Source organism: Massilia sp. BGA-UO-ETr-WB1 (genome assembly GCF_059567845.1).
In genome coordinates this window covers 1-50,010 of record NZ_JCAQOT010000007.1, presented here as the reverse complement: position 1 = coordinate 50,010, position 50,010 = coordinate 1, and the positions used below count along the sequence as shown (strand labels likewise).

Below are 50,010 nucleotides of genomic sequence, written 5' to 3'. Positions count from 1 at the left end.
CATGAATACAACGACGAGCGGCCGCACAGCACGCTGGGCAATCGGACGCCGAAGCAGTTTGCTGATGGCTTATTAACCGCAGACTCCAGTTCAGTTCCGTACTAATTTGGGTAGCAGGTCAACCGTTCCTAACGACTGCAGACGGTAGTCGGGTTTGTACTCCAATCCAGTCCGACTTACAGCCGAAAACTATCTCCTGATGCGATGGACTGACGCCTGCCGAGCGGGACGGTTTCGCATTGTTTACAAGCGCTCTGCAATTGGCAGAATCATACTTCCTTATCGAATTAGAAATTCTCTCCAATTCTCACAAGTTGAGGGACACGAATTTTATGTGGGGATTTCAACTCCGCAGTTTGTACGCACCTCACCATTTTCGTTATGGATTCCATAGGGACCGGTTGGCCTTCTATCGAACAGGAATATCATAAGCAGCGCACGTCAAGAAACAAGAAAAGAAAAATATGTTGGTATCACAAAAGCAACGCTTGCATATCTTTGCCGACGAGGGGAAGCTCCGTGAGTGACGAGGCACCGCCTGTGCTGTACACACCCGGCCCTGGTGAAGTGGGTGAGCCAGGTCAGGCATGTTGGGCTGCACGACACCATGCTCTGCGATGGCCGGAAGATGCGCCGCTCGGGCGATGCGCAACGAGTATTGCTGTCCTGCGAGCAGCGTTTGATGCCGCCCGCCGAATAGTCGCTTGCGGCCGGGATGAGAGAGCCTGCGATCCGCTGGCTATGCCAGGAGGCGGGTGTCGCGGGCGCGGCGGATGGGCTGAATGAAAGTCAGGTCGGCGCCGTCCAGCACATCCCGGGTGGCTAAATCATGAAACTTCAAGCCAGTCTCAGATTCTATAAAGGAGAGCGGGCGTTGCGACATCTCGAAGTCCTCCAGATTCTTAGCCACGCCGGTGTCTAGGTATTGTCCTTGGCTCATCAGGTAGGCTATGCAGCTTAACTGTCCAGTGCTTTGGCTGATGAAGGCCACCACTTTCCAGAAATCACGTGGGATGGGCACGTCAAACCGAGGCACATCGCCGGTGCGGAGGATGGGGCCGGTGAACACGCTCACCAGCTTCCTGTCCTCCTGCGCATTTAACAGGATGTAATCCTCCAGGTCGCCCCACAGGCCGTCGTTAAACGGCTGCCATTGAGGGCAGGCGTTGGTCGCGAAGAACGTGTCGATGTTGGCCCGTTGGGCAATTTCCTGGGGCCCCCAGTTTGGGTCTTGCCTACGGGTCATGTGTCCGCGCGAAAACTTGCGTTCACCCTGATCACCGTACGCTTCGCGCAACATCTGGTATTCCTTGCCGATGCGGCCATCGTAGCTCCAGGTGTCGTGGCGGGGAATTGACTTGGTCATGGCGCCATTGATATTGCATGCGGAGAATAGCGGCACGCGACGCGACATTGACTGGACAGTGCTGAAGTGTTCGTACTTGAGTTCGTAAGAACCATCTGCCAGTCTGGCAACGTCCTCCAGGTTGGCGATGGCTGGCAGTGCGATCTTATTGGAAATGCCGAGGAAGATTTCGGAGTAGCCGTCTCGGCCATGGAAATACGAGGGCGGCTTAGGCGTGGCAGCGACGCGTTGGATACCTGCCCAGGAAGTTTCGACTATCTGGATTTCGGATTCTGCCATGGCAACGCCCTTTTTTAAAGAGCCTTCGCCACCATGGCGCAGGCCAGGTTAACCGTCGCGCGCCAGTTTGGCACGCGCATTCTTGAGACTAAAAGAGGGTTTTCGGATTTCCGCGTAGCTTGGACGGGACACTTCCCAGTCGCGCTGGGCTTCGAGCTCGGCAACCTGCGAGTCGTTAACCTGCGCCTCCACCAAGGTGCCGGTCTTGGGCGTTAGCACCGCGTTGGGGAACAGCTGGCGTAGCTTGGCCTCGGCCGCCCGCCGTCCATTGGCGCTCCCCTTGTAAGTCAATACAACGCAAGTCACGTTACTTCTCCACTAACACTCCAAACCCTTCGTACTCAGAAGGCCAGCCCACCTTGCGCGCCGCTACGGACAGTGCTTGGATAAGGGCGTCGGTACGCTCCTTAGTGCGGCCCATCGCTAAGATGTCTGGCCGGCGAGACAAGATCCGCGCCGCCATTCCCGCGATAAAAGGCGATGCCATAGAGGTTCCTGACATCATCGCATACTTTTGGCCGGGGAATGTCGATAATACCGCGACACCCGGACCAATAAAGTCGGTAGCCATGCCGTAGTTCGAGAACTCCGCGACAAACTCTTTCTGGCGCCGCACTTCGCTTTCCTGGAACGACTCCGGGCAGTCAACCGGAAAGGTCCCGTCGCGTCCCAGCGCCCCCACCGCCATGGTATGACTATAGCGTCCCGGATATCGCAATTCCGGCTTGCCGTCGTTCCCGGTGGCGGCGAACACCACGATACCGGCGTCGCGCGCCTTCTCCAGCAGGTCTGGTACTTCCGGCATGGCCTCAAGGCTGCCCATGCTGATATTAATGATATCACACTGGTCAGCGATGGCTTGCTGCAGGGCGGCAGCGATGTCGGCCGACTTGGCGCGTCCCTTTTGCCCGCTCTTTGGACAGACTCGATAGGCCATGAGACGGCAGGCCGGGGCCACTCCGTAGACAGCTCCGCCGGGCTCTGCCTGTGCGGCGATGATGCCGGCAACGTGGGTGCCATGGCCAATGCCGTTGTCCAGGTAGTCCAGCTCGTCCTCGCCCGTCACCAGGCAACGGCCGCCCGCTACGGACAGTGCTTCGTGGGGGCCGACACCGCTGTCGATGACGCCCACGGTCACGCCTTTCCCGGCATCGGCGTCATAGCGCGCATAATGGCTGGTCAGAGCAAAAGCGTCTGGCAAAAGAGGTGTGGCCAGCAAGTCTAGCCGCTTCGGGGCTTCGACACGGTTGAACCCATCGGCATAGACCGACCAATGCGTATGTTCTGGCTCAGCCAGGATCATCTCTACTCTGGGATAGCTGAGGGGAATGGCAAGCGTGGCAATGCCATCGATGCCGGTGAGCGCTGCGACATGCGCACCACTGTCCCAATCCATCAGTGCCTTGATTCTGACGCCGGGTGCCGGCTCGCCTCCGGCGGCCGCGAAGCGCACCTGAAAGTGCTTGACCTTGGCATCGGGCGCCGCTTGTATTTCTGCGTCGCCGAGTTCGTCGCCCAGCGGACGGATGTACTGCAAATAGGCCCACGCGGACGGCGACATGCGCAGTCCCGGACTGCGATTGCGCATCGCCAGCAAGGCGGGCGAGTTTGCTTTCATGACCAAGGCATCGTCGAGATGGTTGAGTACCTGGAGTTTCAAGGCCCGCCGTCTCGGCAGCGCTGCCGACGCCAAATCCGCCAGCGTGTCAGCCACCGCTTGCCCGCCGATGGCGTCGAGCATCCGCCACTCCGGGTCGCCAGCAACAGCATTGCCTGAAGGCCAAACCACGACCACATCCGAAAATTTCTGTTCGTTGAGAATGCGCTTCTCGCGCAGCCTGTTGAGCAGACCTTCGATGCGCTGCGTTTGCGCAGGAGCGAAGCTGCTCTTCGTCAGCTTGAAACCGCTGGCTTTGACCGTTGCAGAATCCGCAATCACGGTAGGCGTCTTGGGCTTGCGTTGCGACTTGGTCTTTCCTTGCACCGCCGGTTTAGTGGACATTGCCGGTTTGCGTGCTGCTGATCTTGAATTCGCTGGCATAGGCAATTCCATTCATAGAGTGTCATCGCGGCGCGAGTCTGATGCCCAGATGCGCCTCCGGATCAGCTTGATCGACATGCAGGCCGCCCGACGTGATCCCTACTGCAGCGATCGCCGGCGGCTGTGAAGCGGGCATGTTGTTGGTGTAATGTAGCAAAATTTCCTTCAAGAATACTCACAGTTTGTCACGGACATCTGGGGGCACCATCTCAGGCCCTGCGCGGCGATGCGATGCCTGCTGTAAAAAGTATGAGTGCGCGATTGTAAAAATTAAATGTTGCATGTGGGTTTTGGATAGATTTCGGATTCATTTCCGCGTGCAAAATGTCTTTCTGGTAATTTCTTGCACATCTGACCAGCGACGAGCGCACAAAATCGGAGCGCTTTCCTGCGCCGCTTCCTGGTGCGCCATCGCGCCGCGTATTGTACGAGCGGGTATGTTGGGCATAGCCGGGGCCTCTCTGTTGTGATTGAAGTAGCAATGTTTTCATGCTTGCCTGTGAATCAAAACTCATTCTGAAATGGGGGGATCTATGAGACAGCGATACATTGTTTTTGGTTCGGGCGCGCCCGAACCGGCCGGGGCCGACATTTTAGCCGCGGGCGCAGCGATTGGAGAAGAACCGCCCAGCTTTGTTATGACTGTCGCCGAACTAAGCGATGCGGAGGCGCGCGACGCGCATGACGATCCCGCTGTGCGGGGCTTAGCACCGGCCGATGTCCCCATGAATCTCATTGTGCCAATGGATGGGTTGGCGACGGCTCTGGATGCGCCGCAATGGGGGCTGGACGCCACCGGCGTCTTGACGTCGCCCCGTACCGGCGCGGGCGTGCGGGTGGCGGTGCTGGATACCGGCCTGCAGGTAGAGCACGAAGCCTTCTCGACATTGCGAAAGGCGAACCGTATCCTTGTCCGCAACTTTACCAATGGCGATCCGAATGATGTCAGCGACACCAACGGCCACGGAACCCACTGCGCCGGCACTGTGGCGGGCGGCACAGTCGGCGAACGGCGCATCGGGATCGCGCCGAATGTCGATGCGCTCATTATCGGCAAGGTCTTGGGCGCAGGTGGCGGCAGCAACGAGACTATTCTCAAGGCTATCCAATGGGCGGCCGAGCAGCGTGCCCACATCATTTCCATGTCACTGGGGATCGATTTTCCCGGCTTGGTGAAGCGATTGCATGAGGTGAACGACCTGCCTATCCCGGCCGCGACATCGATGGCGCTCAAGCAGTATCGGGATACAGTCACTTTGTTCGGCAAGCTGGCTGATTTTTTGAGCACGCAGAACGTACTGCTCATCGCCGCCAGCGGCAACGAATCGAACCGGCCAAGCTACACGATCGATGTGGCACCGCCGGCCGCATCGGAATTCTTTATCAAGGTCGGTGCGGTTGGGCTGGCCAACAACGCTACGTTCCCGGTCGCGAATTTCTCCAACACAGGGCCCGACCTGGTGGGGCCTGGTGTCGATATCGTATCGGCCCGCATAGGGGGGGGGCTGACGGCGAAAAGCGGGACCAGCATGGCCACGCCGCATGTGGCGGGAGTGGCCGTACTGTGGGCCGAGTATCTGTTGCAGCAGAACGGCGCCGCCGCGTTTCAGGACATCAAGACCGAAGTCCTTGCGTCGGCCCGGCGCCTGGACGGCAGGCGCGTCGACGTTGGTCGCGGCCTCGTCACGGCCCCACAGGAGTGAGAGGACGGCATGAATAACGGATTTCCCACAAGGCAATATCCTTACCAGCGGGGAGGGTCGCCGTTGGCGCAGTTCGAAGCGGCTGCGGCGGCCCCCGCGCTTGCGGCTAATATCTTGCACCGCTTCATCGTCGGCCTGGACGACAGGCCTGCGCCGGACGGACCTCCCATGCCAAGTCCCCTCGCGCAGGCCGAGGCCGATGCGCTCGACGATCCCTTCGGGCGGTTGCTAAAGGCGGGGGGAACCCATCCGCTGGATGCCGACAGCCTGGTGGCAGCATTGGACGCCACGGCCATGATGCGCCGAAGCTTCGTGGTGGGCGAGGGCTTGCAAATCCCTTGGGACGAGCAGAGTGCCGGGCTGGCGCGCCAGCTGCGCATGGTCGTGAGCTGGAAGAAAGGGAATAACCTCGCGATCCTGCTCAGTACTGCGCCGCCATTCGACAGCCGGCAGATTTTCTTACAGGTGATCGGCTGGGATGAAACGGCGCGCCATTTTAACTATTATGAACGCCGGCTAGGCGTCTGGATTTTCGCCGGAAATTCCCGTCACGCCCTGTCCGAACCAACGCGTGGACGCGGCCCCTTCGACAGCCATGTAAATGGCGCCCTGGTTATGAAAGAGTTGAAGGCGCCATGGCTGCATTGGAGTTCGCAGGCGGCATTCGAATTGCCTGGCATAGCGCCGGACGACCCGTTGCGGCAGCAGCCTTTGTTCGCGCTGCGGGCGGGGGCGGAGGAACTTGAAAAACTGGTACGGACCGGTGTCGCGCTTTGGACTGGCGCGCGCCTCGACGCGGCGTTGTCTGGCAACTCGCTCGACGCGGCGCCGCCCCTGCTCCGGCACATCTTGACGCCGACGACCGTGAATCTGGTGTCGTCGGCAGCCGAAAGCCTGACCCAGCCGCCTAGCGGCCGTATGCCGGTGCCGATCACGCCGTTTCTGGATACTGGCCTGCTGCTGGACGTGCTGCAGATCGAAATCAATAGCGGGGCACCGAGCGCGCCATGGGCACATTACCGGCGCATGATCGAGGAGCATCGCTATGAGCTGCGTGACGAGGCCGGCGTGCTGGCTCTGAAGGGCGATACCCATTTCGCCTTGCCTGCGTTCGAGCGTTCGCTTGAGGACACGATGCTGGCTGCCGCGCTGGTGCAGCGTCGGGTGCTGTCTCCGCGCGTAGTGGCGTGTCTGGCGATGGTCGACTTTCCAAACCCCATATGGTCGCCGCGACGCGCCGCGTTGATGCGCCATGTTCCGCCGGTGGCGACGCTGGGCGGGTCGGGATGGGATCTCGGCGATCAGATCGTGGACGCCATCTCTGCCTCGGAAGGGCTCCCCGGCACGCCGGAAGCCGAGTTCATGCAATGGTGGCAGGTCGGCGAGAACTGGCAGGTCGATTTCGGACAGCGACTGGATGCGTATCTCGGCGCACTGCAGGCGCAGATGGATAGCTGGAACGGATTCGAAGCGATAGGCCGGCTGCTGGAATCCCACCGCCGCCAAGCCCGCAAGCGTCCACTGCTGGAATTTAGCCTGACCCTGCCGCGCGCCACCGCGCTACCCGATGCGACTTTGCGCATGACCCCCAACGCCACGATAGAGGAGCTATAAAATGCCAGTGATTGACCGTTTTACTCCGCCTGGATTTGCTGATGACCTGACCGACGCCAACAAGGCGCTGTGGAGTCAGTTCCTGTCTGAAAACTACTTCGCGCGCAGCAAGGAGGGCAACCTCGATGAGAACGATGGCCCGCGTAATCAATTTTTCAATCCCACCATTGACACCGTGGCGGGTGGCGTGATCGAGCAGATCATCACCTGGACGGCGTTTCCACGACAAGTCGCCATCGCGAGCGCCAGCGACACGCAACGCTGGCGAAAGGCCGACAGTTCGCGATCCCTGCAGGATGAATACTGCGAATGGTCGGTCCACCGGGAGGATGGTAAGATCCGATGGATCGACTTCACCAGCGAAGGGCCGGAGTACTGGCAGGTTCTGGGGCAGCTGCAACCCGATACGCTGGTTGAACTGTATCGCAAACACGTTTCACAGGATATCGACAAGCATGACCTGTTTCCCGCCGGCTCCTATGACCTATTCAATCGCTGGAACAATTCGACCACTAACGGTGCCATGCACCTGATCCAGCGGGCCAACACTCTGGGGGCCGAGATTGAGCTTGCTGCCGGCGCGAGCATCGTGCGCCGCCGTAGCGGCAATCTGCTTACCAATGTGCAGGAGCTGATCAACTGTTCACAGTATGGCGCTGCAGAACGGCACAGCGATCCGCATATCGGCGCCGAAGTCAATGCGCTGGCGCGCGCCGGTCACCTTGTCAGCCTGTCGGATCCAGTAGGTCTTTTCATCCAGGGATGCGATTTTTCCGGATTCCAACTACCGACCGGCAACGCGTCGCCGGACCAATGCTGGCACATTGTTCGCGGTACGAAGGAGCGGCCGCTCCGTGTGCGTTTCGCGCCGCCGGACGGGGAAACCTTTGCGGTCTCGGATATCCTGATCGATGGCAAATCGATTGAATTCGGCGGCCAGATCGCTGACAAGATCAGTATAGGCCTGGCTGGATGGGCGTCGCAAACGGTGTCACACCTTCAGATCGTGGATGGATGCCGGGGTGTTGTCGGCAATGCGCTTGCAGCGGTCGCCGCGACGACTGCGCGCGCATCCCGTCGCAGCTAATTGAGCGTCGCCAAACTGGCGACCTATACACTCGGCGATTACCGCAGGTTAAGCTGCTCCATACTAAGCGCGGGGCTAGACAATCTTATTGGTGCCGCACTTGCGTCGCGTGACCGAAAAAGACAGCCGCAACTGTATGACGCAGATTGGGGTAGTCGAATCGCGATGCGGTAAACAATAGAGCGCTTGTTTAAGGGGCGCTGCACTGTGGTGCCATAGCCGGCTGTTGTAACATTGCTGCTCAGTCAGAATTCGACTTGGTCGCAGTGTTCGTTGCCAGTAGGGCAGGAACTTTCAGATTATGGTCAGAAGGAATCAAGCTAAAAACTAATCGCCCTGCCCTAGGGAGGAACTTGCTTTGTTGGCGCCAACGCATGGCATTCTCTGCGCCGAGATAGTATTGCAATGCAAGATGCCCACCCAACTGCGTGGCCGTGGTTTCATGGCGATTTGTGCTCAGATCGTTATTCTGGCGTGATACTGTACGTCGTAGTTTAGTGTTGCGCGGAACTCACATTCTCGCGCAAACGAACCTGCCTTCGTGTTTTTGGAGTCTAAAGCATGGTAGGTTATATAAAATAACATGAGTGGAGCGTTACAGGGGAACCTTGTGACGGAAAATCATGAAACTTGGCCGCGACATCGATGAAATACCACATCACATAGCATGGTGTCATGCCAACGGCATGTCAGTTAGCGCGGACGATGCTGAACTTTTCCTTGATTATACTAATATTATGTCAAAGTTGGTTCATCGCCATTACCCTGATTTTCTTCCCAGTGATCTACCAGGTTATTTGACCTATTCTGGTGACAAGGTGAATTTCACTGTTCCCTATAATCTGGTTCCGATGTTTCCAGCCCCCAATCAGATAACATGGATGGTTCCAATTATCTCATCTGCTCGCTTGATGGATTCAAGTATGTTCTGCTTTAGCGGCAGTTCAACTTTCCTAGGGCAACTTGAGTCTATCGGAGATTTGGACTTCTGTGAGTATATTTCTGAAGATGAAGAGATCGGGAGTGCATTTGAGCGAAAGCGCAGCTGTACTGAACTCAGGTTAATGAAGGTCAAGTGCGGGCGTATCGTTGCCTCAGATCCTTTTCCAAGAGCCGTTTTTCCTGATTCGAAGATAAGCGCGAAGATAGCTAACCCTTTTAAGATTGATTATATCCACACCGACGGGAAGTATGGGGATCTGGCGGTGACGAATGTTGTAATTGTGACTTGTAATATCGAACCCGATCCCGCTTTAGAGCGAAGCTTCGCGTTTCAAGAAGTCGTTGTTGGGTCCATTCCGTTAGGTAAGCGCCGAAATCTGCATGACGTTGGTGAATTTGGTCGATATGCTAATTGGCTGAAAGACGAAGTGGGAAAATATGTGTCCAAGGCTGAACGTGATCCAAGCAGTCTGTACTTAACATTAAAGGCTTTAAAAAGAGCTCTCTCTTGGTTTTTAATTGTCGGCTTGGAACAAGAGGTTAATTCTATTCTGATAAATTTGAAAGGTGAGTCGGTTGAAAGGTTCGCTTCTGTCTATCGCGCGAAGGAGGTTGAGAATTTGACTAGGAGAGGTGCTGCGGGAGCTAGTCAATCGGGGTTGATGCTTCCTGAAGATGAGCAAGTTGCGTTATTTTCAGATTTACTGCAACTGGCCAAGAATCTTTTGAACACGATGCACGCATATATGATGGCGCAACCGATGGGGGAGCCGGGATGAATATTCCAGATGGAGCGAAAGGTTTAAGCCCGGACAAAGATGCAAGTTTAGTTGAGTTGGAAAAAGAACTAGCGCAGCGCGCCGCAAAATTGCTGGTTCCAAAACCAGACACTTCGCTGCTGATTGCGCTTCGAACGGAGCGTGAGGCATTGATTCAGCGCATTAAGAGAAGTGATCAAATTTCTGCTGTTGCGGTAGCGCGAAATGCCGAAAGTGTGCCTATAAAATCTCACGATAATGATATGCTCCAAAAACAACGTGATACTGAGGTGTTTGTTGTATTTATTAACTCGTATGATAGGAAGCGTTTTCCTCGCGTGCGGACTACTTCATACTCGGGATCTGATAAGTCCTTGAGCGAAACATCCAAAGTCGCTTACCGAGGATGGTCGAAGCGTTTAAATCAAAATAGGCAATTCGATGATGAGGAGGTGGTGATTGATGTTATTGAGAATCCCAAAATTTCCAAGCCTCATGGTGAGGTGGTAGCTACGAAAGGCGACGGTACCATAATTAAAAAAATGGGCGTATACGGTGTTTACGGTAAAACACAACACTTAAACCTGAAGGTCGACATAAAAAGATTGGCAGAATTTCTCAAAGATGGTGCTGTCGTAACGAGTGCTGCGGCTAAACTTGTTGAAAAAATAAGCTCAATTCCGCCATCGGCGGCACCCCCTCAAAGAAAAGATCAATCGTATGCTTTGATGTGGCGGCCTGCAGTCGGCACTGGAGAAAGAAGTGCTCTTGGGAAAGATGCTAGGGGGCTGTTGAAAAAAAACATTTAGTGGAATAAAAATCCCAGTCGACCTATTGCTTCCGCTGAATGGCCAAAAGGGCAAGTCGGCGCGATGTGACCGGGGAGATGGATAATCGATTCATTCTTCGGATGGTCAAGCTGGCATCCTGCCACAGTGAGCTACTGCACCGATCTGAAAAGGGGGGCGAAATTCCTGCCATTCCGGAGTGAATGCCTAGCGCGAAGGCGATACCATCATCGCATCAAGTCCCACACCAGATATTCCTCGCGAGGTGCACATCATGACTACAGCGTACATTCCGATCGACCCTACGCCCTGGTTGGCGCGCGGTGATCCGGTTTCCATGCCAACGGATGCGCGCAGCGGCGACACCGTAAGCACACGCGTCTGGTTTGATGAATTCGCCTGGCTGGAGGTGCTGTACAACGATGCCGCCAACCGCTCGCCCAAACTTCGCTATCCGGACCTGATCAGCGCCTGCGTGTCGCTGGTGTTCAACGCACCGATGCCCGAGCGGCGTATCTTCGTCTTCCTGCACACGCGGCTGGTGTTGCGTGATCAGGAGACGGCACGACGGCAAGAAGACATGTGGCGCGAGCAGTATCAGCTGTTGCTGGCGTTGCAGAAGTCCGAGCAGAACCGCCATCCTCATCCGCAGTTCAAGCTGGATCACTTCACCACCGCCTGCGTGGCCTTGGCGATGGAGGAAGAAGGAGCGAAAGAAAAGTTGTTCGAACAGGCGCGCCGCAACATCGCCCGCCGCGCCGCACCATATTTCACCTGACGTTCTCCCGCGCCCAAACGGCGCGCACCTTGCTGTTCACCGCGCCTGGCTAACGCCGGCATACCCGAAGCCACCTGGTTCCTCGCAAGAGCGCGAGGCCGAATCCATGTCGGGCTATGCCGAGAGGTGAACATGCGCATTCTTATTCATTCCATATTGCCGCTGCTTGTCATCCCGGGACTGGCAAACGCCTGCTGGGAACAAGCGGCGCGGCAACGCGACGTGCCCGTCGTTTTGCTGCAGGCGATGGCCGACGTCGAATCCGGCATGAACCAGGCCGCCGTCAACAATAGTCATTTTCAGCGCACTGGCACGGTCGATATCGGCTACATGCAGGTCAATTCCGATGCGCGCATGTTGCGCAACCTGGGCGTTACCCAGCGCGCGCTGTTCGATCCCTGCACCAACATTGACGCAGGTGCGCGCATTCTCGCCGAAAAGATGGCGCGCTATGGGCGCACCTGGGAAGCCGTCGGCGCCTACAACGCTTCATGCGTCACCATGACCGCGGAGCAGTGCCTGCGCGTGCGCATGCGCTACGCATGGCGCGTGTATCGGTCGCTGGTGCGGCGAACGGCACCGGAGGGCGGCGATACCACCCGGCTGGCAAGCTCCGCCGCCATTTCCTCCGTGAACGTGCGATGACGCGCCGCATTGCGTTGATGGCGGTGATCGCCGCGGTCTCGGCGAGTTGGCCAATGCTGCTTGCCGGCTGCACAAGCGCAGCGGCGCGGCCCGACGCCATGCCCGCGCGTACGGAGCATCTGATTACGCGTTATCGCATCGCACAGCTCGGTCAATCCCAAGGCAGCTATTTCGCGCTATGTCTTGAACCGGCGTGTCCATCGCTGACGCCCAAGACGCCATCCGAGTCGGCGGGCCCGACGGCCCACGCTGGCACTGGGGGCGCCGCTTCTTTCACCGAAACTCCTGCAGGTGTGCCTGACACGCTGGTGATCCAGTTCCCGAGTGGCTCCGCAGCGCTCGGCCCAGGAGGGGCGAGGGCGTTGTCCCAGCTGTCCGGGGCGATGCGCGGTACCGGACGGATCGCCATCGCCGGACGCACAGACAGTACCGGCAGCGATGCGGTCAATCACCGTCTCGCATGGGCCCGGGCACGCGTCGTCGCCGACCATCTGCGCGACCAGCTGGGTGTGGCGCCCGGGCGCCTGTCATGGGAAGGGCGCGGCGCGTGCTGCTACGTGGGAGATAACCTCACCCGCATTGGCCGCCAGGCCAACCGGCGCGCCGAAGTCACATGGCACCCCTCACTGGAGCCCCGGCCATGAGCCCCATCCAGGCGTTCCGTACGAAGCGACCGAACCTGCTGCGCTGGCCGTGGACGCGGCCTCGCGGCAGGCGCTTCGCGCGCGGGCGTCAGCGCCGCAAGGCCATGGTGCGGGGGCCGCCTGCACCTAACCGGCTGCCAAGAGACGCGCATGGCGCCGCATTAAAGAGTGTGTCGAGTGTAAATTTCAAGGAGGACTGAATGAGTACGTTGAGTTCGTGGGCGCCGCTGCCCACATCCTGGCGCCTGCCGCGCAAAGGCCTGAGTGCCGTCGCATTGATGGCGCTGATGCTGCTGGGGCTGCTGGTAGCCGCTCCAGGTCAGGCGATCGATCTGGTCGCGTTTTCCGGCCTGACCGGCCCACTGGTGTCCGCGCTGGCGCAGATGGCCGATCTGGCGCCGGGCATCAAGGCGATGGTCGGCTTCATCGGCTTCGTGGTGGCGCTGATCTCGCTGGCGGCGCTGCGCAACTTCGGACCGGTGCTGTTCTATATCGGTCTGGCCATCTTTGCCGCCGTCGGGCTCGTCATTGCGGGCGCCATCATGGGCGCGGTGATCTAGTAGGGCAGGGAGGACGGGATGCTTGCCGATACCTACATTCCACGCCGGTTGGACGATCAATGGAAGATCGGATTGTGGGACGTCGATGTGGCGGCGCCCGTCCTGTTCATGCTGTTCGTTGGCTACCTGGCCAACACGCTTTGGGGCTTTGCCGTGGCCAGCGCCATCGGCCTGTATTTTGCCCGTCTGATGGCGCGCACCAAGGCCGACAAGCATGCCGCCTATGCCTTGCACTGGCTGTATTGGTATTTGCCCACCAATCCCGTGAGCTCGATGCGCGCCACGCCGCCGTCGCACATCCGGCGCATGGTGGGCTAAGGAGGGAACATGGACAACACCCGCTACCAGGACGATCTGCGGGACCTGCGCGCGCGTATCCGCGCCCATCGCCTTGCCTTGGGCGTGCTGTGCCTGTGCCTCTTGGTCACGCTCCTGATCACGTATTCGCTGGTGGGCGCGCAGCGCGTGGTGGTGACGCCGCCGCACGTGACCAAATCGTTCTGGGTGTCAGGCGAGCGGGTCGGCAGCGCCTACCTGGAGCAAATGGGCGGCTATGTCGCCTGGCTGATGCTGGACCTGACGCCCGCGTCGGCCGGCTGGAAAAAGGATGCCCTGTTGAGCTTCGTGGCGCCGGAAGACTATGAGGCGCTCAAGCTGCAGATGGAGCTGGAAGCCGAACGCCTGCGCAAAATCAACGGCTCCACCTACTTCCAGCTGCAGCAACTCGAACCCGACGAGGAGACGCAGACGGTGCTCATGACAGGACGGCTGCGCACCCTCATCAACGGGCAGGAGACGTCGCTGCTGCAAAAGCGCTTTCGGGCTAGTTTCCAGTTTCGCGGCGGGCGCACCCATCTGAAAACATTCAAGGGGGTTGGCAATGAACAGTAGGCATCCAGCCATGCTGCTCGCACTGACATGCTGGGCCGGTGGCGCTTGCGCCGCGCAGCCGCGCGAGGTGCGCGACGGGGAAACCATGGAGGCGGCGATCGCCGCCGATGCGCCGACCCGCGTCCGGCTGGAAGGGCAGCGTATCGTCAACGTGGTGGGCAACATCCATTCCACCAGCAACTGCGACAGCGCGCCGCCGGCAGGCAACGCGCCGCTGGCCACGTCGCCCTTGGCCGCGCCCGCCGTCAACCCGCGCGGCGACGTCATCCTTAACTGCGACCTGGACAAGGGCGAAATCTACGTGCGCCCGGCCGCGGCCGGCCATGCCGGCCCGACCCGTCCGATCAGCCTGTTCGTGTCGTCGCCGCGCGCGACCTACACGCTGCTGCTGCGCCCCGCCCAGATGCCTGCCGACAGCCTCGTTTTGCGCGACCGGCGCAGCGAAGTAAGCGAGCCCGCTGCCAAGGCTACACGGCCGCAGGCCACCAGCCATGTGCGCGCGTTGAAGTCGATGTTGATGTCGATGACGCAAGGGCGGACGGCGGACGGCGTGCGCATCCAGCAGTTGGATGTGGCGCAAGCGCTGTGGCGGGAGGCCGAGTTCAGGCTGATTCGGCGCCACGAGGGACGCGCCCTGCTGGGCGAGATCTACCGGCTGCGCAACACCGGCGCGGCGCCCATGGTGCTGGCCGAGCAGGAATTCGATCAAGACGGCGTGCTGGCGGTCGCCATCGAGCGGCACAACCTGCCGCCGGGCGCCACCACCTTGGTGCATGTGATCCGCGCACAGGAGGGCACGCCATGAGATTGCGAGAGAAATGGCGCACCGCAACCGGCCGCCTCAGTACCCGGCAGCGACAGTATCTGTTGGCGGCCGGCATCCTGGCAGGCGGCATCGGCACACTCTGGTTGGTGCTGACGCTCGCCGGCGGCGACAAGGCCAAGGCGGCGCCGCGCGCGGACCGCGCCAAGGAGAAAGTGGTGGTCAAGCCCGAACAGGAGGGCGTCACACCGCTGCGCGTCGATCCGCTCGACCAGTGGGTGGGCACGGCCGGCAAGACCTTGGCGCAATACAAGGTGGACAAGGATGCGCAGGACCGGTTCAACCTGGACCGCAAGGCGGGCGAACAATCGCTGATGCAGCGCCTGGCCGAACTGGAACGTCGCCAGCAGGAGCAAAGCCCGGGCGGCTCGCCGGGGCCGGCGGTTGCCGCCTCGCAGGTGCCGACGCTCGCTGCGGCATCCCCGGGGCCTGCCCCCGCTGCCGTGTCGGCCGCATCCCCGCGCTCAGCGATGCCGCCGCCGGATATGCCGGGATTCCCGCCAGGCTCACCGGTGGCGCCCGTCGTTGGCGCCGGCATGGGGCCGAGCGCCCAGGCAGCGCTGGCTGAACCGCCGCCGGTACTGGTGCGTGTCAGTCTGGCCGTGCCGGCCACCACCGCAGGGCAGGCGCCAAGCGGCGAGGCCGATATCCAGGATGCGCAGGGAGAGCGGGAGGAGGAAGGCGGCGTACTGGAGAGCTATCTGCCGGTCGGCTTCATTCGCGGCGAAACCTTGAGCGGCATTGCCGCCCCGACCGGCGGCCAGGCGCAGGCCAACCCGCTGCCCGTGTTGATCCGGCTGTTGGACAATGCGGTGTTGCCGAACCACTATCGCGGCGAGGTGAAGGAATGCTTCGTCATCGCTTCCGGCTACGGCAGCATCAGCTCCTCGCGCGCTTATCTGCGCACGGTGAACCTGTCCTGCGTGCGCCGCGACGGCCGCACCCTGGAGGTGAAGATCGACGGCAACGTCCACGGCGAGGACGGCATGCTGGGCTTGCGCGGGCGCCTGGTGACCATGCAGGGCCAGATGCTGGCCAACGCGCTACGCGCCGGCATCGTCAGCGGCATCGGCCAGGGCTTCGCCCAAGGCGGCGCGACCTACTCGGCAACGCCGTTCGGCACGCTCACCACCGGGCCCGAGGGCATGGATGAGCGCATGCGGCGTGGCGTCGCGGGCGGCGTCGGCCGCGCGCTGGACAACCTGGCGAACTACTACATCAAGCTAGCCGAGGAGACCTTCCCGGTCATTGAAGTGTTCGCCAAGCGGCAAGTGGACATTGTGCTGACCAAGGGCATTCGGCTGCCACGGCTGGGCAAGGAGGCGCGCGATGACAACACGGACTAAGTGGCTGCCGCTGGTGCTGGCGGCGGCGCTGCAGCCGGCCTTAGCGGGCCGGACGGAGGACGCGTTGCTGGCCAGCCTGCGCCAGGCCCATCCGGCGACCCGCTTCGACCGCGTGGCGCCGACGCCGGTTCCGGGCCTGTACGAAGTGTGGATGGGCGAGAACGTCGCCTATGTGCGTCGCGGGCATGTGCGCTACCTGGTGTTCGGCCACTTGTTTGACGCCCGTCGGATGCAGGATGTGACGGCGTCCCGCAAGGCCGGCGGGATGGCCGGGCACGCGAGCCCGGTGGCCGATGCCAACGCATCGGGTGATGTGGTGGACCTGCCGGCGATACCGGTTGAAGACGCCATCACGCTGGTGCGCGGTACCGGTGCGCGGCGCCTGCTGGTGTTTACCGACCCGGCCTGCGCCTACTGCCGCCAGCTCGACGCCGCCTTGCGGCGCCTGCGCGACGTCACCGTCCTGCACTACCTGTTGCCCTATCAGGGGCGCCAACTGCCCGAGGCGATCTGGTGCGCCCAGGACCGCGACGCGGCGTACGCGCGCGCCATGGCCGATGGCGCCATGCCAGCTGGCCCTGCGCAGCCCTGTGCCAGTCCGCTGGAGCGCAATCTCGCGCTGGCGGCCCGGCTGGGCGTGCAGGCGACGCCCACGCTGGTGTTCGCCGACGGCAGGCGGATCGCCGGGGCGCTGGGCAGCGACGACATCGAAGCCGGATTGGCGCGCGCCGCCGGCGGGACTGATCAGGCCGACGGCCTGGCAAGGAGCGGACATGGAATACATCGGCGGTAACAAGATCATGGCGCGCAAGCTGCGCGTGCTGGGCCTGCTGGCGCTGGCCGGCTGCGGCAATCTGTCGGGCCTGGACGGCTCGCCCAAGTTGAGCTGCAAGGCGCCGGAGGGCGTGCACTGCGCTTCCGTGTCCGCCAACTACCACAATCGTTCTGTCCCAAGTGGCGATGGTGCGCCTCGCCATGAGGCCGCATTGGCCCGGCCGCTGGCGACGGAAGCGCCGCAGAGCGCCGCGCCGCCGGGGCTGGACCCGGTCGCCCTGCGCTCGCCGGTGCGGGTGCTGCGGCTGTGGGTCAAGGCCTGGGAGGACAGCGACCGCGATCTGGTCGACCAGTCCTACGTTTATGTACGCATCGACGATGGCCAATGGCAGCTGGCGCACGCCCAGCGCGCCGCGCGTGAAGCCTACGCGCCGCTGCGTCCGCCGCCATCGCGTCCGCCCAGCCAGCTGGAAACCGCCGCCCCGCCGACGGCGGCCAGCGACGGCGCCGAGGTGGCGCGCTCCGCCGCAACCGCGCCACCGGCCGCCGGGCCGCAGCGCCAATAGTTAGCCCGGGAGGACATCATGCTTGAGACTGCAGAAGGGCCAGCCCAGCGCGGCCCGCGCCACATCCTCGATTGGCTGGGCCTGCGCGCCGGCAACGATTCGCCGCCGGAGCAGTTCGCCTCCTGGCTGCCCTATGGTGCCTACATCCCCGACGTGCAGCTGTTCGTCAACCGCAACGGCTGCCTGGGCTTCGTGCTGGAGGTGCTGCCGCAGTGCGGCGCGGACGAACGTATGGTCGAGGTGCTGGTGAGCCTGTACATCAACTGTCCAGTGGGCACCGGCATCCAGTTCCACCTGTTCGGCGCGCCCCACGTGCGCAACATCCTGCGCGAGTACGCCAACTTGCGGGTAGAGGATGCCGACCAGTACGAGCAGGGCAGCCGCTACGGCCGTCCGGCGCGCAACAGCAACCTGTACCGCTCATTGGCGCGCCAGCGCGTGCAGCATCTGCTGGCCGGCACCATGCGCTCGCTGAGCGCGGCCCATCATTTCACCATGCGCGACTTCCGACTGCTGGTCTCGGTGACCTTGCCGGGCCACGGCGCGGACGAGCGGCGCCTGGGCACGCTGTGCGCGCTGCGCGATTCGCTGTCGGTGACCTTGGCCTCGGCCTCGCTGCCGAACCGGCATTGCGACGCGGACGGCCTGATCAACTGGTGCGCGCAGTTCACCAACCCGGACCGCATGGCGCGCACCGATCTGCCGCAATTGCATTACGACGAGGGGCGCGAGATCCGCGACCAGATCGTCGACTTCGACACCATCCAGGATGCCGGGCCGGAAGGGCTGCGCCTGTCCAAGCTGGCCGGCGGCGCGCCGCTGGAAGCGCGCTTCCTGTCGATCAAATCGTTCCCGCAGCGCTTTGCGCTGTGGCGCATGGGCAGCCTGATCGGCGACCTGATGCAGCCGCCGCTGCAATACAGCGCGCCGTTCCTGCTCACCATGGGGGTGCATATCCTCGACCACGCCGAGACGCGCAGCGCCATCGCCACCAACCATTTCCGCGCCAACCAGAACGCCGGCAGCAAGCTGGCCGACATCATGCCCGACGTCGAGCAAAAGCGCGAGGACTGGAAGGCGGCCGCCAACGCGGCGGACGCGGGCGGGCGCCTGGTGTCGATGTACCATCAACTGGCCATTTTCACTTCGCCCGACGAGGCGCCGCAGGCCTGCGAGACGGCGCGGGCCATCTGGCGTGCCAGCGGCTTCGAATTGAACGCCGATGTGTTCAAGCAGCGCCAGGCCTTGTTGGCCAGCCTGCCGATGACGCTCTCGCCGGCCTTCCACGGCGACCTGCGCAAGATGCGCCGCGTGACGCGCAAGACCACCGCCAACGCGATCCACCTGGCACCCCTGATCGCCGAATGGCGTGGCACCAGTACCCCCACGCTGGTACTGGCCGGGCGGCGCGGCCAGGTGACCACGCTCGACCTGTTCGACAACGACCTGGGTAACTTCAACGCCGCCGTGGTGGGCGCGCCCGGGTCGGGCAAGTCGGTCCTGCTCAACGAACTGGCGTGGTCGTACCGCTCGGTCGGCGCCAAGGTCTGGATGATGGACCTGGGCCGTTCGTTCGAAAAACTGTGCCGCAAGGCCGACGGCGCCTACATCGAGTTCACCGCGCACAGCGACATCAACCTCAATCCCTTCTCGGCCATCAACGACATCTGCGACGACATGGACATGTTGGTGCCGGCGATCGCCAAGATGTGCTCGATGCAAAGCCGGCTGGAGGAGGTGCAGTACAAGGCGATCTCGGCGGTGCTGCTGCGCCAGTGGCAAAAGTACGGGCGCGACGTGACGATGACGGCCATGCGCGATGCGTTCAAGAGCGGCGCGATTCCCGACCTGGGCATCCGCGACGACCAGCGCATCCGCGACCTGGCCATCATGCTCAATCCCTATTCGAAGGACGGCCAGTACGCCCGCTTCTTCGAGGGCAGGAACAACGTCGATTTCACCAACGACTTCATCGTGATCGAGAACGAGGAATTGAAGCGCCGCCCGGACCTGCACGCGGTGGTCAATATCCTGCTGATGTACCAGATCACCGGGGAAATGTACCTGACGCGCAACCGCAAGAAGCTGCTCATCATGGACGAATTGAAGCAGCAGCTGGGCGAGATCGGCAGCGACGATCCGCTGAAAGCGGCCGTGGTCGAGGAGGCCGCGCGCCGGGCGCGCAAGTACGGCGGCGCGCTGGTGACCGCCACCCAGGGCGCGGACGACTACTACGGCTCGGCGCAGATGGAAGCGGCGTTCAACTGCTCGGACTGGGTATTCCTGCTGCGCCAGAAGCCCGAGTCGATCGAACTGTTGGACCGCAAGGGGCGCCTGCTGATGGACGCGGCCAAGAAGCGGCTGTTGAACTCCTTGCGCACCGAGGCCGGCGCCTACGCGGAAATGTACGTCTCGTCGCCGGTCGGGGAGGGCGTGGCGCGCCTGGTGCTCGACCCCGCCACCCATCTGCTGTTTTCCAACAAGCTGGAGGACAACAAGCCGATCGACGCCCTGCGCGCGCAGGGCTACAGCATCGATGAGGCGATCACGCGCATCCTGGCCGAACGGGGGCACGCATGAAACCGCTGCTGGCAGGCGTGCTGGCCGCTGTGCTGCTCAACGCGGCCGCGCTGGCCGGCTACCATTACTGGCTGGTCAAGCCCATCCCCGTGGTGGCCGTGGTCGACGCGTGGCAGGTGTACCGGGAAGAGCAGACGCGCCATCTGCGGGCCATCTCGTCCAGCAGCGACGCACCGGCGCGCGACAAGGCGCTGGCCGCCGCCAACAGCTTCGTCGCCGCCTATCCGGCCCGCCTGGCCGAACTGCAGCGCGACTGCGCCTGCCTGGTGGTGGAGCGCTCGGCCGTCGCGGCGCTGCCGGCGGGCGTGGCGGACCTGACGCCGCTCTTGCGCCAGCGGGTGCGGCCATGAAAGCGCGTCTGCTGCGGCACCTGCGCAGGATGCGCGCCGACTGGCCGTGCTACGCGCTCTTGGCGGCGGTGTGGCTGCTGGCCTGCGTGCGGGTGCTGGTCGATCCAGTGCCGCGCCTGCCCGTCCTGTTCAACGTCACGCCCAGCCTGCCGTACCTGGTGGCCGTGGTGGACTACCGCGCGCGCGGCGTGGTGCGGGGCGACTACGTGATCTTCTCGTTCCGGGGCGAGGCCGTGCGCCACGTGCCGGGCCTGCGCGGGCAGCCGTTCTTCAAGCGCGTCGCCGGCGTGGCCGGGGACCGCATCGAGGTGCGCGGGCGCGCGGTGCTGGTCAACGGCGTCGACGCCGGGCTGGCCAAGCGCTACGCCGTGGTGTCGCGCCTGGCGCTCGATCCGATCGCCGCCACGGTGATCCCGGCCGGCTACCTGTACATGCAGGGCGTGGACGCCGACAGCTTCGATTCGCGCTACCACCTGTGCGGGCTGGTGGCCGAGCGCGATGTGCTGGCCGTGGTGCGGCCGTTGTTCTGAGGAGTGGGCGATGACAAGGCGACAGAGGGGATGGTGGCTGCCGGCGGGGCTGGCAGCTTGGGCGGCATGGGCGGCAGTGGCGGCCCCGGGCGCGCAGGCCGCGTCGCTGGGCGTGATCGGGCCGGTGTACCGCATTGCCGAGGAAGACCTGCTGGCCATGATAGCCCGCCGTTTGCGGGAAAAGGAAGCGAGCGGCGAACTGGCGCAGCTGCGCGGGCAAGCCGTCGACCGGGCACGGCAGGGCGTGCTGCGCCCCGTGCCGCTGGGCCTGCCGGTGGCGCGCACGGCGCGCACCTTCCACTACGACCCGAGCTATGCGCTGGAGCGCAACATCGTCGATGCGTCGGGCAAGCTGCTGTTCCCGGCCGGCACCCGTGCCAATCCGCTCGACATCGTGCCGCTGACGCGCCGGTTGCTGTTTTTCGACGCCCGCGACGCGCGCCAGGTGGCGCTGGCGGCGGGCCTGGTCGGCCAGTACGCCAGCGCGGTCAAACCGGTGCTCACGGGCGGCTCGTATCTGGAGTTGATGCGGCGCTGGCGCGTGCCGGTCTACTACGACCAGCGCGGCCTGCTGGTGCGGCGCCTGGCCATCGGCCACGTGCCGGCGCTGGTGTCGCAGGAGGGCAGGCGGCTGCGCATCGACGAGCTGGTGCCGCCGCAGACGGCAGTGGCCAGGGAGGATACGCCATGAGCTTACTAACGCACTGCCTGGCCGGTTTCGCCGGTCGAGCTGCCGGCCGCAGCCTACGGTCCGCCCGGGTGGCGGCGGCTATCGCGCTGGCGGCGGCCTGCCACAGCCCGCCATCGAAGGCGGCAGGAACCTGCAACGGCCGTTTTCCCAACCCCATCACGGACATCTGCTGGAGCTGTTTGATGCCGATCACCCTGGGCGGCGGCACGCTGGCCGACTTGGGCGGGCAGGGCGATATCCCGAACCCGGCCAATCCCCTGTGTTCCTGCGGCGTGAACCCGACCGTCGGGCTGTCGATCGGGTTCTGGGAGCCGGTGCGCCACGTGGAGGTGGTACGGCGCCCGTTCTGTCTGGTCTCGCTGGGCGGCGTGGACCTGAACCCCGGCATCGCGGCGCCCGACGCCGGCCGCGCGGTGGACGCCGGCGGCGAGCAGAACAGCTTTTACCAGGCCCACTTCTACGCCAACCCGGTGCTGTACTGGCTGCAGGTGGTGGCGGACTTCCCCTGTCTGGAGCGCGGCGGGTTCGACCTGGCCTATCTGACCGAGGTTGATCCGCTGTGGAACGACGACGAGCTGACCCTGATCCTCAATCCGGAGGCGGTGCTGTTCGCCAACCCGGTGGCGCAGGCCGCCTGCGCGGCCGATTGCGTCGCCGCCACCGCCGGCTTTGGCCGTCCAGAGCTGTTCTGGTGCGCCGGTTGCCAGGGGGCGCTGTATCCGCTGGACGGTCATGTGCCTTACCACCTGGGCGGTGTGCGCACCGCCGAGCTGCTGGCGCAGCGCCTAACGGCCAAGCTGCACCGCGAGCTGGTGGCTTGGGGCCGCCACGGCGAGCGGGGTCTGTGCGGACCGTATTTCCTGCCGGTGATGGACAAGCGCGCCTACAAGAGCCAGCTGACCTATCCGATTCCCGCCACGGTCAAGGATGCCGGGCGCTGCTGCCAGCCGTTTGGCCGCAGCACGGCGCTGTGGGGCGCCGGCAAGGAGTATCCGGTGCGCGGCGAGGACTTCGCGTTCATGCTGTTCAGGAAGGGGAACTGCTGTGTCGGATTCTGACTGCTTCGTTGTCAATAGCGCGCGGTCCGCCATGGGACTGCTGGCCGCGCTGTGTCTGGCCATGTCGGCCAGCCCAGTTGGTTCGGCCGAACCTGCGCCGCCAGCAGCCACCCATCGCTTTGACCGGCTACCCCAGCCGCAGGCGGGTGCCGGGATCGATCTGGCGCAGGTGGCACGCGGTTACGAGATAGCCGGCGTGGGCACGGTGCCTGCGAACACGGGACCGCGCCTGCTGGTGTTCATCAGCCTGTCTATGCCGGAAGGGACGCTGCGCCGGTTGGCGGCAGACGCCCCGCGCGCCGGCGCCGTACTGGTGCTGCGCGGGCTGCAGGACGGCTCGATGACGAAGACCGCCGCGCGCATCCGCCAGCTGACCGGCGGCGGCCAGGCCGTCGTTCAAATCGATCCGAAGGCGTTTGCCCGTTTCGGGATCGCGCACGTGCCGGCCGTCGTGCTGGCGCGCGAAGCGGCCGCAGCGACCGCCTGCCAGGAAAATGGCTGCGCAGCCCCCGATGGTTATGTGTCGGTGGCGGGCGACGTGACGCTCGGCTATGCGCTGGACCATGTGCTGCGCACCGCACCGGCGTTCGCACCGGAGGCACGCCGGCTGCGCGCCAGGCTGGAGCCGTGACTATGCGAAGCCTGACCGCCTGGCTGACCCTGTGCGCCCTGTTGACGGGGCAGGCGCGCCTGGCGCTGGCCCAGCAGGACGACCTGGCCGCCGCGCGCGCCGCCAACCTTGCGGCACGCGCCACGGTCAACGCCGCGTCGGCCGCCGCCGTGGTCCCGGGCTACACGACGACGGCGCCGCAGTCGGCGTTGTACGGCCAGGCCAACCTGGCAAGCCAGGCGCGTGCCCAGTTGGCGCAGTGCGCGCTGCATCCGGACCCGGCGGCGTGCGAGGCGGGCCGGCATGCGGTCGCGTCCGCCGCAACGCCACGTCCGGCGCTGCCGCCGGGTGACACCCAAATCGCCGGCGCGGCGGCGGTGGCGAGGAACCCGCTTGCGTCCGAAACGGCGCTGGCGAGCCTGTACGCGGGCTGCCCTGGACCGGGGCCGTGCCCGGCCAACAGCTTCTGCCTGGGCGCCCAGTGTTTCGATACGGCCCAGGTGGCCGATCCGGACTTCGCCCTGGCCATGAGCTACCTGGAGGCCGCGCGCGAGGCCGGCGTGTATCTCGATCCGGCCACGCTGCGCGTGTTCGCGGGGGAGGACAACCGTTGCCGCGACCGGTTGCTCGCCAATTGTTGCCAGAGCAACCGCGCCGGCGCCGGCTACAGCAACGGCTCGCTGTTCGGCGTGGGCTCGCATCTGGTATTCGACGTGTTGATGAACGCCAACAACCGCAGCTTCATCACGGCCGGCATCAAGTCGATGCTGACCAGCTATGGTTTCAGCGGCACCTTCACCAGCTATGGCGTGACCGTGGCCGTGAACGGGGTGGCGCTGCCGGCCGGCTCGGTGACGATCGCCGCCGGCGAGAGCATCGCGGTGGCGTTCAACCCCTGGTCGCTGGCCATTACCGTGGTGTTCGCGGTGGCGACCGCCATGATGTCCTGCAACGCAGAGGAGGGGCAGTTGGCGATGAAGGAAGGCGCGCGCCTGTGCCGCAGTGTGGGCACCTGGTGCTCGCAGTGCATCCGGGTCCTGGGGCGTTGCGTGCGCTGCATCGAACGCACCACGTCCAAGTGCTGCTTCAACTCGGTGCTGGCGCGTCTCGTCAACGAACAGGGCAGGGCGCAGCTGGGCATGGGTTGGGGGGCACCGCAGAACCCGTCCTGCGGCGGTTTTTCCGTCGCCCAGCTGCAGGCGCTCGACTTTTCCCGTTTTGATTTGTCCGAATTCTATGCCTCGATTGCGCCGGCGCAGCCCAACGTTGAAGCGCTCAAGGGCGCGGCCGCCGTTAAAGCACCGCAATGCTACGCGCGGGGTGGAAAATGCTGAATTTTCGATACCTGGCTGCTGGCATGGCCGCGTTGGCGCTGCTGCCGGCGCGGGCGGCGGACGCGCCGCCGCATAGTACCCCGGTGGCGCAGTTCGCGCCGCTGCTGCGCGCCGCGCTCGACGCGCCAGGCGGGACGGCGCGCGGCGTGCTCGCCGGCCCGGTGGCCGACGCCTTCAAGCGCCAGTTCGGCACCGGTGGGGATGTCGAGATCGACGTCTCGACCATCGTGCGCTACGCCCAGCCGGGTTGCGCCCGCCTGCGTGTCGACGTGTCCCAGCAAGGCGTGAAGCTAACGGCCCAGGCGGCACCCCAGTTGCAGCAGCTGCGCTTTGAACTGAACTACTGCAGCGACGGCCTGCCGCCGCGCAGCCTGGCGACGGGGGCGGCGCGATGACACGCCCGGCCCTTCTAGGCGTGTGCCTGGCGCTGGCCGGCTGTTGCTGCGCCGCGCAGGTGTCCGATACCGGTGAGCCGGCCGATGGCGAACGCGCCAGCCTGCTCGATCCGCGCACCGGCTGGCACTTCCATCTCGATCCGCCGGCGCCGCCCCGCAAGGTGGCGCCGCGCTTGCCGCGCGCCGGCGACAGCGAACAAGCCGCGCTGGCCAGGTTCCGCCAACTGCAGAAGGAAGTCGAGGAGCGCCGCGCGCTGGCGGTGATCCAGCCGACCGAGCCGAACGTGCGCCGTTACATGGAGCTGGAAGCGAAGGTGGTCCACAACGCCTCGCGGTTTGCCGACGTCGCCCAGCGCATCGCCTGGTCCCATCCCGAGCTCGATCCCGCCACGCAGGGCCGGCCGGTGAACGCCACCGCACTCGAAGTATTCGAGCAGGCGCGCATCCGCGAGCGGAACGTGGTGCTGGCGCGGGTGGCCAGGGAGCACGTGCTGATGTTCTTCTTCCGGGGCGATTGCGGCTACTGCCATGCGATGGCGCCGCTGCTGCAGGCCTTCTGTGATCGGCACGGCATTCGCCTGGTGCCGATCAGCGTGGATGGCGGCGCGCTGGCGGGCTTCCCACAGGCGCGCAGCGACAACGGCGCGGTGCGCGCGCTGAAGGTGCAGCAAGTGCCGGCGCTGTTCCTGGCGCAGCCGTTCTCCGGGCGCATCGAGCCGGTGGGCTTCGGGGTCTTGTCCGAAGCGCAGCTGGCCGAGCGGATCGTCGCGCTGTTCGAGGGCCGGGATGGAAAGGGGACGCCGCCACCCGTGTTTTGGGGCGATCAACGATAGGAGGAAGCCATGAGGAAATTTGCGAAATGGATCTGCACCGCCGTTGGGGCAGGCGCGCTGTGCGGCGGCGCCAGCGCCGGGGATCTGAACGCGGCCATCAACACCATGTTCAACGACCTGGGGGCGATCGGCAACTACACCGCGCCGGGCGCCTTCAAGGGGCAGGTCTTCAATACCTACAGTGGCGGCAGCCTGATGCTGCGCAACCAGAACCGGACGTATCAGCTGATGGCGATGGATTTCCCGGCGGTGAAGGCCGGCTGCGGCGGCATCGACATCTATGGCGGCTCGTTTTCGCACATCTCGGCGGCCGAGTTCAAGAACATGCTGAGAAATATCACCGCCGCGCTGCCGGGCGTCGCGTTCCAGCTCGCCGTCGATTCGGTTTCGCCCCTCCTGGGCGGGGTGACGAAGTGGACCAAGAACCTGGAAAGCATGCTGACGCAGGCTAACATCAGCACCTGCAACACCGCGAAATCGCTGGTCAGTTCGGCGATGGAAGCCACCGGTGTGAGCGGCGACCGGCTCTGTGAGGACCTGGCGGTGACGCTTGGTCTGGAATCCGACTACGCGACAGCAAAGGTACGGTGCCAGACGGCCAAGCCGTCGGTGCTCGCCACTGCGCGCGCGTCGTCCGATTCCCAAGTCCGAAACAAGGCCCCGTTCGTTGGAAATTTGACTTGGAAGGCGTTGAAGCTTGCGGGCACCAACCTGGACGATCAGGAGAGAGAGCTAATCATGAGTTTGGTGGGTACAGTGATCTTCTACGAAGATGGTCGCGATCCGGAACCCTTTGCACCGACGATCACATCAATTAATCGACTTCTATACGGCAGTGGCGGCACGCCGGGCGGCAATGTCGTCCAGGAGCTACTGCGCTGCAACAACTTTTCTGAATGCGACGCGGTCACAATTCAGCACAACTATTCTCACTCGCCATTTACTTTGAAGGTTGAGAATCTGATGCGCTCCATTGCGAACAAAATTCTTACGCGTACGCCGATCCCGAACAATTCACCAGAGATTGGCTTTGTGAATCAGACCACAGAGCCTGTCTATAGGATGCTCTCGATATCGACTGTTGTGCCGACGGCAGATCTTTCGGAAGACCTGATTGCCAGATTTCGCGAACTGATTGCCGCTGACTATGCCTACGTCTTCCTCGAGAAGAACCTTCGTCGAGGAATATTCGCGCTGGAGAAGGATTATTTGCTTGATCTGCCACAGGCTGAACGCGCTAGAGAACTGCGTACACGAGCGCAGGATTTGCTTACACAGCTTTCGCAGGAGAAGGCACAGCTCCACCAGAGAGTGGGTTCGATAAATGCAATAGCATCCAGCCTCGAGCAAATGGAGCGGCAAATGCGAAGCGCGATGCCCCAGCACATCCTTGATATGCTAGGCCGTCGCGCAGCCTACATGCAATAGTTGATCGTGGGAGGCCGCGATGTGGGAAGTATATGCCTACCAGAATAATGACAGTTTGTTCGGTGTCCTGAACGCGATCGCGGCCATCTGCGGTTCCGGTTCATATGCGAGTGCCCTCGGCGTGGTTGCATTCTGCGGATTCTTCGCGGCGCTTGCGGCATACGCAGTCGCACCGCAGAAACTTCATGGCTGGTACTGGCTGGCGTCGGTTACGCTCGTCTTTTCGGTGATGCTCGTTCCCAAGGTGACCGTGGGAATTGTGGACAAGACTGGAGGGAGCGCGATGACGGTTATCGACAATGTGCCATTTGGACTCGCCGTGTTTGGCTCGCTATCGAGCAGGGTCGGGAATACCCTGACCGAACTGTACGAGACGGCGATGCAGGTACTGCCAGGCACCGCCGGCCTTCCAAGTGAGCTTGCTTACCAAAAGAACGGCTTGGTGTTCGGGAATCGCATGATCCGCGAGACCAGTCGGATTGTGTTTCAAAATCCGAGCTTCAGAAGTGATTTGATCAATTTCATCAATAACTGCACCATATATGATCTGGCCTCAGGTGCTCTGGAACCCGAAGTATTCGCCACGTCGGGCGATATTTGGCCCCTGATGGCGTCGCCGAATCCGGCCAGGTTCACTCCAGTATCCGACGGAGCGGGAGGGATGGCAGTGGCGCCTTGCACCGAAGCTTATACTAACCTGAACAGCAGATTGCCGGCCCAGTTAAGTCGCGTTCAAGCCATGCTGTCGAGTCGGATGAATCCAACCCTGAGTGGGCCGGCGGCCGCGGCGGTGATCGCAGGGCAAATCCAGCAGGCTTACATCAAGAATGGAATCGCGAATGCAGCCGCGTCCGCTGCCGACATCATTCGCCAGAATGCCTTGATCAATGCGGTGAACGATGCATCCCTACTGGCCGGCCAGAAAATCAACGATCCCGCATCGATGCTGCTTGCTGTTGGGCGGGCTCAAGCGGTGGTGCAGACGAACGCGGGATGGATCAACAATGGAAAGGTCGCTGAGCAGGCACTACCGGTGATTCGCAACACGGTGGAGGCATTGGCGTACGCAATCTTTCCGATCGTGGTTTTGCTCCTCATGCTGACCGGCGGCCGCGAGACCGCGGTGGCGCTGAAGAATTACATTTCGTTGCTAGTCTGGATCCAGTTGTGGCCGCCGCTGTATGCAATACTAAATTACATGGCAATGGTGTATGCGGCGAAAGATTTGGCTGCTGCGGCCAATGTCGGCGGTGGCGCCAGTGCGCTGTCATTGCTGACGGCTCCCTCGATCTACTCGAACGCTATCTCCGGCGAAGCGGTAGTTGGCTACATGACGATGAGTATTCCCATGATTGCCTGGGCCGCGCTGAAACGAATGGAAACGCTCGGCAGCGCGCTGGTATCTGGCGTACATTCGCTCCAGTCCATGTTGACCTCGACGTCATCTGCTGCTTCAATCGGCAATGTGTCGATGGGGAACACGAGCATGGATCAGGTCAATCTCGCGCCGGCGCGTTCTTCCGCCTTTTTTGGAAGCAGGCAAAACGACAGCAGCGGCACGACATATACCTCAAACGTGTTGAGTGGGCTGACTGCTGCCAAGGCGCTGGCCAACGAGGGGCCAGTGTCGCGCATCGTGGACGCTAAGATATCCCAGCAGCATGTCGAAGCGTCTTCCAGATCGGTCGCTTCAGCGCAAGCCGAATCTGTGGCTGCGTCTAACGAGAAAGCTGCAGCATTGAGCAATGCTCTGGTAAGTGCGAATGCACGAATACGCGCGCACGGTCGTACGGAAGGATCGAGCGTGTCAAGTGAGGAGAGCGTTGGAGAGCGGATAGGCGAATTGGTGCAAATTGCCAAGTCTGTGGCGGCCACCACTGGCGCGAGCGAACAGCAGGTGGCATCAGTAGCATTTGGCGGCGCCTCGCACGTGGGAGTTGGCGTAGCGGGTGCCATGAAGAGCTTATCTCCATTTGATGTGGGCGGGCAGATCTTCGGCGAGGGACGCAAACACTATTCTTCATCGGTGCAGAAACAGGACCAACTTATCAACAATGCGTTGAGCAGCGAGGATAAAGCGAAGTTCAAGGCATTTTCGGACACGATTTCAAGAAACAAGAACTCTCTTCTATCTGTCCTGGGGGAGAATCGAGATGGGAAAGAAGTTGCCGCGCGACTGACGGAGAGTTTGTCTCGTAGCGAGCGAGCGGATGCGAGTCTGCGCAAACAGTTGGAGTTCTCTGAGAGCGTTGCGGATGCATTTCAACGGGGAGAAACAGTTAGCAAAGACTTGGCAAAAGATCCCCAGCATGTTTCGTTGTTCGAGCAATTGCTCCGCTCGGATAATGTGGGTAGTGCCGCAGAGCTAGGGAAGTGCTGATTTATTCGGGTTTTCGGCCGAAAGCAGCACGTAAACCATTGATCTGTAAGAGCTCTAAATTTCAGAAAACAAATAAATCAGCGGTTCCCTAGTGAAATTGGAATCCTTTCTCGGAAATGTTACACGCGTGCCTGTTCCGGTTTCGAAGTCAAGTCGTTTACCTAGTTCATTTGATGAAGTCAACACGGATTATCGCGAGGCAAAGAGCGCACTGGATCGTGGCGCAATCTCAAACTTAAATATGACGGCGGAGGCGTATCGCAATAAGGTAAAAGATTCGCCGGCAGGAAATACACGGTCGTCGGCTATTATGGAATCGCCGGCGCGGAGCGACTTTATACGCAATGAGATAAACCATAATGCGACGAATTTGAAGGAGAAAGCGAGAGAGCACGAGCAGAGATTCGAAGCGGAGAAGGTGGGGCGGACAAAAAATAACCATGTGTCAACTGAACGCTCGCTGTTTAATAGTGTCAATGAGCAAGTTAAAGACGATCCAGATATTGTTTCGAGAAAATTGAAGGAGCTATTCGACAAGATTGAGACGAAATGGAAGTAACCCTCACCAGCGGCGTTGGTTGCTGTGAATCCGAAGCCGCCCGCGTGAATCGTGACCTAGCAGGGAGCTAGCGGCAAAGTGCCTGTCGACCTTGCTGCGAAAAAGTTGGACTAGCCAATAGACCAGCGCTAGAGCCAAGTACAGCGTGACAAAGGTAGCAGCTATAATCGTGCCCGCGATCAGAGGGGCCGTCGCAAGGCCGAACCCGACCATTGCCCATCCGCTTGCCAATCCGATGCTTGAAATTAGAATAATGTGTCTTAGCATGTGCATGATGTCCTCTTACTTGGAGAAGAAAATGTTAATCCTTCAAGCTATGCTTCTCGCTGTCACGCTAGTTCTCGGTTCTAATGCCCACGCCGTTTCGTTGGCAGGGCGTCCAACGGATGAAACTGTCTGCGATCTCTCGCCACTTACGAATTATCGTTTGACTCGAAAGACATTTGTGCCGCAAGGCACAAGCAGGGTTTGGGAAATATATTCACGACTTGCTCTGCAGTTCATCACTTCCGAGTGTAGGAATGGACAAGTATTGATTTTGCACTCAGACCTTGGCAGTTCGGTCGACGAACGATCCTTCCGAGATGTAACGGGTGAGCTCTGCAGTCCAGCCGATGTGACACGCGATTCTGCTGCCACTAGAGAGTATCCGCATGCGTTTCAGGTTAAATGCAGGTTGGTGAAAATTCAAGATGCCAAGCAACGCTTGGCCGCTGCGGAAAGCATCCAGACGGTAGATGAAATGATCCAGGAGCGGGCACCGGCACAACGCAGCGTCGACGTTGGCGAAAACTCGCCGAAACCCAAGGAGTGCAGCCAGAAGATCGGCCTTGGCCAGATTCTGCTCGGGCTCGGAGGAAATTGCAGATAGGGTGCGGAGGGAACGATGGCTATTGAAAAAGTTGATGCGGCGCCGATCGCGCCGCAAGAGGTCGTATTGCAGTTGCTCGCGGATCTGCATGCCCAGCAACTTGCCATCCGTGAGGAGCAGCGCCGCAGCGCCCGGGAGCGCAAGTCCGAGCGCCGATGGAGTATCGGAATTAAGGCCTTGTTGGTGCTGGCGCCAGTCGCCGCCGGGACGATGTTCCTGGCGAACGCCTCGCGCTTTTCCTTCGGCCCGTTTCGCGACGTGGTCGGGGTCGTGCGCATCCATGGCGAGATCGCACAGGGCACGCTGGCCTCTGCGGACAAGGTCATACCGGCGCTGGAGGACGCGTTTTCCAGCGCGCACGTCAAGCACGTGGTGCTGTCCATCGACAGCCCTGGGGGCGCGCCTGCAGAAGCGGAGCGCATCACCCGCGCCATCTCGGTTCTGAAGTTGAAGCATCCGAAGCCCGTCACGGCGATTATCGGCAACATGGGCGCTTCCGCCGCGTACATGACTGCGATGCATGCCGACCGCATCGTGGCCGGCAAGTACAGCCTGGTTGGGTCGATCGGGGCGATCATCGCGCCTTGGCAGCTGGACCAGGCGATCGCGCAGTTTCACGTGTCGCAGCGCGTCTATGCGTCTGGAAAACTGAAAGCGTTTTTGAATCCGTTTACGCCGGTGTCGGAGGAGTCCGATGCGAAGGCACAGCAGCTGGTCAGTCACGTGGGAGCGATGTTCCTTCACGAACTGGTCGCCCAACGGGGACCGCGTCTAAAACCTGGTATCGATTACGGCACCGGTGAGGTCTGGAGCGGAGAAGAGGCCAGGTCGCTTGGGCTGGTTGACGAGATTGGTAGCCTGGAGTCGCTGGGTAACGCCTTCCCTAATCTCAAACCATTCAACTTTGGGCCGCAGGAGTCGGCGATCATGCGCTTTGCTTCCACGATCGGCCGGACCGCAGCGGCAACGATACTAGGCGTGTCGCTTCGCAACGTCGGGAATGGTCTTCAGTAGCTGTCCCTGTGTACGGCGCGATGGCCCAAGCTAAAGCGCACTGCGATTGCGAAATTATGTTGAGCGCGCAAAAGCATGTGACGCCGTCCATCTGCGCTTAAGTGTAGAGGCTGCGATCTGACCTGACAGTGCTCACGTCATAGCGATGTACCGTTAGATCAAATTGCGACCACTACACCTATAGGTCAGCTTCCGATGCTGCTAGGTCGCTGACTTCGACGCTTGGTTCGTCCAGAAGATGTCCAGACACATTTTCTTGATGGGGCGGAGCTTTCTGCGCATGCAATGACGGATCTGGCGATCAACTGGCACGTCACCGGTTCATGAATAGCCGACGTGGTAGTTATCCATATAGCTTGCCCGCTCCGGCCCAGTCAGACGGCTTGACGTCTTCGAACACGACATAAATGTAGTTCGGATCGGTGCCGGTATGCTTGACAATGCTTTCGGTAATCTCGGCGGCAATCGCTTGCTTCGCTTTCGCCTCTTTCCCTTCGAACCAGGTAACTCGTACGACAGGCATGGCTTTCTCCTCGGGTAAAACCTGTAGCTTACAGCGCCAGACGACGAGAATAAACCGGCTGGCGTTCGTCTGGCCGTCAACGTTTTGTCTACAATGTGCCATCATTTCTTGTTCTGGAGGCGACATGGTCGCAATTGAGACGCTCAGCGGCGTCGCCACGTTTGTCGCGGTGGCGCGCGCGTCGAGTTTCACTCAGGCGGGCGAGCAGCTGGGCATCTCCAAGTCCGCCGTTGGCAAGGCAGTGGCGCGGCTGGAAGCGCGGCTGGGCGTCAAGCTGTTTCACCGCACGACGCGGCGCCTGTCCCTGACTGCGGACGGCGAGGCCTACTTCGCCGTGTGCGCGCAGGCCCTGGAGGGGATCTCCGAGGCGGAGGTTAACTTGGGGAGCCGGCTCACGGAGCCTGCCGGTCGGCTGCGGGTGGACATGCCTGCAGCCTTTGGCCGCAAGGTGATGCTGCCGGTACTGCTGGAGATAGGCAAGGCCCATCCGGTTTTGCAGCTGACGCTGACCTTCACCGATCATGTGATCGACCTGGTGGAGGAGGGCGTAGACCTGGCGATCCGTTTCGGGCCGTTGGACGATTCCAGCGAATTGGTGGCGCGCAAGCTTACCAGCCACCGCTGGGTAATCTGCGCGGCGCCCTCGTATCTGCGCCAGCACGGCAAGCCCCGCACGCTGGCCGATGTTGCGGGCCACCGCTGCATCGTCGCCCACCGGCGCGGGCGGCCGCTGGCATGGCATATCGGCGAGGATGGCCAGGTAACGCGGCTGGCGCCGCCGCCAACCTACCAGATCGGCGACGGCGAAGCGATGATAGACGCGGCGCTGGCCGGCATCGGCCTTTGCCAGATGCCGCTGGCGCTGCTGCGCCAGCACATCGATGCACGCCGCCTGGTGACGGTGCTGGACGCCTTTACAGCGCGCGAGATCGACGTGCACGCCGTGTGGCCGCGCACCGCGCATCTGCGCCCCAAGGTACGCCATGTGGTGGACACGCTGGTGGAACTGGCGCGCCAGGGACGTCTGGATTGATCGAGCCGATACGCAGACATCGTTGCTGGACAGCTGGACAACGGGGTGGTGGCGCTTGCCGTGCCGCGCAACTGGCTCGGATCGTCTTAGTCGAAGGCCTTGACCAGCGTGACCGTGGTGCCTGCGAACGGGTGCACCGTGTATGGGAGAATCCCTGCCATTTCTAGTTGACCATAACGAAACGATACGGTATCGTTTCGATATAAATCAACGATAGATGGAGCAACAGATGGTCCGAGTAAAAACCGAAGCGCGCCGCCAGTCCATATTGGCCGCCGCCAGGGAGGTGTTCCAGGAGCAGGGTTTCGACCAGGCCTCGATGGACGACATCGCGGCGCGCATCGGCAGTTCCAAGGCGACGTTGTACCGCTACTTCGCCAACAAGGAAGCCTTGTTCACTGAGCTGGTGCAACGCACCGTCAGCGCCGAGGGCGGCGACATGATGGCCATGTTGCATCAGAGCGGCGGCGCGGCGCCTGACCTGGAGCTGACGTCGGAAGTGCCTGTGGCCAATCCCATGCTGGACCCCGGCGCGGAGGTGGAGGCCACGCTCACGAAATTCGGCCACTACATCCTGAAGGGCTTCCATACGCCCGAATCCTTGGGTGTGCAGCGCATGGTGATCGCCGCCGCCGTGAACCCGGAGATCGGCAGGACGTTCTACGAGCAGGGTCCGGTCCGCGCAAGGCGCTACCTGGGCAACTACTTCACCGGGGTGATCAAGGCCGGCAAGCTGCGTGACGCCGACTCGCATGTGATGGCCTGCCACTTCTTCGGCCTGCTCTCGTCCGAGGTGTACCAGGGCGGCTTGTTCAACGTGATCACCAAACTGGACGACGAGCGGATTACCGCCACGGTCGGCCGCGCGCTGGATGTCTTCCTGCGCGCTTACGGCGTGCCGCCGAACGCCTGAATCTCCCGCAGTACCCATTTCCTTCCAACCCTAGAAAAGGATGTCCTATGCACCAAGTTGTCCGTCTTTGTTTGAACTACAAACGCTATGCTCCGGTGGCAGCTGCGCTCGCCGGTGCGCTGGCCTGTGGGCCCGTTTCGGCGCAGAATTCCGCCGCCGATTCGTCCGCGTGGGCGCTGGGCGGTGGCGTTTCAGTGGTTCAGAAGGGGTACCGCGACATCGACCGCGATGTGCTGCCGATGCCGCTGATTTCGTATGAAAGCAAATGGATCAGCGCCTCGGTGCCGACCCTGGACGTGAAGACGCTGACGAGCGACAGCCTGTCGCTGCGCCTACGCACCCGTTATGCCCGCGACGGCTATGAGGCGGACGATTCGCCTTTCCTGGCCGGCATGGCTGACCGCAAGGGCAGCATCTGGATCGGCGGCGCCATGCTGTGGCGTCCGCAGTTCGCCAACCTGTCGGCCGAGGTGCTGGGCGACGCGTCGGCCCATAGCAAGGGCATGCGCGCCAAGGTGCAACTGGACCGCCGCTTTGCGTTCGGCGCGATCGGCGTGACGCCCAGGCTGGGCGCTGAATGGGTCGACAGCAAGTATGTCGACTACTACTACGGCGTGCGGGCTTCGGAAGCGCGCGCGTGGCGCCGCGCCTACCCGGGCGACTCCGCCGCCAACATCGAAGCCGGCGTTCGGCTCGACTACAGCTTTGCGCGCCGCCACACCATGTTCCTCGACGTGCGCACCACCCAGTTCGGCAGCGCCATCAAGCACAGTCCGCTGGTCGACCAGTCCCGCCAGCCCGGCGTAAGCCTCGGCTATATCTATCGATTCTAACCAGGAGTGTTGCCATGAAATCTCTTCGTTTGTTCGCGCTGGCCGCGATCATCCTTGCCACCAGCGGGTGCGCCAGCAATGCCATCAAGTCCGAGCCGATGGCGGACGACGGGCAAGCCGCCGTCAACGATCCGTGGGAAGGCTACAACCGCCGCGTGTACGGCTTCAACAATGCGGTCGACAAGGCCGTGCTGCGCCCAGTAGCCAAGGCTTACGACTGGGTCACGCCCGATCCGGTGCAAGCCAGTATCGGCAAGTTTTTCGGCAACCTGCGTGAACCGGTGACTGCGGTCAACCAGGCCTTGCAGCTGCGCCCGGGCCAGGCAGCGCAAACGGTGGGCAGATTCGTGGTCAATTCCACGGTGGGCGTGGCCGGCTTGTTTGATCCGGCCACGAGCTTCGGCATCCCCAAGGGGAATGAAGACTTTGGCCAGACGCTGGGCGCATGGGGCTGGCGGGACTCGCGCTACTTCGTGATGCCGTTGCTTGGACCGCGCACGGTGCGCGACACCGTTGGCATGTTCGGCGACCAGCCTTTGTTGCCGCTCGGCCGGGTGGACAGCACCGGACTGGCGAACAGCCTGACCCTGGTGCAAATGGCCGATGGACGGGCGCGCATGCTGCAAATGGACGGCATGCGCGAGTACGCGGTGGATGAGTACGCGATGGTGCGCGACATGTGGATGAAGCGCCGCACCGAGCAAATCGAAAAGGATCTGTAGCCTGTCAGGCAGGGATGAAGGCGCCGGGCGTACTTATCGGCGCCTGCGATAGACATGCAAACGCCGGTTAGTGGGGTTTCTTCAAGAATGCATCCAGTTCCGCTGTGAATGTGAGCGGGTTCTTGAACATCAGGAAGTGGTCGCCTTGCTCTTCCACCGTGTACACGTGCAGTTCGCTGTTCGGAATCACCGAATGAATCCAGCGTTGGCCCGACAGCGAGTCGCTAAGGACACCGGTCAAGATCGCCGTGGGCACGTCGATGTGCTTGCGCAGCACGTCGCGCCAGTCGTTGGTCACATGATCGAACATCACCCGCTTCAGCGCATCGCCATCGTTTTTCACAAAGGCCTGGGCGAACGCTTCCGAATTCTGGAAGTAGGGCGAATCCAGCAGCATGAAGCGCTGGAACGCATGGCTGTTGACGATCATGGTGTTGGGCGCTTTCCCGGACGTGAACGAATCGATCATGCGCTCGGCGTCGCTGGTGATGGCGCCGGCGTCCAGCCGTTCCTGTTCCGTCCAGTCGGCGTGGCTGTAGATCGATGGCGGCTGGACGGCATGACGCAGCAGAATGCCGCTCTAGTTGAGCAAGCTGCGGCTGCCGCCAACCTGCTGGAAGAGCAGGCCGTGCGCTTGCGTGGCGTCGTGTCGGAATTCCACGTCGGCGCCCCCGGACCGGACAAGCGGCCCACCGGGTCGCACTTGCTGCTGACCTGAGATAGAGGAAAACGTGCAGCGCTGGTGGCGCGTGCTGGAAGCGCGCACCATGAGCGAGGCCGATTCGGCCAACCCGCAGCGCGTGTACTGGGGAACGTTGCCGTGCCTGCCAGACGCGCCTCCTCTCCATCGGCGGCCAACTGGCACGCCCGCGACGTGCGGCTGCGGCGGGGCATGATGGCCAGCCTGTTTGGCGGCCTGACCACCATGGGGCCGGCCTGGGACGAAGCGCTGCGCTGCGACCGGCCCTGCGTGCTCGAAATGGTAACCGATCCGAACGTGCCGCGCCTGCCGCCGGACGTACCGCTCAAGCAGCCCCGCGCCTATTTCTCGGCGCTGCTTAAGGGCGACCCGGATTCCATTGCCATCATCAAGGCCACCATTAAGGAGACCAAGGACTCTTGGTTCCCGCCCAAGCCATGAGGTGATATGGTTCCGCCCATACTCTGATCCGCATCAACTCTTACATAGACGGAGGCAGTCAAACTGGTGCTGTAGCAAGGGCTGTTGCTGGATCGAGCTGCAAAGCGAATCGCCATACTCAAAGGTACGTTGGCCAATTGGGTAAGTGCAAAGAGCAGTACCAATCTGGCGGTGGGATGCCGCGCACCAATAGCGGCTGTGGACACGGGCTGGAAGGAGTCTTATGCCTGCGGCGCGCTGGGTTGCCGGCCTGCATCTTGAAACGTTTGCTTGACGGGTGGGTTGGTTATCGATAACATATTTCGGATAGCATGGTAGCGCAACCAAATATTGATGAGAGACCACCACATGAACAACAAGCGCATTCGGCCAGCCAGCCGCAGGCAATTCCTCGCCTCCATGACCAGCTTGGCCGGCATGGCCGCGCTGCCCGCCTCCGGTGCCATGGCGGCAGCCAGGCGACCGCTATATAAAGATCCCGCCGCGCCCGTCCCGGCGCGTGTTAAAGACTTGCTGGGCCGGATGACGCTGGAAGAAAAGGTTGCGCAAATGTGCTGCATCTGGGGCGCTAAAGGCGCGCTCGAAGATGGCAGCGGCGCTTTTTTGGCAGAGAGAGCATCGAAAGCCTACCCACAAGGACTGGGCATGATCGCCCGTCCGTCGGACCGCCAGGGTAGCGCCGCCCCTGCGGCGGCCGGCGACAATGGCGAACGCAGCAACCGTGGCGCCTTTGAAACCGCCACGTATTCCAATGCCGCGCAAAAATGGGCGGTGGAACAGACCCGCCTCGGCATCCCACTGCTGCTGCACGAGGAATCGCTGCACGGCTATGCGGCAAAGGACGCCACCAGCTTCCCGCAAGCGATCGCGCTGGCATCGACGTTCGATACGGCGCTGGTGTGCAATGTGTTTGCGGTGGCGGCGCGGGAAATGCGCGCGCGCGGCGCCAATCTAGCGCTGGCGCCCGTGGTGGACGTGGCGCGCGATCCACGCTGGGGTCGCATCGAAGAGACCTTTGGCGAAGACCCCCACCTGTGTGCGGAAATCGGCATTGCGGCCGTGAAAGGCCTCCAGGGCGAAGAGCGCAAGCTGGGCAAGGATAAGGTATACACCACCTTGAAGCACATGACGGGGCACGGCCAGCCGGAAAGCGGCACCAATATCGGGCCGGCCGAAGTCAGTGAACGTACCTTGCGCGAGGAATTCTTCCCGCCATTCGAGCGCGTCATCAAGGAAACCCATGCCGCCGCCGTGATGCCGTCGTATAACGAGATTGGCGGCCTGCCCTCGCACGCCAACCGCTGGCTGCTGCACAAGGTGCTGCGCGACGAATGGGGATTCAAGGGCGTGACGGTGTCCGATTACTGGGGCGTGAAGGAGCTCATCACGCGCCACCGCCTGGCCGACGCGGCGCAGGATGCCGCCGTGTATGCGGTCAAGGCCGGAGTCGATATCGAAACGCCGGACGCTTTCGGCTACCAGCTGTTGCCGCAGCTGGTGAAGGACGGACGCGTCAGCGAAGCCGAGATCGACGCCGTGGTGGCGCGCGTTCTGGAATTGAAATTCCTGGCCGGACTGTTCGAACAACCCTATGTCGATGCGGCGCAGGCCGAGCGCCTGACATCTGCGCCAGAGGCCGTGGCGCTGGCGCGTGTCGCGGCCACGCGCGCGGCCGTGCTGCTGAAGAACGACAAGGGTGTGCTGCCGCTCGATGCCAACAAGGTAGGCAAGGTGCTGCTGCTGGGCCGGCACGCGAAAGACTGTCCGATCGGCGGCTATTCGGACGTGCCGCGCCACGTTGTGTCGATTTACGAAGGCGTGAAGGCGGAGAGCGAACGGCAGGGCTTCCAGTTCGACTATGCGGAAGGCGTGCGCTTGACGGAGGAGCGCGCGTGGGGCCAGGATGAAATCCATTTCACTTCGCCGGCGGTGAACGCGCAATTGATTGCCGAGGCGGTGCAGGCGGCCAGGTCAGCCGACACCATCATCATGGTTCTGGGCGACAATGAACAGACCAGCCGCGAAGCGTGGGCCGACCAGCACCTCGGGGACCGCCAGACACTGGATCTGATCGGCCAGCAAAACGACTTGGCCCAAGCCATCTTCGACCTGGGCAAGCCGACTGTGGTGTTCCTGCTCAATGGCCGTCCCCTGTCCGTGAACCTGCTGGCGCAACGCGCCGATGCACTGATCGAGGGCTGGTACCTGGGCCAGGAAACGGGGCATGCGGCAGCGGATCTGTTGTTCGGCCGCGCCAATCCTGGCGGCAAGTTGCCGGTCACGATTGCGCGCCATGTTGGCCAGTTGCCGATCTTTTACAACCGGAAGCCGTCGGCGCGGCGCGGCTATATCGACGGCAGCACGGCGCCGCTGTACCCGTTCGGCTTTGGCCTGAGCTACACCACGTTCGCATTCTCCACGCCGCGGCTGGCACAGGCCTCCATCGCCCGTACCGGCGCGACGCGCGTGTCGGTCGACGTGACCAATACCGGCAAGGTGGCGGGCGACGAAGTGGTGCAGCTGTATATCCGTGACGACATCAGTTCCGTCACGCGCCCGCTGCTGGAATTGAAAGGTTTCCAGCGCATCACGCTGGCGCCGGGTGAAACGCGCACTGTCACCTTCGACATCAAGCCAGAACACTTGCGGTTCTTTAACGCGGACATGCGGCGGGTGGTGGAACCGGGTACCTTCACGATTTCCGTGGGGCCGGACAGCGTGGCGTTAAAGCATGTGAAGCTGATGGTGGCGTGACGCCGGTGTGGTGAACCTCCACCCGCGCTGGCGGCAGCCGCGCAGTCGCCTCAAAGGCCGAAACTGGTTAGCCCCGGATGGTCACCCGGGCGCCGGGCCTGCAGCCAATGGAACCGCCGGGCAGCCGCGCTGATCGGCATAGCGTTGATGCTGGCATGGTGTAGGGGCACCAAGCTGCAAGTACCGCCCGGACTACCCGAGTAAGCCGTTTGGGAGCTTGGACGAGGTACGGACATGGACACAAAAATTCGTACGCTGGTAAAACCAGGAACGCAAGTACAGCGGACTGAAGTTCGTGACGCCGGCACAGCGCCATTGCGGCCTGGATGCGGTGATCCTGGCGCGCCGTGAGGAAGTCTATCGGGATGCAAGAAACCGCAATCCGCAACGCTGGTCGCGGGACACGAGGGATTGGAAATTCCAAGGTTAGGAAACGTTCAAGTTCTCGACTGATCCCTTGTTTGTTGAAAAGACCCGCGATATTGTGGGGCTGTTTATCGATCCGCCAGTCAGGGCCATGGTGCTTTGCGTTGATGAGAAAAGCCAGATTCAGGCACTCGACAGGACTCAACCGAGTCTGCCTCTGGCACCAGGCATCGTAGAGCGGCATACCCACGATTATGAGCGTCATGGCACAACCACGCTATTTGCTGCGCTCGACATCGCCACTGGTAAGGTCATAGGGGAACTTCATCGTCGTCATCGCAGCAGCGAATTCTTGAAGGTCTTGCGCACCATCGAAGCGGCTGTTCCATCGGACCCGGACATCCATCTCGTGATGGACAATTACGGCACGTATAAGACGCCGACGATCCGGAACTGGTTTGCCCGCCATCCCCGTTTCCATGTCCATTTCACACCAACTTCAGCGTCGTGGCTCAACCAGGTCGAACGCTGGTTTGCCACCTTGACGGAAAGCGCGACCGACAGCGCTGTCAATGTGAAGCAAAACGACGAGCGTGCGCGTCATGCCGACCGTATGGCCCGCTCGGCATCCGACGTCGCGGCCCAAGGCGGAGCGGTGGTCGCTCAAGTGGTGGGCACCATGGGGGGGCGATCAGCGCCTCTTCCAGGAAGATCGTCGATATTATCGGCGTTATCGAAGGTATCGCCATGCCGTGGAGCGGCAGATCGTGGAAGCAGGCTTACCCTCGTGTAAGACGAGCATCGGCAGTGCCTGCATTATCAGCAGCGGTCCCGCTCTGGCGACCCTGTTGGCGCAGGCCGACGCTGCCTTGTACATTGCTAAACAGGAGGGCCACAATGCCGTGCGCATGGCCAGCGGGCCCCAGGATCACGTTGCCAACTGGCAGGGCGATGAGGGCAAGGGGGCGCTGGTTGCCTAGGAGTTGACCAGTGCGCTGCGAAGGGTAACGGAGAAGACCAGATGTATGCCAGCCATTACATCGAGTTCGATCTCACCACCGTCTACTGCCGTACGGCGGTTGCGCATGTGCAGGCATCGATGGTCCAAAGTCATGGGGCCGCGTTCTCCGACGAGTTCGTCGCTCAGCACCGGCAAGCCATCTAGCGTGCGGCCACGAGTCGGCTGCATGGCCTTACCGAGCTCGCGGCGCGAATGATGCTCCGGGAGCTGCGGCTGAGGTGCCAAGCGGGTTGGCCGCGCGCTTGAGCGGAGTGCGTGTTCCTGGAAAATCCGATCAGTACTGCGAGGCTGATCCGCGTCGCACCTGTTGGCGCAATGGCGTCGCTTAGCCTATGGCAGGCGCGAAAAGTTCCATGCTCGCAGCTGCGTGGACGGGATCGTGCTCGCCATTCTGCGGTTGCGGTGCGACCGACGTGGTCGTTGCGGCGGCAGGTATCTGGGCCATGAGGCCTGCATGGGCGAGCGTCCGCAGACGGTTCACGCGCTTTGCGCCCTTGGTGAATCGGGCCAGCTCGTCATAGAGTGGCGGATTATCGGCACGATCCAGTTCAAAATTGATGCGTAGGCCCTTATCTGAGGCATCCCAACGCATCGCTACCGGTGACGTTGCCGCTGCGACCTCCATGCTTCCGCATATCGCTGAAGGCGCGCTGACTGTCGCCTATGCTGATGCGTTCCAGGTGTTGGTGCACGTGTTGACTGGAGTGACGCTGCTTGCCGCTATTGCCGCTTTTGGCTTCCTTGGTAAAACGAACAACGGTGGCGGTGTTGAAAGTGGCGCGGATACCGATGTATCGATAGGCGCGAGGGAACGGGAGGTCGCCTAGCCAGGGAACCGGAGTCTCTCGTGGCTGCTTGTTGGCGCTTTTGCTGACGCGCGAGGGAGCATCGATTGAATCGCCACGAGTTCGCCAGACGCTCGCGAGTCGCTGAAAATACTTGACTGATCTGCCCTGGCGAAATTAGACACTTCCGGGCGCGAGTTTTTGGTCAATAATTCCTTGACGGGAGGGCTTGACCATGAAGCGCAAACATTTTCCGGCGGAACAGATTGTATCCGTGTTGAAGCAGGCCGAACTGGGCATGGCGGTTGGGGACATTGTCCGGCAGCTCGGCATTTCAGAGCAGACCTTTTATCGCTGGAAAAAGCAGTATGGCGGCATGCAATCCGAAGGCGTGCGGGAACTCAAGGTTTTGCAGGACGAGAACGCACGGCTGAAGAAGTTGGTGGCCGAGCTGAGCCTGGACAAGGCGATCCTGCAGGACGTCGCGTCAAAAAAGTGGGACGGCCCGCGCTGAAACGAGTGGTGGTGGCATACATCATCGATCACTACGGATTGAAACTGGCGCGGGCCTGTCGATTGACCAAGCAAGTGCGCAGCACGCAATATCTGTCGAGCAGGCTGGCGCTGCGGCAACGCTTGCGGGAAGCTGGCCCAGGTGCGGGTACGTTGGGGCTACAGGCGGTTGCACGTGCTGCTCAAACGCGAGGGCTTCCAGCTGGGCGTCAACCAGACTTACCGCTGGTATTGCTTGGAGCAGTTGCAGTTGCGCGCCTGGCGCAAGAAGCGGCGCAAAAGTGTTGTTGCCCGCCAGGCGCGGATGCAACCGCGACGGGCAAACGACGCGTGGAGCATGGATTTCGTCGCCGACCAACTTGCCGATGGAACCAAGATACGGCTGCTGACGATCATCGACATCTACAGCCGGGAATCCCTGGCCATCGTGGCCGGGCATCGCCTCCGTGGCGAGGACGTGGTTGCGGCCCTCAACCGCATCGTTGCTAAACGCGCGCCGCCGCGGTGCCTGTTTGTCGATAACGGCAGCGAATTCTCGGGGCAGATGCTGGACCTATGGGCCTATCACCACCAGGCCAAGATCGATTTCAGCCGGCCCGGCAAGCCGACGGATAATTGCTACATCGAAACGTTCAACGGATCGCTGCGTGATGAATGCCTCAACGTCCACTGGTTCACCTCCTTGGCCGAGGTTCAAGCCATCGTGGAGGCCTGGCGCGTGGACTACAATGAGATTCGGCCTCACATGGCTCTCAGCGATCAAACCCCTACGGCCTTCGCTCGGAGTACGGTTTCTGAAGGGCTTGAAATAGGCCATTAACCGACCAAATTCTCGTACCCAAAGTGTCCATCGAACCCAAGCGGATCACAAAAGCCGCACCGGTTCGTGGGAATTGGATAGATTCCTGCTGCATTTTTTGTGTCAACCTCTGTAGGTGAGGAGTCATGGCAGTTGCAGGTTGTTTGACGATTGCTGGCAACTTCAATAACCGAAATTTGAGGATCCCTCGATATTTCGTCTTCCAACAGGTGAATTGTATGCGGTCTGCTTTTCCAGTTATCGCTTTGCTTCCCATAGTTCGAGGTACTGTACGGATGACCGGTAGCCAAGCACTGAATGCTGCCGTTTGCGATTATATATAAAAGACTTCGATGTATTTGAAACTGACAGTCTTCATAGCGACATGCGTCACATAGCGATGGTCATGGTACCGTTTACTCTTGAAGCTGTTGAGCCAGCTCCCGGTCGGAGCGTTGTCGGCGCAGTTGCCTTTTCGGCCCATGAAACAGGTCACGTCGGATTCCTTGAGTTTTCCCTGAAACACCTTGCTGGCATACTTTCTGCCACGGACCGAGTGATGCATAACCCCTGCTGGCCGACGGTGGAACCAGGCCATGGCCAATGCGTCGGTCATAGTGGTACTGGTCATGCGCGGCTTGAACGACCAGGCAATTTCATCCCGATTGAACAGCGTGAGAACGATGGCCAGATACAACCAGCCCTCCTCGGTTCAAAGGAATCCTATGCCCGACCTACGTACATAGTTCGCGACCGTCGGTATAGAGTCTCGGGCAAGCAGGTTGTGCTCCACCTGCAGGCCAAGTTTCGAGTCCATGGTGATCTTGTGGTGCCGCTTGTGAAGGGTGCCAATGCCATCCTCCCGCATGAGCCGCTCGCGCTTTTTGAAGGCCGTAAAACCTCATCGACGCAGTTCCCGCACCATGCGCAATCTGCCATAAGCCGCTTTAGGCTCGCCGTGGATGGCACGTATCACCATCAGCATTTACGTCTCCATCAAGTGCTTACGACCAGGTGCGGTGCCACGCTTCCCTGCTCGATAGCCGCTGATGCTCTCGTCCAGCATGGTGCACATGTTGGACAACGCGAACACCTTGGCATACTGGTCAATCCAGCCTTACTTCATAGAACATCGCGCGCGAAGCACGCCGCTGCATTCGTTGTGACTTCGTTCTCCCGCTTCAAGCGCGCCACCTCGGCCCGCTGCTGGGACAATGCCATCGCTTCCGGCGCTACCACCTCGCTGCCAGTTCCGTTGCGCGAATCCGCCGCTTTGACCCAGTCGCGCAATGTATGCGTCGCTCAGTCCCCGCTTCTTGGCTGTCGTCGATATCGCTTGGCCATCGGCCACCACGCGCTTGACGGCAAGCACCTTGAACCCGACGTGGTATGTCTGTTGGTACCTTCTTCATTTCTGGTTCTTCCAAAGTCGCATCATTTTACGTCGCCTCTGGACGGCGCAATTTCAGGGGAAGCTCAATGTCTTCTCCAGTTTTCGGAAAGATATTTTTCAGGATAGAAGGGGAGACCATGGAAAGCTTGATCCTACTGCTACGCGATGACCGCTTTATGCCTCACGGACACTGCTATTTGTGGCTACCTGAGCTGTTATGGGCCAATGTCGTGTCTGATGCCCTAATTGCGGTCGCCTACTTAACCATCCCGGTGACGCTGGTCTATTTCATACGGAAGCGCCGGGATCTTCCGTTCGATTGGATGTTCGGGGCCTTCGGTGTGTTCATTCTTGCCTGCGGTAGTACCCATGTACTGGACATCTGGACCATATGGTATCCAGATTATTGGTTAGCCGCCTGGGTTAAAGTGACCACCGCGATTGCTTCTGTGGTCACAGCTGTTCTGCTCATCAAACTTGTGCCTGTGGCGTTGCATCTGCCTAGTCCGAGCCAGTTGAGAAAAGTAAACGATGAGTTACGTAACGCACAAGCTGAACTGGTCGCCACGGCGCGCCGGGCGGGCATGGCTGAAGTCGCCACAAATGTGTTGCACAACGTGGGCAACGTGCTGAACAGCGTCAACGTTTCGGCTGACCTGGTGACCGGGAAAATACGTACTTCGAAGACGCAGGCTTTGGCTAAGGTCGTGCAGTTGCTGCAGGCGCATCAAGCTGATCTCGGACACTTTTTCAGCCATGACGACAAAGGGAGGCAGTTGCCCGATTACCTGGACAAACTCGAACAGGCGATCGCCGAGGAGCGGCGCCGTATGCTAAACGAACTGGCGAATTTGACCAAAAGCATTGATCACATCAAAGAAGTAGTGGCGACCCAACAGGCATACGCCGGCCCGGCCGGTGTCATCGAACCGGTCCGCATCGTCGAATTGGTGGAGGATGCCATACGTATGAGCGGCGATTCACTTTCGCGGCACGAGGTCACCGTGGTCACTGAGTTCAGCGCGGTGCCTCAGGTTCTGCTCGATAGGCACCAGGTACTGCAAATTTTGCTGAATCTGATCAACAATGCCAAGCATGCGATGTCCAGCACGTCTGACCAGCAACACCAGATCACAGTACGACTCAGCATCGCCGAAAACGCCGGAGTGGTGTTACAGGTGGCGGACAATGGCGAGGGGATAGCACCCGAAAACCTGACCCGCATCTTTGCCCACGGCTTTACTACGCGCAAAAATGGACATGGTTTCGGTTTACATAGCTGCGTTTTAGCAGCGCAGCAGATGGGGGGGACGTTGCTAGCGCACAGCGACGGCCTAGGCCGGGGCGCGACTTTCACGCTAAAACTTCCGATTCGCGCTGACGTCATTTGCGGGGTCGTATGAATGTCGCTCCCAACCGAAGAATCCTGTTGGTCGACGATTTGCCCGCGATCCATACGGATTTTCGCAAGATCCTGGTCGCAGTGACAGGCGAAAACGTGGAACTCGACGCGCTGGAAGCCGGCCTTTTCGGCACGGTGCAGGCGGCGCCGACGATAGGTTTCGAGCTTGATTCGGCCTACCAGGGCGACGAGGCCGCCATCATGGTGGAACAGGCCCTGCGTGGCGGCCGTCCCTATGCGCTGGCCTTTGTTGACATGCGCATGCCGCCAGGGCCCGACGGGCTAGAGACGATCGAACTGCTGTGGCAACGCGATGCTGCGCTGCAGATTGTCATTTGTAGTGCCTATACCGACTACTCCTGGCATGAGGTGTTGCAGCGACTCGACTGCGGCGATCGCTTGCTGATCCTCAAGAAGCCATTTGACAGCATCGAAGTCTGTCAACTTGCCAGTGCGCTGAGCGCGAAATGGGACGCCAGCCGGCGTCTGGCGCTGCACGCGGAGCAACTGGAGGACACAGTGCGAGTGCGTACCGCCGATTTGCTCAGAGAAGTACAGGTACGGCGCCAGGCGGAAGCGGCGCTGCGGCTGCGCAATCAAGCGATGGAGTCGACCGTCAATGCCATCGTGATCACCACCTTCGGACACCACGATGCACTGATCGAATACGTCAACCCTGCCTTCGAACGGATTACCGGCTATGCGGCGGCCGAGGTGATCGGGCGAGATATGCGCTTCCTGCAGCGCGATGACCGTGATCAAGCCGGTTTGCAAGTGCTACGCGAGGCCTTATTGGCGCAGCGCGATGGCCATGCCGTGCTACGCAACTACCGCAAGGACGGCAGCTTATTCTGGAACGATCTGTATGTCGCTCCGGTTTGTAATGACGTCGGCGAGGTCGGGCACTATGTGGGCGTGATGAATGACATCACGGTGGCACGCGATTACCAGCGTCAACTGGAGCACCAGGCCAACTACGACATCCTGACTGACTTGCCCAATCGCGCGCTGCTGCAGGATCGCATGGCGCAGGCAATTACCCAGGCGCTACGCATGCGCGAGCACTTCGCTGTGCTATGGATCGACCTGGATCGCTTCAAATACGTCAACGACACTTACGGTCATGCGGTTGGCGATGCACTGCTGAAGGAAGTGTCGGTCAGACTCAAGGCCACGCTACGCGGCAGCGATACTGTGGCGCGGGTTGGTGGCGACGAGTTTGTGGTGATGGCGCTGGGCTTGGCTAGCCCGCTCGATGCGAACGTTATTGGGCGCCAATTGCTGGTCGCGATCTCACTTCCCTTCTTGGTAGGCGACCAGGAACTACAGGTCGGCGCCAGCATCGGAGTGAGCATCTATCCGGAGGACGGCGAGACCGCCGAAATCCTCCTCAAGCACGCGGATACAGCAATGTACAACGTTAAGGAACGGGGGCGCAACGACGTCCAGTTCCATACTGCGGCCATGAGCGAGCATGTGCGGCAACGCGCGACGCTGGAAAACGCCTTGCGGCAGGCGCTAGGCCGCGGTGAATTCCGCCTCGATTACCAACCCAAAGTCAACGTCAAGACCGGTCGCATGCGCGGCGTCGAGGCGCTGTTGCGATGGCACCATCCCGAGCAGGGGATCATCCCACCCGCACGTTTCGTGCCACTGGCGGAAGACACCGGCCAGATCGTAGCCATCGGAGAATGGGTGCTGCGTACGGCATGCGCCCAGACCCAGGCGTGGCACGCGGCTGGCCACATTGATCTGACCGTCTCTGTCAACGTGTCGGCGTGCCAGTTCAGGCAGCCGGAACTGGCAGATACAATCGCCGCTATCCTGACTCAGACTGGGCTCGATGCGCGTTACCTGGACCTGGAACTGACCGAGGGCGTCATCATGCAGGATAGGGAGGACGTGATTGAAACCCTGCGCGCCCTGAAGACCATAGGTGTGACGCTGTCACTGGACGATTTCGGCACCGGCTATTCAAGCCTGAGCTATCTGAAGCGTTTTCCGATCGATATTGTCAAGATCGATCAGTCTTTCATCCGCGATGTCACCAGCGATCCGAGTGACGCCTCGTTAACCAAAGCCATCATCACGATGGCCCATTCACTGGGGCTGAAGGCCATCGCTGAAGGCGTGGAAACCGACGGTCAGCTGAGCTTCCTGGCTGGCCTGCATTGCGATGAGGTCCAAGGGTATCTGTTCAGCCGACCGGTGCCGTCGACCAGCATCGACGCCATCCTAAGTGGGTCACTCATGTTGCCAGTGCCGAACCGTCCTGACATAGGTCTAGTGCCTACAGTGTTGCTGGTCGATGACGAGCCGAATGTCATAGCGGCGCTCAAGCGCGACTTACGACATCGCGGCTATCGCATTTTGACAGCGTCTAGCGGCGCGGAGGGCCTCGACCTGCTAGCACGCAACAAGGTGGATGTGATCGTGTCAGATCAAAGCATGCCAGGTATGAGTGGCGTCGAGTTCCTACGCCGGGCCAAGGATATTTATCCGGAGTCGGTGCGCATGATCCTGTCGGGTGACGTCGATCTTCCGGTAGCAATTACCGCGGTCAACGATGGCGCTATTTCGCGCCTGCTCCTGAAAGCTTTGGACGAGGAAAATTTAGGAAAATATATCGAGCAAGCTATTCGGGTAAAGGCGATGGCCAACGATAGCTGGCATCAACGATCAATGAGGGCCGATGAGCTGCAAATTCAAGTCCCTTAGCTATTTTATTGCGAAAAAAATCTGATTGTACCCAGTCTATAATTTGGCACAGTAAATTTGTGAAAGCGAAACATTGAAATATGGGCCTCCATGAATTGCCTCACTAAGTTATGATCCGCTTCGGATCGATAGACAGTTTTGAGGGCTAGTTTTCGGCGTCTCAAAGCTGTCGATGACGCGTGGAAGCACTGCGGCTTGTCTTGCAATCCTGGCTCACTTCTTGATGGATACTGCCGACAGTATCCCCCGCAAAATTTCGATAGGCGGCGGAGGACAACCGGGTATTTCGACATCGACGGGGATAATGTTGGCGACGCGGCCACAGCTTGCATAGCTGTCCCCGAACAGTCCGCCGGAGCATGCACATGCCCCCGGTCGCGACAACTAATCTTGGCTCGGGAACGGCTTCATAAGCCGAACGCAATGCCTGCGCCATGTTCTTGCTCACTGGGCCGGTCACCAGGAGCATATCCGCATGGCGCGGGCTGGCGACAAATTTGATGCCCAGACCTTCGATATTGTAGTAGGGGTTGCTCAGTGCGTGAATTTCAAGTTCGCACGCATTGCATGAGCCGGCGTCGACCTCGCGTATGCACAGCGCACGACCAAGAATGGCGAGTGTTGACGCCGACCGAAAATTGATAATCATCTAGCCGTCCTCCCTTCGGCCGAGCCGAGGAATAAAGTCACGGTACGAATCCGAACTTTATCGAGGAGAACGTCATGTTATTTTGTGGCCACGTCCGTCCATGCTGATGGTGACGCCCTCACGCTTAAGCACATCGGTAAAAGCCGTGCTGGTGAATTGCGAGCCCTGGTCGCTGTTGAACACCTCCGGCCTTCCGTGGTGGCGCAA

Annotated in this window: 47 protein-coding genes and 6 pseudogenes; 44 read left to right on the top strand and 9 right to left on the bottom strand. The window is 61.3% G+C overall.

Translation table 11 applies throughout. From position 1 onward, the window contains the following. Positions 1–739: 739 nt before the first annotated feature. The 3 genes from AC56DV_RS00940 to AC56DV_RS00930 are packed head-to-tail and all read right to left on the bottom strand — an operon-like array spanning position 740 to position 3,647. Positions 740–1,645, bottom strand: coding sequence for a DNA/RNA non-specific endonuclease (locus AC56DV_RS00940; RefSeq protein WP_496312437.1), 906 nt, complete (start codon positions 1,643–1,645; stop codon positions 740–742). A gap of 48 nt (positions 1,646–1,693) precedes the next feature. After that, on the bottom strand, positions 1,694–1,951 hold the full coding sequence (locus AC56DV_RS00935) for a hypothetical protein (RefSeq protein ID WP_496312436.1): 258 nt from the start codon (positions 1,949–1,951) through the stop codon (positions 1,694–1,696). A gap of 1 nt (position 1,952) precedes the next feature. Continuing rightward, the gene (locus tag AC56DV_RS00930) at positions 1,953–3,647 is read right to left on the bottom strand and encodes a S8 family serine peptidase (protein WP_496312435.1); all 1,695 of its coding nucleotides are present in this window, start codon (positions 3,645–3,647) and stop codon (positions 1,953–1,955) included. A gap of 572 nt (positions 3,648–4,219) precedes the next feature. On the opposite strand from AC56DV_RS00930, the gene AC56DV_RS00925 reads away from it, so the two are divergent. The 29 genes from AC56DV_RS00925 to AC56DV_RS00785 all read left to right on the top strand — a co-directional run bounded on the left by AC56DV_RS00925 (position 4,220) and on the right by AC56DV_RS00785 (position 32,238). After that, positions 4,220–5,389: a S8 family serine peptidase gene (locus tag AC56DV_RS00925; RefSeq protein ID WP_496312434.1), complete on the top strand. Its 1,170-nt coding sequence runs from the start codon at positions 4,220–4,222 to the stop codon at positions 5,387–5,389. A 63-nt stretch (positions 5,390–5,452) separates the two neighbouring features. Then, positions 5,453–7,003, top strand: a complete 1,551-nt coding sequence (locus AC56DV_RS00920) for a hypothetical protein (RefSeq protein ID WP_496312433.1) — start codon at positions 5,453–5,455, stop codon at positions 7,001–7,003. Position 7,004: 1 nt separating this feature from the next. Continuing rightward, a complete protein-coding gene (locus AC56DV_RS00915) occupies positions 7,005–8,090 on the top strand; it encodes a DUF8225 domain-containing protein (RefSeq protein ID WP_496312432.1) in 1,086 nt (361 codons plus the stop codon). Positions 8,091–8,713: 623 nt separating this feature from the next. Further along, positions 8,714–9,811 carry a hypothetical protein gene (locus tag AC56DV_RS00910; RefSeq protein ID WP_496312431.1) on the top strand — a complete coding sequence of 366 codons (1,098 nt, stop codon included), beginning with the start codon at positions 8,714–8,716 and terminating at the stop codon, positions 9,809–9,811. Continuing rightward, positions 9,808–10,599, top strand: a complete 792-nt coding sequence (locus AC56DV_RS00905; protein ID WP_496312430.1) for a hypothetical protein — start codon at positions 9,808–9,810, stop codon at positions 10,597–10,599. Before AC56DV_RS00910 ends, AC56DV_RS00905 begins: the two co-directional genes overlap by 4 nt. A gap of 253 nt (positions 10,600–10,852) precedes the next feature. Further along, a complete protein-coding gene (locus AC56DV_RS00900; protein WP_496312429.1) occupies positions 10,853–11,356 on the top strand; it encodes a hypothetical protein in 504 nt (167 codons plus the stop codon). A gap of 132 nt (positions 11,357–11,488) precedes the next feature. Continuing rightward, on the top strand, positions 11,489–12,001 hold the full coding sequence (locus AC56DV_RS00895; RefSeq protein ID WP_496312428.1) for a lytic transglycosylase domain-containing protein: 513 nt from the start codon (positions 11,489–11,491) through the stop codon (positions 11,999–12,001). Continuing rightward, a complete protein-coding gene (locus AC56DV_RS00890) occupies positions 11,998–12,645 on the top strand; it encodes an OmpA family protein (RefSeq protein ID WP_496312427.1) in 648 nt (215 codons plus the stop codon). Before AC56DV_RS00895 ends, AC56DV_RS00890 begins: the two co-directional genes overlap by 4 nt. Before the next feature lie 200 nt (positions 12,646–12,845). Then, complete coding sequence (locus tag AC56DV_RS00885; RefSeq protein WP_377705324.1) at positions 12,846–13,205, top strand: hypothetical protein; 360 nt, start codon at positions 12,846–12,848, stop codon at positions 13,203–13,205. An 18-nt stretch (positions 13,206–13,223) separates the two neighbouring features. Beyond that, complete coding sequence (traL, locus tag AC56DV_RS00880) at positions 13,224–13,523, top strand: type IV conjugative transfer system protein TraL (protein WP_377705323.1); 300 nt, start codon at positions 13,224–13,226, stop codon at positions 13,521–13,523. 9 nt (positions 13,524–13,532) lie between these two features. Beyond that, on the top strand, positions 13,533–14,096 hold the full coding sequence (gene traE / locus AC56DV_RS00875) for a type IV conjugative transfer system protein TraE (protein ID WP_377705322.1): 564 nt from the start codon (positions 13,533–13,535) through the stop codon (positions 14,094–14,096). 10 nt (positions 14,097–14,106) lie between these two features. After that, the gene (locus tag AC56DV_RS00870) at positions 14,107–14,901 is read left to right on the top strand and encodes a type-F conjugative transfer system secretin TraK (protein ID WP_496312426.1); all 795 of its coding nucleotides are present in this window, start codon (positions 14,107–14,109) and stop codon (positions 14,899–14,901) included. Beyond that, positions 14,898–16,265, top strand: a complete 1,368-nt coding sequence (locus AC56DV_RS00865) for a TraB/TrbI/VirB10 family type IV secretion system protein (protein WP_496312425.1) — start codon at positions 14,898–14,900, stop codon at positions 16,263–16,265. Before AC56DV_RS00870 ends, AC56DV_RS00865 begins: the two co-directional genes overlap by 4 nt. Next, positions 16,249–17,058: a DsbC family protein gene (locus AC56DV_RS00860; protein WP_496312424.1), complete on the top strand. Its 810-nt coding sequence runs from the start codon at positions 16,249–16,251 to the stop codon at positions 17,056–17,058. The genes AC56DV_RS00865 and AC56DV_RS00860 overlap by 17 nt, the downstream gene beginning before the upstream one ends. Next, complete coding sequence (locus AC56DV_RS00855) at positions 17,039–17,605, top strand: TraV family lipoprotein (protein WP_496312423.1); 567 nt, start codon at positions 17,039–17,041, stop codon at positions 17,603–17,605. The genes AC56DV_RS00860 and AC56DV_RS00855 overlap by 20 nt, the downstream gene beginning before the upstream one ends. Positions 17,606–17,623: 18 nt before the next feature. Continuing rightward, a complete protein-coding gene (traC, locus tag AC56DV_RS00850; RefSeq protein ID WP_496312422.1) occupies positions 17,624–20,185 on the top strand; it encodes a type IV secretion system protein TraC in 2,562 nt (853 codons plus the stop codon). Beyond that, on the top strand, positions 20,182–20,535 hold the full coding sequence (locus tag AC56DV_RS00845) for a hypothetical protein (RefSeq protein ID WP_496312421.1): 354 nt from the start codon (positions 20,182–20,184) through the stop codon (positions 20,533–20,535). Before traC ends, AC56DV_RS00845 begins: the two co-directional genes overlap by 4 nt. Further along, positions 20,532–21,065 (top strand): conjugative transfer signal peptidase TraF, encoded by a 534-nt coding sequence (traF, locus tag AC56DV_RS00840; RefSeq protein WP_496312420.1) that lies wholly within the window; start codon positions 20,532–20,534, stop codon positions 21,063–21,065. Before AC56DV_RS00845 ends, traF (AC56DV_RS00840) begins: the two co-directional genes overlap by 4 nt. A 10-nt stretch (positions 21,066–21,075) precedes the next feature. Beyond that, positions 21,076–21,756 carry a type-F conjugative transfer system protein TraW gene (gene traW / locus AC56DV_RS00835; RefSeq protein WP_496312419.1) on the top strand — a complete coding sequence of 227 codons (681 nt, stop codon included), beginning with the start codon at positions 21,076–21,078 and terminating at the stop codon, positions 21,754–21,756. Beyond that, positions 21,753–22,814, top strand: a complete 1,062-nt coding sequence (locus AC56DV_RS00830) for a TraU family protein (RefSeq protein WP_496312418.1) — start codon at positions 21,753–21,755, stop codon at positions 22,812–22,814. The genes traW and AC56DV_RS00830 overlap by 4 nt, the downstream gene beginning before the upstream one ends. A 169-nt stretch (positions 22,815–22,983) precedes the next feature. Beyond that, on the top strand, positions 22,984–23,445 hold the full coding sequence (gene trbC, locus AC56DV_RS00825; protein ID WP_496312417.1) for a type-F conjugative transfer system pilin assembly protein TrbC: 462 nt from the start codon (positions 22,984–22,986) through the stop codon (positions 23,443–23,445). Between the two features lie 2 nt (positions 23,446–23,447). Next, positions 23,448–24,758: a conjugal transfer protein TraN gene (gene traN / locus AC56DV_RS00820; RefSeq protein WP_496312416.1), complete on the top strand. Its 1,311-nt coding sequence runs from the start codon at positions 23,448–23,450 to the stop codon at positions 24,756–24,758. After that, entirely contained in the window at positions 24,752–25,153 is a 402-nt protein-coding gene (locus AC56DV_RS00815) for a hypothetical protein (protein WP_496312415.1), read from the top strand. Before traN ends, AC56DV_RS00815 begins: the two co-directional genes overlap by 7 nt. After that, positions 25,150–25,986 (top strand): conjugal transfer protein TraF, encoded by an 837-nt coding sequence (gene traF / locus AC56DV_RS00810; protein ID WP_496312414.1) that lies wholly within the window; start codon positions 25,150–25,152, stop codon positions 25,984–25,986. The genes AC56DV_RS00815 and traF (AC56DV_RS00810) overlap by 4 nt, the downstream gene beginning before the upstream one ends. 9 nt (positions 25,987–25,995) lie before the next feature. Further along, the gene (locus AC56DV_RS00805) at positions 25,996–27,414 is read left to right on the top strand and encodes a conjugal transfer protein TraH (protein ID WP_496312413.1); all 1,419 of its coding nucleotides are present in this window, start codon (positions 25,996–25,998) and stop codon (positions 27,412–27,414) included. A gap of 19 nt (positions 27,415–27,433) precedes the next feature. Next, positions 27,434–29,794 (top strand): conjugal transfer protein TraG N-terminal domain-containing protein, encoded by a 2,361-nt coding sequence (locus AC56DV_RS00800; RefSeq protein WP_496312412.1) that lies wholly within the window; start codon positions 27,434–27,436, stop codon positions 29,792–29,794. A 91-nt stretch (positions 29,795–29,885) separates the two neighbouring features. Next, a complete protein-coding gene (locus AC56DV_RS00795) occupies positions 29,886–30,353 on the top strand; it encodes a hypothetical protein (RefSeq protein ID WP_496312411.1) in 468 nt (155 codons plus the stop codon). 298 nt (positions 30,354–30,651) lie between these two features. Further along, complete coding sequence (locus AC56DV_RS00790; protein WP_496312410.1) at positions 30,652–31,224, top strand: hypothetical protein; 573 nt, start codon at positions 30,652–30,654, stop codon at positions 31,222–31,224. Positions 31,225–31,239: 15 nt separating this feature from the next. Continuing rightward, a complete protein-coding gene (locus tag AC56DV_RS00785; RefSeq protein WP_496312409.1) occupies positions 31,240–32,238 on the top strand; it encodes a S49 family peptidase in 999 nt (332 codons plus the stop codon). 343 nt (positions 32,239–32,581) lie between these two features. Here the strand turns inward: AC56DV_RS00785 and AC56DV_RS00780 are convergent, their stop codons facing one another. Continuing rightward, positions 32,582–32,761 carry a tautomerase family protein gene (locus tag AC56DV_RS00780; protein WP_496312408.1) on the bottom strand — a complete coding sequence of 60 codons (180 nt, stop codon included), beginning with the start codon at positions 32,759–32,761 and terminating at the stop codon, positions 32,582–32,584. A gap of 124 nt (positions 32,762–32,885) precedes the next feature. Here AC56DV_RS00780 and AC56DV_RS00775 point away from each other — a divergent pair, with 124 nt between their 5' ends. The 4 genes from AC56DV_RS00775 (at position 32,886) to AC56DV_RS00760 (ending at position 36,262) form a co-directional block, all read left to right on the top strand. Then, positions 32,886–33,794: a LysR family transcriptional regulator gene (locus AC56DV_RS00775; RefSeq protein ID WP_496312407.1), complete on the top strand. Its 909-nt coding sequence runs from the start codon at positions 32,886–32,888 to the stop codon at positions 33,792–33,794. A gap of 229 nt (positions 33,795–34,023) precedes the next feature. Beyond that, entirely contained in the window at positions 34,024–34,707 is a 684-nt protein-coding gene (locus tag AC56DV_RS00770) for a TetR/AcrR family transcriptional regulator (RefSeq protein ID WP_496312406.1), read from the top strand. A 47-nt stretch (positions 34,708–34,754) separates the two neighbouring features. Then, positions 34,755–35,540 (top strand): MipA/OmpV family protein, encoded by a 786-nt coding sequence (locus AC56DV_RS00765; RefSeq protein ID WP_496312405.1) that lies wholly within the window; start codon positions 34,755–34,757, stop codon positions 35,538–35,540. 14 nt (positions 35,541–35,554) lie between these two features. Next, the gene (locus tag AC56DV_RS00760; protein WP_496312404.1) at positions 35,555–36,262 is read left to right on the top strand and encodes an MlaA family lipoprotein; all 708 of its coding nucleotides are present in this window, start codon (positions 35,555–35,557) and stop codon (positions 36,260–36,262) included. 67 nt (positions 36,263–36,329) lie between these two features. Here the strand turns inward: AC56DV_RS00760 and AC56DV_RS00755 are convergent, their stop codons facing one another. Continuing rightward, positions 36,330–36,692, bottom strand: a complete 363-nt coding sequence (locus AC56DV_RS00755) for an alpha/beta fold hydrolase (RefSeq protein ID WP_496312403.1) — start codon at positions 36,690–36,692, stop codon at positions 36,330–36,332. Here AC56DV_RS00755 and AC56DV_RS00750 point away from each other — a divergent pair. From AC56DV_RS00750 to AC56DV_RS00720, 7 genes and pseudogenes are all read left to right on the top strand, one after another. Continuing rightward, the gene (locus AC56DV_RS00750) at positions 36,675–36,980 is read left to right on the top strand and encodes a hypothetical protein (RefSeq protein ID WP_496312438.1); all 306 of its coding nucleotides are present in this window, start codon (positions 36,675–36,677) and stop codon (positions 36,978–36,980) included. The genes AC56DV_RS00755 and AC56DV_RS00750 overlap by 18 nt on opposite strands. Before the next feature lie 102 nt (positions 36,981–37,082). Beyond that, positions 37,083–37,403, top strand: a complete 321-nt coding sequence (locus tag AC56DV_RS00745; RefSeq protein WP_496312402.1) for a hypothetical protein — start codon at positions 37,083–37,085, stop codon at positions 37,401–37,403. A 348-nt stretch (positions 37,404–37,751) separates the two neighbouring features. Next, complete coding sequence (locus AC56DV_RS00740) at positions 37,752–40,157, top strand: glycoside hydrolase family 3 N-terminal domain-containing protein (RefSeq protein ID WP_496312401.1); 2,406 nt, start codon at positions 37,752–37,754, stop codon at positions 40,155–40,157. 172 nt (positions 40,158–40,329) lie between these two features. Beyond that, positions 40,330–40,572: pseudogene (locus AC56DV_RS00735) on the top strand (IS3-like element ISAzo10 family transposase); the annotation flags it as partial. A 15-nt stretch (positions 40,573–40,587) separates the two neighbouring features. Beyond that, a pseudogene (locus AC56DV_RS00730) lies at positions 40,588–41,079 on the top strand (IS630 family transposase); the annotation flags it as partial. A 46-nt stretch (positions 41,080–41,125) separates the two neighbouring features. Beyond that, on the top strand, positions 41,126–41,503 hold the full coding sequence (locus tag AC56DV_RS00725; protein WP_496312400.1) for a diguanylate cyclase domain-containing protein: 378 nt from the start codon (positions 41,126–41,128) through the stop codon (positions 41,501–41,503). 41 nt (positions 41,504–41,544) lie between these two features. Beyond that, entirely contained in the window at positions 41,545–41,688 is a 144-nt protein-coding gene (locus AC56DV_RS00720) for a hypothetical protein (protein WP_496312399.1), read from the top strand. A gap of 181 nt (positions 41,689–41,869) precedes the next feature. On the opposite strand, the gene AC56DV_RS00715 is transcribed toward AC56DV_RS00720, so the two are convergent. Next, positions 41,870–42,169, bottom strand: a complete 300-nt coding sequence (locus AC56DV_RS00715; protein ID WP_496312398.1) for a hypothetical protein — start codon at positions 42,167–42,169, stop codon at positions 41,870–41,872. Between AC56DV_RS00715 and AC56DV_RS00710 the strand changes: the two genes are divergently transcribed. Together AC56DV_RS00710 and AC56DV_RS00705 are read left to right on the top strand one after the other, a co-directional pair. Continuing rightward, positions 42,168–42,371, top strand: a complete 204-nt coding sequence (locus AC56DV_RS00710) for a hypothetical protein (RefSeq protein ID WP_496312397.1) — start codon at positions 42,168–42,170, stop codon at positions 42,369–42,371. The two genes, AC56DV_RS00715 and AC56DV_RS00710, sit on opposite strands and share 2 nt — an antisense overlap. Positions 42,372–42,564: 193 nt before the next feature. Continuing rightward, positions 42,565–43,662: pseudogene (locus tag AC56DV_RS00705) on the top strand (IS3 family transposase). 237 nt (positions 43,663–43,899) lie between these two features. Here AC56DV_RS00705 and AC56DV_RS00700 read toward each other — a convergent pair. Continuing rightward, positions 43,900–45,013, bottom strand: a pseudogene (locus AC56DV_RS00700) (IS3 family transposase). A gap of 158 nt (positions 45,014–45,171) precedes the next feature. Between AC56DV_RS00700 and AC56DV_RS00695 the strand changes: the two are divergent. Both AC56DV_RS00695 and AC56DV_RS00690 read left to right on the top strand, forming a co-directional pair. Beyond that, a complete protein-coding gene (locus tag AC56DV_RS00695) occupies positions 45,172–46,437 on the top strand; it encodes a sensor histidine kinase (RefSeq protein WP_496312396.1) in 1,266 nt (421 codons plus the stop codon). 26 nt (positions 46,438–46,463) lie between these two features. Further along, complete coding sequence (locus AC56DV_RS00690; protein WP_496312395.1) at positions 46,464–49,154, top strand: EAL domain-containing protein; 2,691 nt, start codon at positions 46,464–46,466, stop codon at positions 49,152–49,154. Positions 49,155–49,367: 213 nt separating this feature from the next. Here AC56DV_RS00690 and AC56DV_RS00685 read toward each other — a convergent pair. Both AC56DV_RS00685 and AC56DV_RS00680 read right to left on the bottom strand, forming a co-directional pair. Continuing rightward, positions 49,368–49,773, bottom strand: a pseudogene (locus AC56DV_RS00685) (NADH-quinone oxidoreductase subunit B family protein); the annotation flags it as partial. 117 nt (positions 49,774–49,890) lie between these two features. Continuing rightward, positions 49,891–50,010, bottom strand: a pseudogene (locus AC56DV_RS00680) (IS3 family transposase); the annotation flags it as partial.

Coding starts and splice junctions, on each gene's coding strand:
- AC56DV_RS00940 (WP_496312437.1), bottom strand. CDS start 1,645: ATGGCAGAATCCGAAATCCAGATAGTCGAAACTTCCTGGGCAGGTATC.
- AC56DV_RS00930 (WP_496312435.1), bottom strand. CDS start 3,647: ATGTCCACTAAACCGGCGGTGCAAGGAAAGACCAAGTCGCAACGCAAG.
- AC56DV_RS00925 (WP_496312434.1), top strand. CDS start 4,220: ATGAGACAGCGATACATTGTTTTTGGTTCGGGCGCGCCCGAACCGGCC.
- AC56DV_RS00915 (WP_496312432.1), top strand. CDS start 7,005: ATGCCAGTGATTGACCGTTTTACTCCGCCTGGATTTGCTGATGACCTG.
- AC56DV_RS00910 (WP_496312431.1), top strand. CDS start 8,714: ATGAAACTTGGCCGCGACATCGATGAAATACCACATCACATAGCATGG.
- AC56DV_RS00905 (WP_496312430.1), top strand. CDS start 9,808: ATGAATATTCCAGATGGAGCGAAAGGTTTAAGCCCGGACAAAGATGCA.
- AC56DV_RS00900 (WP_496312429.1), top strand. CDS start 10,853: ATGACTACAGCGTACATTCCGATCGACCCTACGCCCTGGTTGGCGCGC.
- AC56DV_RS00895 (WP_496312428.1), top strand. CDS start 11,489: ATGCGCATTCTTATTCATTCCATATTGCCGCTGCTTGTCATCCCGGGA.
- AC56DV_RS00890 (WP_496312427.1), top strand. CDS start 11,998: ATGACGCGCCGCATTGCGTTGATGGCGGTGATCGCCGCGGTCTCGGCG.
- AC56DV_RS00885 (WP_377705324.1), top strand. CDS start 12,846: ATGAGTACGTTGAGTTCGTGGGCGCCGCTGCCCACATCCTGGCGCCTG.
- traL (WP_377705323.1), top strand. CDS start 13,224: ATGCTTGCCGATACCTACATTCCACGCCGGTTGGACGATCAATGGAAG.
- traE (WP_377705322.1), top strand. CDS start 13,533: ATGGACAACACCCGCTACCAGGACGATCTGCGGGACCTGCGCGCGCGT.
- AC56DV_RS00870 (WP_496312426.1), top strand. CDS start 14,107: ATGCTGCTCGCACTGACATGCTGGGCCGGTGGCGCTTGCGCCGCGCAG.
- AC56DV_RS00865 (WP_496312425.1), top strand. CDS start 14,898: ATGAGATTGCGAGAGAAATGGCGCACCGCAACCGGCCGCCTCAGTACC.
- AC56DV_RS00860 (WP_496312424.1), top strand. CDS start 16,249: ATGACAACACGGACTAAGTGGCTGCCGCTGGTGCTGGCGGCGGCGCTG.
- AC56DV_RS00855 (WP_496312423.1), top strand. CDS start 17,039: ATGGAATACATCGGCGGTAACAAGATCATGGCGCGCAAGCTGCGCGTG.
- traC (WP_496312422.1), top strand. CDS start 17,624: ATGCTTGAGACTGCAGAAGGGCCAGCCCAGCGCGGCCCGCGCCACATC.
- AC56DV_RS00845 (WP_496312421.1), top strand. CDS start 20,182: ATGAAACCGCTGCTGGCAGGCGTGCTGGCCGCTGTGCTGCTCAACGCG.
- traF (WP_496312420.1), top strand. CDS start 20,532: ATGAAAGCGCGTCTGCTGCGGCACCTGCGCAGGATGCGCGCCGACTGG.
- traW (WP_496312419.1), top strand. CDS start 21,076: ATGACAAGGCGACAGAGGGGATGGTGGCTGCCGGCGGGGCTGGCAGCT.
- AC56DV_RS00830 (WP_496312418.1), top strand. CDS start 21,753: ATGAGCTTACTAACGCACTGCCTGGCCGGTTTCGCCGGTCGAGCTGCC.
- traN (WP_496312416.1), top strand. CDS start 23,448: ATGCGAAGCCTGACCGCCTGGCTGACCCTGTGCGCCCTGTTGACGGGG.
- AC56DV_RS00815 (WP_496312415.1), top strand. CDS start 24,752: ATGCTGAATTTTCGATACCTGGCTGCTGGCATGGCCGCGTTGGCGCTG.
- traF (WP_496312414.1), top strand. CDS start 25,150: ATGACACGCCCGGCCCTTCTAGGCGTGTGCCTGGCGCTGGCCGGCTGT.
- AC56DV_RS00805 (WP_496312413.1), top strand. CDS start 25,996: ATGAGGAAATTTGCGAAATGGATCTGCACCGCCGTTGGGGCAGGCGCG.
- AC56DV_RS00800 (WP_496312412.1), top strand. CDS start 27,434: ATGTGGGAAGTATATGCCTACCAGAATAATGACAGTTTGTTCGGTGTC.
- AC56DV_RS00790 (WP_496312410.1), top strand. CDS start 30,652: ATGTTAATCCTTCAAGCTATGCTTCTCGCTGTCACGCTAGTTCTCGGT.
- AC56DV_RS00785 (WP_496312409.1), top strand. CDS start 31,240: ATGGCTATTGAAAAAGTTGATGCGGCGCCGATCGCGCCGCAAGAGGTC.
- AC56DV_RS00780 (WP_496312408.1), bottom strand. CDS start 32,761: ATGCCTGTCGTACGAGTTACCTGGTTCGAAGGGAAAGAGGCGAAAGCG.
- AC56DV_RS00775 (WP_496312407.1), top strand. CDS start 32,886: ATGGTCGCAATTGAGACGCTCAGCGGCGTCGCCACGTTTGTCGCGGTG.
- AC56DV_RS00770 (WP_496312406.1), top strand. CDS start 34,024: ATGGTCCGAGTAAAAACCGAAGCGCGCCGCCAGTCCATATTGGCCGCC.
- AC56DV_RS00765 (WP_496312405.1), top strand. CDS start 34,755: ATGCACCAAGTTGTCCGTCTTTGTTTGAACTACAAACGCTATGCTCCG.
- AC56DV_RS00760 (WP_496312404.1), top strand. CDS start 35,555: ATGAAATCTCTTCGTTTGTTCGCGCTGGCCGCGATCATCCTTGCCACC.
- AC56DV_RS00750 (WP_496312438.1), top strand. CDS start 36,675: ATGGCTGTTGACGATCATGGTGTTGGGCGCTTTCCCGGACGTGAACGA.
- AC56DV_RS00755 (WP_496312403.1), bottom strand. CDS start 36,692: ATGATCGTCAACAGCCATGCGTTCCAGCGCTTCATGCTGCTGGATTCG.
- AC56DV_RS00740 (WP_496312401.1), top strand. CDS start 37,752: ATGAACAACAAGCGCATTCGGCCAGCCAGCCGCAGGCAATTCCTCGCC.
- AC56DV_RS00725 (WP_496312400.1), top strand. CDS start 41,126: ATGCCGACCGTATGGCCCGCTCGGCATCCGACGTCGCGGCCCAAGGCG.
- AC56DV_RS00720 (WP_496312399.1), top strand. CDS start 41,545: ATGTATGCCAGCCATTACATCGAGTTCGATCTCACCACCGTCTACTGC.
- AC56DV_RS00710 (WP_496312397.1), top strand. CDS start 42,168: ATGCTTCCGCATATCGCTGAAGGCGCGCTGACTGTCGCCTATGCTGAT.
- AC56DV_RS00715 (WP_496312398.1), bottom strand. CDS start 42,169: ATGGAGGTCGCAGCGGCAACGTCACCGGTAGCGATGCGTTGGGATGCC.
- AC56DV_RS00695 (WP_496312396.1), top strand. CDS start 45,172: ATGGAAAGCTTGATCCTACTGCTACGCGATGACCGCTTTATGCCTCAC.